The organism is Butyricimonas paravirosa, assembly GCF_032878955.1.
GTDB lineage: Bacteria > Bacteroidota > Bacteroidia > Bacteroidales > Marinifilaceae > Butyricimonas > Butyricimonas paravirosa.
The window spans coordinates 4,611,781-4,669,451 of sequence record NZ_CP043839.1 but is presented as its reverse complement, the minus strand read 5'-3'; the positions used below and the strand labels follow the sequence as shown (position 1 = coordinate 4,669,451).

The 57,671-nt window shown below is 41.1% G+C and carries 49 protein-coding genes and 1 tRNA gene (2 of these 50 only partly in view); 12 read left to right on the top strand and 38 right to left on the bottom strand.

Translation table 11 applies throughout. The annotated features are described in order from the left end of the window. Nucleotides 1–1,545: the 3' portion of a putative LPS assembly protein LptD gene (locus F1644_RS18840; RefSeq protein ID WP_229782456.1), read on the top strand. Its footprint begins 1,080 nt before the window's first position; 1,545 of the gene's 2,625 nt are visible here — the last part of the coding sequence; its start codon lies off the left edge, out of view; it ends in the stop codon at nt 1,543–1,545. 66 nt (nt 1,546–1,611) lie between these two features. On the opposite strand, the gene rlmB is transcribed toward F1644_RS18840, so the two are convergent. Together rlmB and F1644_RS18830 are read right to left on the bottom strand one after the other, a co-directional pair. Next, a complete protein-coding gene (gene rlmB, locus F1644_RS18835) occupies nt 1,612–2,352 on the bottom strand; it encodes a 23S rRNA (guanosine(2251)-2'-O)-methyltransferase RlmB (RefSeq protein ID WP_087421742.1) in 741 nt (246 codons plus the stop codon). A 14-nt stretch (nt 2,353–2,366) separates the two neighbouring features. Beyond that, on the bottom strand, nt 2,367–4,307 hold the full coding sequence (locus F1644_RS18830) for an ABC-F family ATP-binding cassette domain-containing protein (protein ID WP_118304891.1): 1,941 nt from the start codon (nt 4,305–4,307) through the stop codon (nt 2,367–2,369). A 262-nt stretch (nt 4,308–4,569) separates the two neighbouring features. On the opposite strand from F1644_RS18830, the gene pruA reads away from it, so the two are divergent. Next, nucleotides 4,570–6,201, top strand: a complete 1,632-nt coding sequence (pruA, locus tag F1644_RS18825) for an L-glutamate gamma-semialdehyde dehydrogenase (protein WP_118304890.1) — start codon at nt 4,570–4,572, stop codon at nt 6,199–6,201. A gap of 54 nt (nt 6,202–6,255) precedes the next feature. Here the strand turns inward: pruA and F1644_RS18820 are convergent, their stop codons facing one another. Then, the gene (locus F1644_RS18820; protein WP_087421739.1) at nt 6,256–6,852 is read right to left on the bottom strand and encodes a recombinase family protein; all 597 of its coding nucleotides are present in this window, start codon (nt 6,850–6,852) and stop codon (nt 6,256–6,258) included. A 311-nt stretch (nt 6,853–7,163) separates the two neighbouring features. Here F1644_RS18820 and F1644_RS18815 point away from each other — a divergent pair, with 311 nt between their 5' ends. Continuing rightward, nucleotides 7,164–7,499, top strand: a complete 336-nt coding sequence (locus tag F1644_RS18815; protein ID WP_317147153.1) for an HU family DNA-binding protein — start codon at nt 7,164–7,166, stop codon at nt 7,497–7,499. Nucleotides 7,500–7,544: 45 nt separating this feature from the next. Here F1644_RS18815 and pyrI read toward each other — a convergent pair whose 3' ends face one another. The 5 genes from pyrI to F1644_RS18790 form a co-directional block, all read right to left on the bottom strand. Next, a complete protein-coding gene (pyrI, locus tag F1644_RS18810) occupies nt 7,545–8,003 on the bottom strand; it encodes an aspartate carbamoyltransferase regulatory subunit (protein ID WP_162613827.1) in 459 nt (152 codons plus the stop codon). Nucleotides 8,004–8,020: 17 nt separating this feature from the next. Then, nucleotides 8,021–8,932, bottom strand: a complete 912-nt coding sequence (pyrB, locus tag F1644_RS18805; protein ID WP_087421736.1) for an aspartate carbamoyltransferase — start codon at nt 8,930–8,932, stop codon at nt 8,021–8,023. A 325-nt stretch (nt 8,933–9,257) separates the two neighbouring features. After that, nucleotides 9,258–10,457 carry a bifunctional phosphopantothenoylcysteine decarboxylase/phosphopantothenate--cysteine ligase CoaBC gene (coaBC, locus tag F1644_RS18800; RefSeq protein WP_087421735.1) on the bottom strand — a complete coding sequence of 400 codons (1,200 nt, stop codon included), beginning with the start codon at nt 10,455–10,457 and terminating at the stop codon, nt 9,258–9,260. Nucleotides 10,458–10,589: 132 nt separating this feature from the next. Next, complete coding sequence (locus F1644_RS18795; protein ID WP_027203087.1) at nt 10,590–10,943, bottom strand: DNA-directed RNA polymerase subunit omega; 354 nt, start codon at nt 10,941–10,943, stop codon at nt 10,590–10,592. Between the two features lie 30 nt (nt 10,944–10,973). Further along, complete coding sequence (locus tag F1644_RS18790) at nt 10,974–11,783, bottom strand: outer membrane protein assembly factor BamD (protein ID WP_087421734.1); 810 nt, start codon at nt 11,781–11,783, stop codon at nt 10,974–10,976. A gap of 321 nt (nt 11,784–12,104) precedes the next feature. On the opposite strand from F1644_RS18790, the gene F1644_RS18785 reads away from it, so the two are divergent. Continuing rightward, nucleotides 12,105–13,355 (top strand): aminotransferase class I/II-fold pyridoxal phosphate-dependent enzyme, encoded by a 1,251-nt coding sequence (locus tag F1644_RS18785; RefSeq protein WP_118304889.1) that lies wholly within the window; start codon nt 12,105–12,107, stop codon nt 13,353–13,355. Nucleotides 13,356–13,418: 63 nt separating this feature from the next. Here the strand turns inward: F1644_RS18785 and F1644_RS18780 are convergent, their stop codons facing one another. Both F1644_RS18780 and F1644_RS18775 read right to left on the bottom strand, forming a co-directional pair. Beyond that, the gene (locus tag F1644_RS18780) at nt 13,419–14,633 is read right to left on the bottom strand and encodes an alpha/beta hydrolase family protein (protein ID WP_118304888.1); all 1,215 of its coding nucleotides are present in this window, start codon (nt 14,631–14,633) and stop codon (nt 13,419–13,421) included. A gap of 234 nt (nt 14,634–14,867) precedes the next feature. Beyond that, nucleotides 14,868–17,597, bottom strand: a complete 2,730-nt coding sequence (locus tag F1644_RS18775) for a WD40 repeat domain-containing protein (RefSeq protein WP_118304887.1) — start codon at nt 17,595–17,597, stop codon at nt 14,868–14,870. A 164-nt stretch (nt 17,598–17,761) separates the two neighbouring features. Here F1644_RS18775 and hydE point away from each other — a divergent pair, with 164 nt between their 5' ends. Next, a complete protein-coding gene (gene hydE / locus F1644_RS18770) occupies nt 17,762–18,823 on the top strand; it encodes a [FeFe] hydrogenase H-cluster radical SAM maturase HydE (protein ID WP_118304886.1) in 1,062 nt (353 codons plus the stop codon). A 22-nt stretch (nt 18,824–18,845) separates the two neighbouring features. Here hydE and F1644_RS18765 read toward each other — a convergent pair whose 3' ends face one another. The 4 genes from F1644_RS18765 to recF all read right to left on the bottom strand — a co-directional run bounded on the left by F1644_RS18765 (nt 18,846) and on the right by recF (nt 22,930). Then, entirely contained in the window at nt 18,846–19,505 is a 660-nt protein-coding gene (locus F1644_RS18765; protein ID WP_087421729.1) for a LysE family translocator, read from the bottom strand. Between the two features lie 17 nt (nt 19,506–19,522). Continuing rightward, complete coding sequence (locus tag F1644_RS18760; RefSeq protein WP_087421728.1) at nt 19,523–21,319, bottom strand: lysophospholipid acyltransferase family protein; 1,797 nt, start codon at nt 21,317–21,319, stop codon at nt 19,523–19,525. A gap of 26 nt (nt 21,320–21,345) precedes the next feature. Then, nucleotides 21,346–21,636 (bottom strand): DUF721 domain-containing protein, encoded by a 291-nt coding sequence (locus F1644_RS18755; protein ID WP_229128248.1) that lies wholly within the window; start codon nt 21,634–21,636, stop codon nt 21,346–21,348. A 193-nt stretch (nt 21,637–21,829) separates the two neighbouring features. Beyond that, a complete protein-coding gene (gene recF, locus F1644_RS18750; RefSeq protein WP_118304885.1) occupies nt 21,830–22,930 on the bottom strand; it encodes a DNA replication/repair protein RecF in 1,101 nt (366 codons plus the stop codon). Between the two features lie 218 nt (nt 22,931–23,148). On the opposite strand from recF, the gene F1644_RS18745 reads away from it, so the two are divergent. Then, entirely contained in the window at nt 23,149–23,835 is a 687-nt protein-coding gene (locus F1644_RS18745; protein ID WP_087421725.1) for a tetratricopeptide repeat protein, read from the top strand. A gap of 361 nt (nt 23,836–24,196) precedes the next feature. On the opposite strand, the gene tig is transcribed toward F1644_RS18745, so the two are convergent. The 5 genes from tig to F1644_RS18720 all read right to left on the bottom strand — a co-directional run bounded on the left by tig (nt 24,197) and on the right by F1644_RS18720 (nt 30,134). Next, nucleotides 24,197–25,549 (bottom strand): trigger factor, encoded by a 1,353-nt coding sequence (tig, locus tag F1644_RS18740; protein ID WP_118304884.1) that lies wholly within the window; start codon nt 25,547–25,549, stop codon nt 24,197–24,199. Between the two features lie 76 nt (nt 25,550–25,625). Continuing rightward, nucleotides 25,626–25,707: transfer RNA gene (locus F1644_RS18735), tRNA-Leu, on the bottom strand. A gap of 64 nt (nt 25,708–25,771) precedes the next feature. Beyond that, a complete protein-coding gene (gene lptB / locus F1644_RS18730) occupies nt 25,772–26,503 on the bottom strand; it encodes an LPS export ABC transporter ATP-binding protein (protein WP_087421723.1) in 732 nt (243 codons plus the stop codon). A gap of 69 nt (nt 26,504–26,572) precedes the next feature. Next, complete coding sequence (locus F1644_RS18725) at nt 26,573–29,065, bottom strand: DUF5686 and carboxypeptidase-like regulatory domain-containing protein (protein WP_087421722.1); 2,493 nt, start codon at nt 29,063–29,065, stop codon at nt 26,573–26,575. Between the two features lie 103 nt (nt 29,066–29,168). Further along, complete coding sequence (locus F1644_RS18720) at nt 29,169–30,134, bottom strand: KpsF/GutQ family sugar-phosphate isomerase (RefSeq protein WP_118304883.1); 966 nt, start codon at nt 30,132–30,134, stop codon at nt 29,169–29,171. A gap of 236 nt (nt 30,135–30,370) precedes the next feature. On the opposite strand from F1644_RS18720, the gene recQ reads away from it, so the two are divergent. Further along, entirely contained in the window at nt 30,371–32,545 is a 2,175-nt protein-coding gene (gene recQ, locus F1644_RS18715; protein ID WP_087421904.1) for a DNA helicase RecQ, read from the top strand. A gap of 27 nt (nt 32,546–32,572) precedes the next feature. Here the strand turns inward: recQ and F1644_RS18710 are convergent, their stop codons facing one another. Then, nucleotides 32,573–33,235 (bottom strand): MgtC/SapB family protein, encoded by a 663-nt coding sequence (locus F1644_RS18710; RefSeq protein WP_168044455.1) that lies wholly within the window; start codon nt 33,233–33,235, stop codon nt 32,573–32,575. Between the two features lie 118 nt (nt 33,236–33,353). On the opposite strand from F1644_RS18710, the gene nhaD reads away from it, so the two are divergent. Continuing rightward, nucleotides 33,354–34,643 carry a sodium:proton antiporter NhaD gene (gene nhaD, locus F1644_RS18705; RefSeq protein ID WP_118304881.1) on the top strand — a complete coding sequence of 430 codons (1,290 nt, stop codon included), beginning with the start codon at nt 33,354–33,356 and terminating at the stop codon, nt 34,641–34,643. A gap of 60 nt (nt 34,644–34,703) precedes the next feature. Here nhaD and F1644_RS18700 read toward each other — a convergent pair whose 3' ends face one another. The 9 genes from F1644_RS18700 to F1644_RS18660 form a co-directional block, all read right to left on the bottom strand. Further along, nucleotides 34,704–35,972 (bottom strand): adenylosuccinate synthase, encoded by a 1,269-nt coding sequence (locus F1644_RS18700; protein WP_118304880.1) that lies wholly within the window; start codon nt 35,970–35,972, stop codon nt 34,704–34,706. A 42-nt stretch (nt 35,973–36,014) separates the two neighbouring features. Next, nucleotides 36,015–36,467 (bottom strand): Fur family transcriptional regulator, encoded by a 453-nt coding sequence (locus F1644_RS18695; RefSeq protein WP_087421717.1) that lies wholly within the window; start codon nt 36,465–36,467, stop codon nt 36,015–36,017. An 84-nt stretch (nt 36,468–36,551) separates the two neighbouring features. Further along, entirely contained in the window at nt 36,552–38,759 is a 2,208-nt protein-coding gene (locus tag F1644_RS18690) for a RelA/SpoT family protein (protein WP_087421716.1), read from the bottom strand. Nucleotides 38,760–38,869: 110 nt separating this feature from the next. Beyond that, nucleotides 38,870–39,694 (bottom strand): glutamate racemase, encoded by an 825-nt coding sequence (gene murI, locus F1644_RS18685; protein WP_087421715.1) that lies wholly within the window; start codon nt 39,692–39,694, stop codon nt 38,870–38,872. 104 nt (nt 39,695–39,798) lie between these two features. Then, on the bottom strand, nt 39,799–40,335 hold the full coding sequence (locus F1644_RS18680) for an OmpH/Skp family outer membrane protein (RefSeq protein ID WP_087421714.1): 537 nt from the start codon (nt 40,333–40,335) through the stop codon (nt 39,799–39,801). 168 nt (nt 40,336–40,503) lie between these two features. Next, nucleotides 40,504–43,050 (bottom strand): BamA/OMP85 family outer membrane protein, encoded by a 2,547-nt coding sequence (locus F1644_RS18675; RefSeq protein ID WP_087421713.1) that lies wholly within the window; start codon nt 43,048–43,050, stop codon nt 40,504–40,506. 5 nt (nt 43,051–43,055) lie between these two features. Continuing rightward, the gene (locus F1644_RS18670) at nt 43,056–43,784 is read right to left on the bottom strand and encodes an isoprenyl transferase (RefSeq protein ID WP_118304879.1); all 729 of its coding nucleotides are present in this window, start codon (nt 43,782–43,784) and stop codon (nt 43,056–43,058) included. A gap of 81 nt (nt 43,785–43,865) precedes the next feature. Beyond that, nucleotides 43,866–44,771 (bottom strand): NAD kinase, encoded by a 906-nt coding sequence (locus F1644_RS18665; protein WP_118304878.1) that lies wholly within the window; start codon nt 44,769–44,771, stop codon nt 43,866–43,868. 34 nt (nt 44,772–44,805) lie between these two features. Continuing rightward, nucleotides 44,806–45,471 (bottom strand): CBS domain-containing protein, encoded by a 666-nt coding sequence (locus F1644_RS18660; protein ID WP_087421710.1) that lies wholly within the window; start codon nt 45,469–45,471, stop codon nt 44,806–44,808. Nucleotides 45,472–45,607: 136 nt separating this feature from the next. Here F1644_RS18660 and F1644_RS18655 point away from each other — a divergent pair, with 136 nt between their 5' ends. From F1644_RS18655 to F1644_RS18640, 4 genes are all read left to right on the top strand, one after another. Continuing rightward, nucleotides 45,608–45,862: a hypothetical protein gene (locus tag F1644_RS18655; RefSeq protein WP_087421709.1), complete on the top strand. Its 255-nt coding sequence runs from the start codon at nt 45,608–45,610 to the stop codon at nt 45,860–45,862. A gap of 175 nt (nt 45,863–46,037) precedes the next feature. Beyond that, the gene (locus F1644_RS18650) at nt 46,038–47,603 is read left to right on the top strand and encodes a DUF4301 family protein (RefSeq protein WP_118304877.1); all 1,566 of its coding nucleotides are present in this window, start codon (nt 46,038–46,040) and stop codon (nt 47,601–47,603) included. 113 nt (nt 47,604–47,716) lie between these two features. Next, nucleotides 47,717–48,640, top strand: a complete 924-nt coding sequence (locus F1644_RS18645; protein WP_168044429.1) for a polyprenyl-phosphate transporter — start codon at nt 47,717–47,719, stop codon at nt 48,638–48,640. A gap of 152 nt (nt 48,641–48,792) precedes the next feature. Beyond that, on the top strand, nt 48,793–49,533 hold the full coding sequence (locus tag F1644_RS18640; protein WP_118304876.1) for a shikimate dehydrogenase family protein: 741 nt from the start codon (nt 48,793–48,795) through the stop codon (nt 49,531–49,533). Nucleotides 49,534–49,545: 12 nt separating this feature from the next. On the opposite strand, the gene F1644_RS18635 is transcribed toward F1644_RS18640, so the two are convergent. The 9 genes from F1644_RS18635 to F1644_RS18595 all read right to left on the bottom strand — a co-directional run. Then, nucleotides 49,546–50,079: a hypothetical protein gene (locus F1644_RS18635; RefSeq protein ID WP_118304875.1), complete on the bottom strand. Its 534-nt coding sequence runs from the start codon at nt 50,077–50,079 to the stop codon at nt 49,546–49,548. Between the two features lie 143 nt (nt 50,080–50,222). Further along, a complete protein-coding gene (locus F1644_RS18630) occupies nt 50,223–50,603 on the bottom strand; it encodes a hypothetical protein (RefSeq protein WP_087421705.1) in 381 nt (126 codons plus the stop codon). A gap of 59 nt (nt 50,604–50,662) precedes the next feature. Further along, nucleotides 50,663–51,586, bottom strand: coding sequence for a S1 family peptidase (locus tag F1644_RS18625; protein ID WP_229782457.1), 924 nt, complete (start codon nt 51,584–51,586; stop codon nt 50,663–50,665). Nucleotides 51,587–51,716: 130 nt separating this feature from the next. Continuing rightward, a complete protein-coding gene (locus F1644_RS18620) occupies nt 51,717–52,862 on the bottom strand; it encodes a TlpA disulfide reductase family protein (RefSeq protein ID WP_118304873.1) in 1,146 nt (381 codons plus the stop codon). A gap of 30 nt (nt 52,863–52,892) precedes the next feature. Beyond that, nucleotides 52,893–53,399, bottom strand: a complete 507-nt coding sequence (locus tag F1644_RS18615) for a TlpA family protein disulfide reductase (RefSeq protein ID WP_118304872.1) — start codon at nt 53,397–53,399, stop codon at nt 52,893–52,895. Nucleotides 53,400–53,478: 79 nt separating this feature from the next. After that, nucleotides 53,479–54,564, bottom strand: coding sequence for a thioredoxin family protein (locus tag F1644_RS18610; protein ID WP_209279543.1), 1,086 nt, complete (start codon nt 54,562–54,564; stop codon nt 53,479–53,481). A gap of 77 nt (nt 54,565–54,641) precedes the next feature. After that, nucleotides 54,642–55,205, bottom strand: coding sequence for a DUF4843 domain-containing protein (locus F1644_RS18605; RefSeq protein WP_147344472.1), 564 nt, complete (start codon nt 55,203–55,205; stop codon nt 54,642–54,644). A gap of 14 nt (nt 55,206–55,219) precedes the next feature. After that, nucleotides 55,220–56,695, bottom strand: coding sequence for a RagB/SusD family nutrient uptake outer membrane protein (locus F1644_RS18600; protein ID WP_147344473.1), 1,476 nt, complete (start codon nt 56,693–56,695; stop codon nt 55,220–55,222). 11 nt (nt 56,696–56,706) lie between these two features. Beyond that, nucleotides 56,707–57,671: the final stretch of a SusC/RagA family TonB-linked outer membrane protein gene (locus F1644_RS18595; RefSeq protein WP_158571889.1), read on the bottom strand. 2,332 nt of this gene lie beyond the right edge of the window; 965 of the gene's 3,297 nt are visible here — the last part of the coding sequence; its start codon lies beyond the right edge, outside the window; the stop codon is at nt 56,707–56,709.

Below are 57,671 nucleotides of genomic sequence, written 5' to 3'. Positions count from 1 at the left end.
TACAGTTCATTCTCTGCTTCCGTGGATATGTCATCCGCCAATAACAACTACTATAATGCCAACACGGTAGACGGAATTGCCAACCAAAGAAAGCAATCCAGTATTTCGTGGAGTAAAAAATGGCCCGAAAGTCCGTTCAGCTTGAGTGGTTCGTTCAATCATAGCCAGAATAGCCGGGATTCCTCTATTGCTATAACATTACCGAATTTGAGTCTCCGGATGACACAAATCTATCCTTTCCGTAAAAAAGGGAAAAGCGGTGAAATGAAATGGTATGACAATATTGGTGTATCTTATTCTGCCGAATTAAGAAATAGTATCCAAACCAAAGAAGACAAGTTGTTCAAATCTTCTTTTGAAAGAGACTGGAGTAATGGATTTAAACACAATATCCCGATCAGTTTACAATTTAAGATTGCCAAGGACGTGACTTTCACTCCCTCTTTAAATTACAACGGCTACTTGAACCTCAAAACCATTGAAAAAATATGGATCCCGGACACGAGTGCTAACGGTGGGCAATTTATCACACGGGATGTCCCCGGGTTGAATTACTCGCACGATTATTCAGCCAGCGGATCAATCGGGTATACCCCAACCATATATGGTATGTTCATGTTCAAACCGGGATGTAAAGTCGTTGCCATCCGGCACATGATACGTCCTTCCATATCGGCATCCTATACCCCCGCCATAAAACCCTTGGGTAACTACAAAAAGAGCTACTTCGATGGAGAGAAAGAGGTTGAATATGACATTCACGAAGGTTTAACCTATCGTCCGAACACTACCGGCGGTAAACAATCCGGGAGTATTAGTTTCAGTTTGGATAACAATGTCGAAATGAAAGTCCGAAATGACAAGGATACAACCGGAGACGAAGAATTCAAAAAAGTAAAACTGTTGGAGAGTTTCAGACTTTCAACATCTTATAATCCCTTCGCCGACAGTATGAACTTTTCAAATATCTCCATAAGCGCACGTACCAAAATATTGAATAACAAAGTAGATTTGAATTTCAGCGGTACCATTGACCCTTACGCGATAGATACAAATAATGTAAGATATAATAAATATCACGGAAAACTAGGACGTTTAACCAACGCAACAATCTCTACCAATTTTAGTTTTTCCGCGGATAATGGACAAAATAAAGAGAAAAAGAATGACCTCGTAGGAGGATTTTACGATGATTACATGGATTTCGATGTTCCTTGGAATATAAGTATCAGTTACAATTTTACCTATTCAAGACCCAGTCCTTATAGAAGTCCAACTATTAGTCAGATTGTTAACTTCTCGGGAGACCTCTCGTTAACCCCTAAATGGAAACTCACGTTCCAATCGGGATATGATATTAAAAACAAAGAAGTTACTTCAACCAGTTTTAGTGTCACGAGAGACTTACATTGTTGGGAAATGACATTCAACTGTATGCCGTTCGGACAGCACCAGTCTTACAACTTTGAAATTCACGTCCGATCCTCTTTATTGAGGGATTTGAAATTAACCAAACGGGATTCCTGGTATGATAGAAGACTTTAATCAAATAAATAAACGAAATAAAGCAGACACTTGTCTGCTTTATTTCGTTTATACTAAGTAAGATTTCTACCTTCTTTGTCTCACCGCCTCATACACCAGGATCGCAGCAGCAGCAGAAACATTCAGAGATTCTATTTTCCCATACTGGGGAATTTTAATTTGTTGATCAGCCAACACTAACAACTCTTCATCAATACCGGTATCTTCCGCTCCCATAATAATCATGCATCCCTCTTTCATATCCACTTCGGTATAAAATTTATCCGCTTTCTCCGTGGCTGCAAATAAAGTTAACCCTCTTCGTTTCAATTCTTTTATCGTCTTTTTGAGATTCTTCTCCCGACAAACAGGCAAATGGTATAAAGCCCCGGCAGATGTTTTAATCGCATCAGAAGATATTTTTGCAGAATTCTTATTCGGAATTAAAATGGCACTCACCCCGGCACACTCTGCCGTACGGGCAATTCCACCCAGATTTCGAACATCAGTAATCCGATCCAAAATAAGTATTAATGGTATTTTCCCTTCCGCCACCACAGCATCCACGACCGTATTTATGTCTTGGTAAGGAATTGGAGAAACCTCTGCCAAAACTCCTTGATGATTTTTCCCGGCAAACGGTTTAAACACCTCTTCGGGTACGTACTGGAACTGAATCTGACGTTCACGCACCAGCGAAAATAATTGTTGGAACAACTCCCCCTTTATTCCCTGACGGAACATCACCTTGTCAATTTCCTTCTCATCCTGTATAGCCTCCATCACGGCCCGGATTCCGAAAATACACTCTTGTTTAAACTTTGCCATCTTATTCGTTATTATTAATTTCTAGCTTTCAATTCTTCCAAATGCCCGTTCTCCTCTTCCCATTCTTCCATACAGACTTCCAAGCGTTTTTTCATCTCATCATAAGTTTTTAATAACTCATCATTAATCACGCCTTCTGCCATTTTTCCCTCTGCCTCCCCGATCTTTTGTTCCAAATCAGCAATTTCCACTTCTAACTTCTCGATCTTCACTTCTGACTTTTTGATCTCTTTATTCCATTGTTTCCGTTCCTCAAAAGCAATTTTATTTTCAGAAACAATCTCCTCTTCCACAACATCCTCCTGCTGCAATTTTCGAGGGTGCATCTGTTCATATTCCCGGAAACATTCCAGTTTCTTAGCCTCTAGGAAATGCGCAACACCTCCCAGGTATTCCTTTATCCCCTTGTTGGCGAATTCATACACCTTATCTGCCAACCCAAGCAGAAAATCCCTGTCATGAGAAACGACAATCACAGTACCTTCGAACTTCTTCAACGCATCTTTCAATATATCTTTCGTGCGCATATCCAGATGATTCGTCGGCTCATCCAAAATTAACACGTTATAAGGTTCTAATAACAAACGTACCATTGCCAAGCGGGTACGCTCTCCCCCGGAAAGCACCTTCACCTTCTTGTCGACATCCTCTCCGGAAAACAGAAAAGCCCCTAATATATCCCGGATTTTCTTCCGGATTTCACCTACTGCCACTTGGTCTACCGTATCCAGAACACTCAACGAAGGGTCAAGCAAATCAGCTTGATTCTGCGCAAAATACCCGATATTCACGTTATGCCCGATCTTCAGGTTTCCCTCATAGGGGATCTGATCCATGATCATCTTCACCAAAGTTGTTTTACCTTCTCCGTTCCTTCCGACAAAAGCAACTTTCTCTCCTCTCAGCACATCAAGATTCACTTCATGCAGTACCACGTGATCACCATACGCTTTACTCAAATCCCGCCCACTCACGACAATATCCCCCGAACGTACCGCCGGTTGAAATCGCACATTGATTCGTGCAGAATCTTCCTGTTCAATCTCGATTCGTTCTATTTTTTCCAGTTGTTTGATCCGGGATTGTACTTGTACCGCTTTTGTCGCCTTATAACGAAAACGCTCGATAAAATCCTCCGTATCCTTAATCTGCTTTTGCTGGTTCTCGTAAGCACGTTGCTGTTGCTCGATACGTTCCTTACGTAATTCGGTAAAACGTGTATACGATACCTTATAATCATATATCTTTCCCAGTGAGATCTCTACCGTCCGGGTTGTAATATTATCCAAAAATGCACGGTCATGTGAAACAAGAACCACAGCCCCAGGATAACCTTGCAAGAATGACTCCAACCAAGATATAGACTCTATATCCAAATGATTTGTCGGCTCGTCCAATAAAAAAACATCGGGACGTGCCAATAATATTTTAGCCAACTCGATCCGCATACGCCATCCCCCACTAAATTCCTCGCACCGCCGTTCCAGATCTTCTTGCCGAAATCCCAATCCTTTCAACACGACCTCAACTTCACCGTCCATATTATCCGCCCCTCGCATATGTAACATCTCGGTCTTCACGTTCAATTTATCAATCAGCGCCATGTAACTATCCGACTCGTAGTCTGTACGCTCGCCCAATTCCCGATGCAAACGCTCCAATTCTGCCTGCAAATCCAGCACATCATTAAACGCTGTTTCCGCCTCTTTCCGTACGGTCTTACCTTCTGCATACACTTTCGTCTGTGGCAAATACCCGATTTTCAACCCGGAAGGAACAGATACACTTCCCTCGGAAGGCTCTTGTACCCCGGCCAATATCTTCAATAATGTAGACTTTCCGGCCCCGTTACGCCCAGTCAGACCAATCCGATCTCTTTTGTTCACCAGAAAAGAGATAGAGTCAAGCAACGCGTAATCTCCAAATAAAACACTTACATTATTAATTGAAATCATATATCATCATGCAAAATAAAACCTTCTATATTTTAACGAGTGCAAATATACGAAACTTATAGACACGGGCAAACGAGTTTACCCGTGTGTTACAAGTTACAAGTTCACAAGTTACAGGTTGCAAATTCAAAATTTGCACATAAAAATAACCTGCGACCCGACGAAATCATATAAAAAATGACAAATATCTTGTTTTATCCATCAAATATTTTTTATATTTGGGAAATTTAGAAAGAATACTAACTACATAAAAGAATAAAATATGCCCAAAGGAGTATTTAAACTACCAAACATTACCAATGAACCCATCAAAAGTTATGCACCGGGTTCTCCGGAAAGAAAAGAATTGAAGTCACAAATCAATCAATTGCGTTCTATCGTTGCCGATGTTCCAATGATCATTGACGGGAAAGAAGTTCGCACGGGGAAACTGGTAGATATTCGTCCGCCACATGATCATCATCATCTGCTCGGACACTATCACCAAGGGGATGCCAGCCACGTGCAAATGGCAATTGATGCTGCATTAAAAGCTAAACCGGCTTGGGAAAAAATGAGCTGGGAAAGTCGGGCTGCCATTTTCTTAAAAGCGGCTGATCTTTTAGCCGGACCTTATCGTCAACGGATGAATGCCGTGACCATGTTAGGACAATCCAAAAATGCTTTCCAGGCAGAAATCGATTGTGTGGCAGAATTAGCTGACTTCTTCCGTTTCAACGTGAAAAACATGTACGAAATATACCATATGCAACCGAATTCCGCTCCGGGGATCTGGAATCGTACAGTATGGCGTCCTTTGGAAGGATTTGTTTTCGCCCTTACTCCATTCAACTTTACCTCTATCGCGGGTAACTTACCGGGAGCCCCGGCATTAATGGGTAATGTTTGCGTTTGGAAACCATCCAAGACTGCCGTTTACTCGGCACATCTGATTATGGAAATTCTAAAAGAAGCCGGACTACCTGACGGTGTTATCAACTTGGTTTACTGCTCAGGCCCGACGGCTGCCGATGTTATTTTCTCTCATAAAGATTTTGCAGGTATACATTTCACGGGATCAACTCAAGTATTCAATGATATTTGGGCTACTATCGTGAAAAATATTGATAAATACAGAAGTTATCCGAGAATTGTTGGGGAAACCGGAGGTAAGGACTATATTTTCGCCGACCCGACAGCATGTCCTAAAGAAGTGGCAACAGCTATCGTACGCGGGGCGTTCGAGTATCAAGGACAAAAATGTTCTGCCGCCTCACGCGCCTACATTCCTGCCAATATCTGGCCCGAAGTAGAAAACTACGTGCAAGAGGACATGGCTAGCATAAAAGTTGGTGGAGTTGAAGATTTCACGAACTTTGTAAACGCCGTTATTGATGAGGCATCTTTCGTTAAATTGTCTAACGCGATTGATGTTGCAAACAAATCGGAAGATGCAGAAGTGATTATCGGCGGGCATTACGATATGAGTGCCGGATATTTTATCCAACCGACCATTATCCAAGCTTTCAAACCGGATTACATTACCATGCGGGAAGAATTATTCGGTCCGATCTTAACCGTTTACGTTTATGATCCGGAAAAAGTAGATGAAACATTAGATATTCTGGACAAATCATCGGCATACGCTCTTACCGGAGCTATTTTCTCTAAAAATCGTGCCAACATCGAGGAAATGACAGAGCGTTTAACTCACACGGCCGGTAATTTCTACATCAACGATAAACCGACAGGAGCTGTTGTTGATCAACAACCTTTCGGTGGTGGTCGTGCATCCGGTACTAATGATAAAGCAGGAACGATCTTCAATTTATTGCGTTGGGTTTCACCACAAGCCATTAAAGAAACGTTTGTTCCGGCAACGAACTATATGTATCCTAATTTCTTGGAAGAATAGAACTTTTAATTCTCCATACAAGCTGAACGTCATGCACGTTCAGCTTTTTCTTTTTTAGAAAAGCTGATACTTTCGGTTTACAGCATAAAATGTTTCTCGTGAGATGTGATAGATTCGGCAGACAGCCGACACGGACATCCCCTCTTCAAGCAAATGGCTAATCTCTTCCCGGTTATCCAGCAATACGTTTTGCTTTCCTTTTCCCGGTGGACGTCCCAAACGTACGCCTTCCGACTTCCGGTGAGCCAAAGCTTCTTTAGTCCTCATCGAAATCAGATTATGCTCAATTTCTGCCACCAAGGCAAAAGCAAAAGCTAAAACTTTACTATTGATGCTATTGTCAAAAGCATAACCATCTTTTGTACTATATACCGTTATATTCATTTCAAGACAACGATGAAGTATCGACATTATGTCTAGCAAAGTCCGGCTTAATCGGGATAATTCAGTAACGATTAACACGTCTCCCTTTTTCAAACTTTTCAACAATCGCCCTAATTTCCGGTCATGCTCTTTCTTTTTGCCACTTACCACTTCCGTCACCCAACGGTTTACGGTCAAGTTTTTCCTTGCAGCAAATTTTTCAATTTCTTCTTTCTGATTCTCAAGATGTTGTTTCCCTGTGCTTACCCTTAAATATGCTATTGTCATAACCCTTCCGTTTTACAAAATAAATTAAAACAAAGACATTAATAGTCATTTTATAAAAAAATTCAGAATCACAAATATAAACAAACAAATCACACAGGTGTCAAGTAAAACGTTCATTAAAGTTGACACTGCTTTTTGCATGAAAGATTAGATTTTTTTATATACCTTTTCTTTCGTGTAAGGGTCTTGTTAGTAATATTTTTGCAAGAATTCATCATGTTTCTCCTAAAATTTGGTATATTTGTCTAGTAAAATGAACGTTTAGTCTGACAAATAGTTTTAAATAAGGCGTTAAATCATATGAAAATCGAATTCACATTCGGTATGTAGAATTATATAACAAATTGATTATGAACAAAAGAGAACTCACTAAAAAAGTAGCAGAAAGAAGTGGACACACCCAAGCAACTTCTGCATTAATCATTAACACTTTTATCAGTTGTATACTGGAATCTCTTGAAGCAGGTGAAAAAGTTACGATTCAAGACTTCGGAACTTTAGCTGTAAAACAACAAAAAACAAGAGAAAGGTTCAATTTGATTACCAAAAAAGTGGAAAAATATTCCTCTTACGATTACATCAAGTTTATAACCAGCAAATCGTTAAAAAACAAACAAAAAGAAAGAAGTTTAGCAACAAAAGAATAGAGATACATAAGTATCTCTATTCTTTTTGTAACTAGCTTTGTATCGTTAAATGATTACAATGTGTTCTTGATCAGTTAGTTTCTCGCAATAGTGACACTTCAACACGATAGGAGAACTCCCGACAACATCGAATTTCGTACGAACATTCTGGTTGTTGGTAATACATTTCGGGTTCACACATTTAGCAATTCCCTCCACGTGTTCTGGCACCATAACCGCTTTTTTCTCCGCAACTTCGAAATCTCTTATAATATTGATTTTTGCCGTCGGAGCAACTAAAGCCAACTTGTTTATCTCATCATCTTTCAAGAATTTATCCCAAATCTTGATAATTCCTTTTTTACCTAACTTGCTACTAATTAAATTGTAACCAAAAGTTACCGTATTCTCCAAATTCTGGATTCCCAACACGTTAATCACGTCAAATAATTTCTCTGCAGGAATATGATCTATTACCGTTCCGTTCTCCACGGCACTAACCTGTAATTCTTTCTTTGCTGCCATATCTCTTTGTTCTTTAATTACCATTTTAAATCTAATGTCTTGAAAATAATTGCTTGACGAGTGTATACCCCGTTCAAAGCCTGCTGGAAATAATATGCCTTCTTGTTATCGTCCACATCCTCGCTGATCTCATTCACACGAGGTAGCGGGTGAAGAATCCTCATGTTATCTTTTGTCCCAGCCAGCATGGAGTTTTTCAAGATATAAACATTCTTCACTTTCTCGTACTCCAACGGATCTGCAAAACGCTCCCGTTGTACGCGTGTCATATAAAGAATGTCCGCATCATTGATCACGTCATCTAGTTCGGTATGCTCGTAATAAGGAATATGCAATTCATCCAAGAATAACTTGTAGGCTTTCGGCATCTCCAATTCTTTCGGGGAAATAAAGTGGAACGTCGGGTTAAAATGGCTCATTGCCTGTAATAAAGAATGGACTGTTCTTCCGTATTTCAAGTCCCCAACCATGAAAATATTCAGATTTTCAAGGGTCCCCTGCGTTTTATAGATAGAATACAAATCCAACATGGTTTGAGTCGGGTGTTGATTGGCACCATCTCCCGCATTAATGACCGGCACATCAGCAACCTCACTGGCAAAACGGGCTGCACCCTCCAAAGGATGACGCATCACAATCAAGTCGCAGTAGTTATCCACCATCTTGGTCGTATCTTTCAATGATTCCCCTTTTGTCGTACTAGAGGATGAAGCATCGGAAAATCCGACAATACGACCTCCCATTCTACTAATAGCTGTTTCGAAACTCAAACGCGTACGAGTAGATGGCTCGAAAAACAGGGAAGCAACCACCTTACCCTCTAATAAATTACGATTTGGGTTTTTCTCAAATTCAGAAGCTATTTTCAATACTTCCAAAATGTCCTCTTTCGAGTAGTCGGTAATGGATACTAAGCTACGTTTATTCATAATTCTATATATTAAAAGTGTTTATGTTCGTTCATACTCTCCCATATAAAAAAAAACCAACAATGTCAACTAACGACAATGTTGGTTTTCTGTATCTTGTTAAAACAACGACTATGTCTCTGCCTAAACTGCAGGCATAAAAACAATCTTCGCCGAATATTTTGATGTTCTATCTTCATATCGGAATACAAAATTATGCATAATTTCCATCCGAACAAAACGATTTTCCAATTTATTTTCCAAAATATTTCTCACAAAAACGAGAATTCCTGCAAACGAACCAGTTACAAGAAAAAAAATTCACCCCCAAAATCCCATGTATAAACTATAACCGGGAAGCAATCTGATCGACTATATCTTTAGCTACCTCCACCTTTGTCTTCAACTCATAGACAGTCTTATCTCCCGCTTTATCCAGAATTGTCACCTTATTCGTATCTACACTAAAACCCGCTCCCTTATCATTCAAACTGTTCAAGACGATCATATCCAAATTCTTTCGTTGCATCTTAGAAAGAGCGTTCATCTCTTCATCATTCGTTTCCAAGGCAAACCCGACTAATAATTGCGACACAGTTTTTATTCTTCCTAATTCAGCAGCAATATCTTTTGTCGGTAGCAATTCCAGCAACAGATCATCCTTACCCCGTTTAATTTTGTGATCGGCTTTTTCCTTCGGGGTAAAATCAGCCACAGCAGCACTCAAAACCGCGACATCACTGTTGACAAACTCTTTTGACGTTACTTCGTACATCTGAGCTGCAGACTCCACGTCCACCCGACGAATCGCAGGGTGACTCGTTTTCAGATTTACAGGACCACACACAAGCACCACTTCTGCCCCCCGTCCTGCAAGTTCCTCCGCAATAGCCAAGCCCATTTTTCCAGAAGAGTAATTCCCGATAAAACGTACAGGATCTATTTTCTCGTAAGTAGGCCCTGCCGTTACCACAACTTTTTTACCTTTGAAATCCGCCTGCCGAGCAAAATAATCAGTAATAAAAGCAACTATCCTTTCCGGTTCCTCCATTCGTCCTTTCCCTATCAACCCACTAGCCAGTTCCCCACTTTCCGGTTCGATAATAATATTACCAAAAGATTGCAATACCTTCAAATTCCGCTGCGTTGCCGGATGTTTATACATATCCAAATCCATTGCCGGAGCAACCATCACCGGACATTTTGCAGACAAATATGTCGTTAGCAAAAGATTATCTGCTATACCTCCCGCCATCTTTCCAATCGTGTTCGCAGAGGCCGGAGCTATCAGATACAAATCTGCCCACAACCCCAAATCAACATGAGAGTTCCAATCCCCATTTTCCGGGTTATAAAAATCGACCATAATCGGACTCTTGGAAAGAGTCGCCATTGTCAAGGGAGTAATAAACTCTTTCGCCAAGGGGGTCATAACCACTTTCACGCTCGCCCCTTCTTTCACAAGCAGACGAGTTAATGTTGCGGCCTTGTACGCGGCAATACTGCCCGTCACTCCCAATATAATATGTTTTCCTTTTAACATCACTTATTTATAACGTTATAAATTCACGTTTCTCGAATTCAAATACTAAAGAAAGATGAACTGCTTGGCAAATTTAAAACAAAAAACCTGAAAGTATAACACTCTCAGGTATATTCTTTTCCTTAAAGACAGGGGCTATTCCTCGTCTGCATTATTTGCATCACCTTTCTCTTTCGAGGAAACACGGAAATAAATGTCCCCGTCCTCAAATTCTTGGGTAGCAATCAACACGGGTTTCGGCAAACGCTCGTAATACTTGGAAATCTCGATCTGTTCCCGATTTTCAAATATCTCTTCCAAATTATCCGCATAAGAGGCAAACTCTTGAAGTTTCCTACTTAACTCCTCTTTCATTTCAACCGAAATCTGATTAGCCCTTTTACCGATCACGGCTACTGCCTCGTAGATGTTATCCGCTTTACTGGCCAATGATGCAGGATTCCGGGTAATAGTATTATTCGGCGCTTTAACTTTCTTAAAATCTACCATGGTTAATTTGAATATTATTGTTTTATCTGGTTATTCTTCTTCATCAACATCATACGGTTTCAAGAACTCGTTGATGATTTCATATTTTCGAGCCATTTCCTTGGCATAACGACTTTCCGGGTATTCATCAAGGAAATAATAATACTCCTCTTTAGCCGCATTATAACGTTCGTATTGTTTATCTTCAACACTATTTACAGCCATCTCGTACTTGGAATTGAACAACATGTACATGATTTCTTCCCGATATTTAGATCCAGGGTAATCCTTTAAACAATTCTCAAGACTCACTACGGCCGATTTATATTTTTCTCTCAAATAGTAATTTCTCGCACTCAAATAATCCTTGTAAGACAACTTGTCCCTCATCTCATCCATGTATTCATGAATTTGCTCTTTACGGGAACTGTTCGGGTAACGGCTCAAATAAAGTTGAAAACTTTCCATTGCTTTCTCTGTCACGGTCTGATCCAATCTCGCTTTCGGAGAAGCCAAGAAATTACAATACCCGATCATGTATAAACATTCTTCCACGTAGGAACTTTCCGGATAAATAGAAACGAATTGTTTAAACAATTCTGCCGCAACTTCATAATCTTTTTGGTTATAACTACAGAAAGCCCGGTAATAAGCCACACTCTGAGCCTTGGATGTTCCCTGAAAAACCATCCGAATTCCATCGAATAAATTGGATGCTTTCGTGTAATCTCCATTATTATAATACTCTACCGCTTTCTTATACATGGCCTGAGAATCACCACTTTTTAAGAGTTTCTGATACTCACTACATGAACTCATCAAAATTATCACAAGCAGAAATCCTATAAAATTCTTCATCATAAAGTGCCTTTTTTGCATCACGCAAAGATAAATTATAAATATCAATCCACAAAATAATTTACAACTTATGATTGACTATTTATGATCAAAGCAAGATAAAAATTAAAAACAAAAAGAGGCAAGTATCTATAACCTGCCACTTGTAACTTGTACGGCAGTCTATTTTTCTGCAACTGCATAAAAACCGACTAAGTATTTAAACGTATTTCCACTCCCGAAACCGCAACTTTTCAAAAGAACTTATTTGGAATACATTTTTTTAGTTACCTTTGTTTCCACATTGTAAATAATAAGATTAAGAATTTCAAAATATTTATCGAAGTGGACATTTTTGAAAGAGTAAGACAACAGAAGGGAAACATTGGTCAATATGCCAAACAAGCTCATGGCTATTTCTCTTTCCCGAAATTAGAGGGCGAAATTGGTCCCCGCATGAAATTCCGCGGTAAGGAAGTTTTAAACTGGAGTTTAAATAATTATATCGGTCTTGCAAACGACCCGGAAGTGCGTAAAGCTGACGCCGAGGCTGCTGCAAAATATGGTATGGCTTACCCGATGGGGGCACGTATGATGAGTGGGCAAACTTCTCGTCACGAGTACTTGGAATCTCAATTAGCAGAATTTGTGGGAAAACCGGACGCTTTCTTATTAAACTTCGGTTACCAGGGAATGGTTTCTATCATTGATGCCATGACCAGCCGTCATGATTGTATCGTGTACGATGCTGAAGACCATGCTTGTATCATGGACGGTCTTCGTTTGTCTCCGGCAAAAAGATATGTGTACCAGCATAATGACATGGAAAGCTTGCGTAAACAACTGGAAAGAGCAACCAAATGGGTAGAAAACACCGGTGGTGGTATCTTGGTGATTACGGAAGGTTTATTCGGTATGGCAGGTGACCTTGGTAAATTGGACGAGATTGTAGCTTTAAAGAAAGACTTCAATTTCCGTTTACTCGTGGATGACGCTCACGGATTCGGAACCATGGGACCTCACGGAGCCGGAACAGGAGATCATTTCGGTGTAATGGACGGTATCGACCTTTACTTTGCAACCTTTGCTAAAGCAATGGCAGGTATCGGTGCATTCATCGCTTGTGATGAAGATATTTGTATGTATTTGAGATATAACATGCGTTCTCAGACCTTCGCAAAATCACTCCCGATGCCTATGGTTGAAGGTGCGATCAAACGTTTGGAACTATTGAGAACTAAACCGGAATTGCGTGAAAAATTATGGACGATCGTAAGAGCTCTCCAAGCCGGATTAAAAGCTGACGGATTGAATATCGGAAGAACCAATTCTCCGGTTACTCCTGTCTATTTGTCCGGTAGTGTGGCTGAAGGAACACAGGTTGCCATGGATTTAAGAGAGAACTATAACTTGTTCTGTTCTATCGTAGTTTATCCGGTTATCCCGAAAGGTCAATTATTACTCCGCTTGATCCCAACAGCTATGCACACCTTGGAAGACGTGGAATACACGGTAAAAGCGTTCAAGAATGTTGCCCAAAAGTTAGCTAACGGAGAATACAACAAAGACGTGGTTGTTGATGCAAACGCTTTATAAAGTAATACTTTCATATAAAAAAGGAGTCCTCGAAAAATCGAGGACTCCTTTTTTATATGAAAGTTATTTTATTTCCACATCCACGTACCCGCTAAACATCAATTCCCGGTCTCCCCTTTCCTGCAAAGTTTTTGCCAAGCATCCCATCGTTCTCTCCACCTTCCCCTCAAACAACGTCCTTCCTTGATAAGTAACCTTTACCGGCTTATCCATATCCACCATCTTATCATTCAGATAAACTCTTAATTTCGGATAATCACTCTTCACGATTTTCACTTCATTTCCGGCAAGTTCCGCCACCACGGTCATTCCCGGACGAGCATCTGCCGGATTTACTCCCACCCAGTACATGGACGGACGAACCACCTCTTCCTGACGCCAGACAATCTCTTTCGGCAAAGCATTTCTTTTGTATTTAGCCATCCACGCAATTGCTGCCGTATCTGCCCGATCCATCCAATGCCCCTTGCCTTTCACAATATGCGTTTCGTGTATATACCCTTCCGGCTCCACTTGCTGTAAAGAATCCAACACGTTCCCTTTCGCTACCGCCAACTTATTCCGGTCGTATGCCCCGTCATTTTCTCCCATCCAGATCATAAAAGGAACGTGACGCAAATTCACCTGCGAAGCTTCTCCCGGATGCCCGGCCATCATCGAGGCTGCCGCCCAGCGATCGGCCATACGGGGTGCCATTCTCCACACACCATCTCCACCGGCAGAATACCCCAACAGATATACCTTATCCGGATTCACCCCCATCTCCACGATAGCCGTTTGAATCAACGCCTCGAAGAACTCGTCCAATCCCGGTTTAAACCACATATTCCAATCATCCCAAGGCGCCCTCGGGGCCACATAAACTCCTTCCGCCGGCTCGTACAAACGAATCTGATTCTGCCATTGCTGGGTGTTTAATGCCTCCGGAGCATTACCCCCTCCATGCATGGATATGTACAGGCAACGCCCATCCGCCGGTTTCTCACCAAATACCCGGTAATCAAACTTCATCTGTAACCCCTCCCGGTTAAAAGTTTTCAATCCCCAAGAACGATGATATTTCTCTTTAATCTCTTTTTCCCATGCCTCAACCAGTACAATCCCGGCATCCCGGGCCCCTGTTGCTGTCAATTTTTTCTTGGCAAACCCTTGCCCCGCCACACTTTCCAACTTATTTTTTTCCAAATAGTTTCTCAACTTTCCCACGTTTTGTGCAAAGGCACTACCAGCAATCAATGTCACCCAAAATAAAGCTAACCCGAATTTTATCATTTTCATACAATAACGCTTATATACATTTTTTCTATTGCAAGTTTACCATTAATTTCAAAAAAAAGCAAAAAAACAACAATATCCATGTAACGCCATGTTAGCGAAACAGATACACTTACATCTATTCGTTATCCATCCGATATACACCCCTTCTTGGGAACGAAGAACTATCGAAGAGACATCTCGCCCTTAACGAACAGGTACAAGCGTTGGTAAAAAGTTGGTAAAGAACAAACACGACTATCGCAAAACCCGGTATTTCAACAAATGCGTCCCGTCACTCCCGGCGAACAAATAAAATCCTGCATTTCCCTTATCCCCGAAAGCGATCGAAAACGGGGAATTTCCACGTATAGGAAAACCTTTGGAAACATCTTTCATATCCAACAAGAAAAGACGTTCCCCTTTACCATCCATAACCCCAATTCTCGAATCCCGGGCCGAGAAACGATAAACATACGGGAAACTCAGCTCGGCATTTTCCCAGCATTTCTCCAACAGCAATTTACCTTGAACATCATACACGCAAAGCATATCTTTCCGAGAATAAACAAACTCATCCTGCCCGTCACTATTAATATCTTCCACGTTGAGTATTCCGCCACCGACCATTTTCTCTCCCTTGACCCGCTCGACACGGCCCCGGAAATCAACCAGTACGATCTCCCCGTTAATATCCGAGAAAGCGATCTTCATCTGACCATCCTGCCTCGTCAAGTACAAAGGCGTGTTACCGGATAAATTCAACAGGGTAGACACCTTCACCCGTTCTTTTCCCTTACGATCCAGGATATACAAACGATACTGGTCTGCATACACAAGATAATCCTTTCCATCCACCCGGAAATGATAGATTTTAGATACAATATCATTGTCACTCTTTGGCACATCCCAACCTTTCACGAAATTACCCGACAACTCGTACAAATACACGTGATGATCCACCCCGGGAGCAAATACCCGATAATTCTTGTTATTCTCGTAATCAGCCACAGAAATTCCCTGTTCGCAAGAAGACTTGAACGCCAGCGGGAAACGAGGTAAATAATTACCATTACGATCAATCAAATAAAGATGGCTTGGTGTAGAAAATAAATATTGTAACTTCCCGTTTTTAAACATATCTACTTGATAAACCTCACTATTGATCTTCCCCTCGATCGGCAATTTCCACAAAATACGTCCCACGTCATTAATCAAGTAAATCGTGTTTCCCTCGTCCTGCACGAAAAGTTCACGTTCTCCCGTGTTATGATTCACCACGATTGCCGGTTTCATACTCATTCTGGCATCCAATCGTGTCTGCCACATGATCTGAGCCTGTTTCTGCTCCACCTCTTCCGTACTTAAAAACAACGTGTGATACAGCATATCACCCTCGCACACCCATTGTAACCCAAGAGAAGAAAATACCTCCATCCCCTCTTTATTTCTCTCTAACAACTCACGCAAAGTCCCTTTAGTCACCTGTTCGTAATAAGGTAACATCGAAACCATCTCGGACAAATACATCCAGTTAAACTTCGAGGACAATTTCGTTCTCAACTTCTGGTACCATTCCTGCTCTCTCACGCTCAAACGACGCATATAATCACTCGCAAACGCTTGAAGACCTCTTTCAGAAGAAGCAAACACCACGTAATTATCCTCCACCAACACATAATTCGTTGCTATTCCTCCCAACACGTATCCCCACATCACGCCGGCAAAATCGGGAACAGGCATCTTAAAGTAACTCACTTTTTTATCTTTATCCAAGGCAAATGAACGATATAACGAAATTTCAGAAGTCCCGGACTTCGAGGCATACGATTTTAACATCTTTTCCAGTAATCCTCTAGCTAGGCTCCCGGCTTTCACGTGAACCACCACGATCCCTTCCTCCTGTTTCCGGCTCGCGTCATAAGAAAGCGTCCCTTTTCCCCATTCACCTTTCAACAAAGCCTGCCACTCTTCCTCCAATTTATCCCCGAAAAGACGGGCAAACTCCTGTTTTCTTTTCCGAACATTCTCGATCTGTCCCGCCCCATAACGATAAGCCTCAAGAGATGCCAGATAATTCTTCACGTCATTCAGAGCCAGAATACTAACACTTTTCACGTTGGCAGGCATCACGGCATCCAGTTTGGAATCCTGGGGAAGTTGTCCCTTAAAGGCAACGGGGAAAGCGGCTTTCAACCCGTCATAATGCACAAAACCGTTAAAACTGACGCCACTCGGTTTTATTTCACCATCTAACGCCCCCCACTTGAACCACTTGGCAATATTCGTCTGTTTAGCAATAAAATCCTTCTGCAATAACAAAGGAAGTAGATCGGAAAAACAAGTCGTGTTCAAGAACACGTTCAGACCGGCTCCCGCGGAGAAATAACGATTCACGTTTTTAAAACGAGGCGCCCCGTCTTTCTCATCTTCACCGGGATTACTCAACTGGTTCACAGCATCCTCCACGTATAGCTCGGAGTTAGAAACCAGCACCATACCACCGACAACAGCGTAACACACCTCATCCTTTCCCCGACTTGCCAAGTATATCTTCTGGTTATTATATTTTCGCTCTTTCACCTGCACCCCGGCAAACATTTTTTGCAAAAAAGCATGTACATCCCCCCTGGAAAACAAGCCACTTCGGTTTAACACATACAAAAACCGAATCGTTTGTTTTCCCTCCACCCGAATCGCCATCACGTAGGAAGAAGTATCTACCTGAGACACCTGTTTCAACGTATCCACCACCCGACACAACATACTTTCCCGGAACGTCTTGATCTCCCGGTCAAAAGCAATAGCAATCTTTGATGACAAATTTGCGTTCGCATTCACATTAACCACAATAGCAGAATTATAGGGAATAAACGATTCCTTCGGGACATCAACCTCCCGTTCCCGCTCGTTCACCCACCATAGCGCAAATCCTATTCCTCCGAGAAGGACAACTCCAAAAACGATTAATGCAATTTTCTTCACCATTTTAGTCAGTTTATAAAGTTCATAAGGTACATAAAGTTTATAAAGTACTTTACGAACCTTATAACTTTATAAACCTTATAAACGAAAAAAAGCTTCGCTTTTTTCATTGGAACAAATTTAGTAAAATCGAGCCTTTTTCCTACTTTTGTAAAAAGGAAAATCGCATGAAAAAAATATATACGCTGCCGGAACTGGAAAATATGCTGACTTGTCGGGGAGAAGAAGAAAACCGGCTTTACTCGGAATCGAAAAGAATAAAGAACGAAACCATCGGTAACAACGTCTACCTCCGGGGATTAATTGAAATCTCTAACATCTGTACCAAAGATTGTTTTTATTGCGGCATCCGGAAATCCAACACGGAAACAGCCCGATATGCACTTTCGGACAAGGAAATTCTTGATGCTGCAGACTTCGCCTATACACATCATTTCGGTTCCATCGTGTTACAGGGTGGGGAACGTTCCGATAAAGCATTTGTAGATCGAACTACCCGTTTATTGCAAGAAATCAAAAAGAACAGTAACAACGAGCTAGGCGTCACCCTTTCACTGGGAGAACAAACGGAAGACTCTTACAAGCGCTGGAAAGATGCTGGGGCACATCGTTATTTGTTGCGCATCGAAACATCCAATCCAGAATTATACGCCAAGATTCACCCGAACAACCCGCTCCATTCTCACACTACCCGGTTGAGATGCCTGGAAAGCCTGCAACGCTGCGGGTATCAAACAGGAACCGGAGTGATGATCGGATTGCCTTTTCAAACAATCACCGATCTGGCAAATGACTTACTATTCCTGCAATCCATGGACATCGATATGGTAGGTATGGGGCCTTACCTGGAACACCATGCCACCCCCTTGTACGAGTATCGTCATCTACTCCTTTCCCTCCAGGAAAGACTGCGTCTGTCCATTCACATGGTCGCCGCCCTCCGGATTCTCATGCCGGACATTAACATCGCTGCCACCACGGCCCTCCAGGCCATTGAACCTGCCGGGAGAGAAAAAGCACTGGAAATCGGGGCAAACGTGGTGATGCCAAACATCACTCCCACAACGAACCGCACCCTTTATAAACTTTACGAGAATAAACCGGGGACCCACGAGGGTGCCGCGGAATCCATGCGCAAACTGGAAGAAAGTATCCTGAAAAGCGGCTGTAAAGTAGCCTACGGGGTCTGGGGGGACTCCCGGCATTTTCAATCAAGAACGGAAAATTAAATTCAAAATCCGAACCGGGTAATCAATGAATCACCAGATTTTTAAAAGGAGCGAAAGCAGCTAAAATAACCAGCGCACCCAAAATCGTGATAACTAACCCAGAAACTCGGTTAATCGTGATTAACACGCGTAACCGGAACTTCTTACGAAAGATATTTACCAAAGTCGAGAGCGTGTACCACCACACGCCACCGCCTAACAACACCCCAATCACCACCAACAACTCCCCCAGCATAGAAGAAGATTCCCCGAAAACGGACATTCCGGCAAAAACAGCCATAAAAACGACCACCGTGATCGGATTGGAAACCGTCAAGAAAAACAATGAAAGATAATCTCCCAACAACCCGGTCTTACTCACCCGGCCCTGACGTCGTTGACGGATCTGGCGAATCGGGTTATCAAAATAGATTTTTAACCCGATACACAGAAGAAAAATCCCACCGATAATTTGTAATAATAGCTCATGAGTCTGCACGGTATTTATCACGTATCCCAATCCGAATGCCGCCACCGAAGCGTAAAAGAAATCCGCAGAGGCAGCTCCCATTCCGGCAATAAAACCTGATAGCGCACCCTTATGCAAGGTTTTCTGGATAATTAATACACCCATCGGACCTAATGGTATTGACACCATTAAACCAACCAACATTCCCTTGAAAAGATACAAAATATCGTACATGCTATTCTATCGGAAATTTACAGTTCCACACTATCCGAGGAAAATCGACTCAATATCGTGTCATCATTTATCTCTTTTGACAACGACTCGATCGTCTTCATCGGCACGTCAAAAATATCTAAAATAAGTAAACCATCCAAGCACATATTAAACTTAGGATCGATATTAAAACCGATAATCTTGGCATTCAACGAAATATATTTCTTCAGTAAGACCGGTAACTTATCGCTCGATGGCTCGATATCCCCGATCATCTTGTCCAGCACGGATATATCCTTTTGGGCAGCATCCAACATTACCTGTACCCCGGGTTCTTCTGAATGTACTTGATACTTGGAACGAGGGATCACATATTTCGCCAGTTCATGACTATAATGATTTTCTTGGATAAAACGCATAATCAGCTCTTTCGATACTTCCGTGTACTTCCCGCTGATGGTCACCGGACCGATCAGATAACGATACTCAGGGTTCTTCAATAAGAAATAAAGAATACCTTTCCACAACATGAACAAGGGAAGCGGTTTACGCTGGTACTCCTCCGTGATAAAAGAACGTCCCAGCTCGATCGACTCGTACAACACGGGTAACATCTCTTTCCGCATCTTAAACAACGAATTGATATAAAATCCCTTCATCCCGTAACGGTCAACAATCTCCTTTCCTTTCCCCACGCGATAAGCCCCGACAATTTTCTCCTCTTCCCGGTCCCAAATAAACAGGTGATAGTAATAAAGATCATATTCATCCAGGTCAATACTACGATTCGTACCTTCACCCACCGCACGGAAAGTAACTTCCCGCAAACGCCCGATCTCGTTCAACACGTTCGGAATCTTCACGGAAGGAGAACAATATATATCGTAATTTTTCATGTTAAACAACAAGTAATCTTCAGCGATACCCTCGATTTCTTTCTTTAATACCGCACTCTCTGTCTCTGCTGCAACCGGTTCTGCTTTAGGCATTGCTTTTTGTGATTTAATAAAAAACTTCTTTACTTCTAACGCAGATCCCAACAAATAGGTTTTCGCCCGCAAAAATTTGCCATACTGGGCTATATCGTGGAAAGTATTCTGAGTTTCCACGCTGATCGGATTCCCGATTCTTAACTTCACCACCCGGTTTTTCTTATTCAATAACTCGGAAGGCAATTTAATCGTTTTCAATACCGGGTGAATCATTCCCAGCAAATAAAACAACAAACTGTTAGACCCTTTAAAATAAATCGGGATGACCGGCACTTTCGCCATCTTCACCAGCTTCAACACCGAAGAATCCCACTCTTTATCTTCCACGTGATTCGAATCAGCCTGATAAGAAGAAACCTCCCCGGCAGGGAATATCCCCAAAGGTTTTCCGTCAATGACATGACGTATTGCCTCTTTAATCACTCGCATATTCGAATCCTTCTTGCTCTCCTCCGGGTCCAACCCCAAGATATAATCCTGTAACGGAACTATTTTCTTCAAAAGGAAATTAGACATGATCTTGTAATCCGGACGCAACTTACACAGCAAACGCACCAGCACGATACCATCCAATCCCCCGAACGGGTGATTGGAAACCGTGATAAAAGTACCCTCTTTGGGAATCTTCTCCAAATCTTCCTTGCTCACGTCGATCGTCACTCCCAGAGCCTCAATCAAACTATCCAAAAGAACTTCCGGATCGTCATCATTCACCTTCACGTTCAACTTATCCAGTTTATGCAACCGCAAAATATACATCACCAACTTGGATACCAGACTTTCCCGAAACCGGTTCAACCCATGAGAGCCAAGCAAAAAATCATTCGTATCAATTAATTTCATCTATATCCTTATTAAATGTTCCATCCCTAGAACACCACAATATCTTTCACAACATGATCCCCGACCCGGTCATTCAAGGCTTTTATTAGTCCCTCTTTCACCATCAGAATCTCGTTCTTTACCACAGAAGAAGTGAAACTCACGAACACTTTTCCTTCTGAAATCCGTAAACTTTTCGTCCGGGAAGCAATCATTCCCCCCACGACATCCGGCCAAACCTGGCACACCTCCCTCTCTTTGAACTGACGGGATAAGCCCATCTGCTCCAAGTAAAGATTTACCAGTTCATCCATTGTCAACGTCTTACCCTGCTTCAAAATATTCCTATTTATTATGATTTTACAATTAAATTCGTTCTACAAAAATACGATTTTCTAAACAACCCCAACTATTTTAGATTTTAAATTTTAGATTCCACTAAATTTAGTGATTTATAATTTACGATTAGGTGATTCTTTCTCACCAACTAACACATTTTAATCATGGAATCATAGGATCGTAAATCATAAATCACAAATCCATCACTTCACCTCTCTCCACATGAAATATCTTGTATTCCATGGCATGTTGTTGCAAAATTTCGTCAATATGTTCACGATTGGTATCTGTAACAAAAACCTGACCAAAGTCCGTGCTTGAAACAATTTGAATGATTTGGCTTACCCGGTCAGCATCCAGCTTATCAAAAATATCATCCAACAGTAACAATGGCTTCACCCCCTTCTGTTTCACCAAGTAAGCAAACTGTGCCAACTTCAACGCTGTCAGGAAACTCTTCTTCTGTCCTTGGGAACCCAATTTTTTCACGGGATACCCTTCTAGGCTCAAGTTTAAATCATCCCGATGCACACCCACTGTCGTATAAGTCAATATCCGGTCCCGCTCGAAACTACCACGCAATGAAGTCGGGAAATCATCATTCTTTATAGTCGTCGAATATTCCAACATAACCTTTTCCCTTCCCAACGAAACCCGGTCGTAATACACCTGAAACATCCCCTCCAACTCGGACACAAAAGCCCTACGCCGTTCAAGAATGACACGTCCGCTGTCCGCGAGTTGTTCGTCCCACACGGACAACATATCCGCATCAATGGATCGCCCCGCATATTCCTTCAAAAAACTGTTTCGCTGCATCAACACCCGGTTATAGCGGATCAACAATTGCAGGTACTCCTTATCACTCTGGCTGATCACCCCGTCAATAAAACGTCTTCTCTCCTCGCTGGCACCATCAATCAACACCACGTCCGCGGGTGAAATAATAACTAACGGTAACAACCCGATATGATCAGAAAGCCGGGTATAAGCCTTTTTATTCTTTTTAAAAATCTTCTTCTGCCCCCGCTTCACCCCGCAGTACACGTCAATCTCCTCCTCCCCGTAATCATATTGCCCTTCAATCACGAAAAAAGCCTCCCCGTGACGTATATTCTGCACATCAGGCAAGTTGAAATAGCTTTTACACATCGACAACTGGTACACGGCATCCAGAACATTAGTCTTCCCCACACCGTTATTCCCGATAAAACAATTAAACCGGGGACTACACGTGACACTCGCCTCGGCGATATTCTTATAGTTGACAATATTCAAGTTCTTTAAAATCATTCACTTCAACTGTTAGTGGTTACAAGCAACAAGTTCCAACGCGGACGTGAAACAGATGACCAAAAGTAAGGAAAAGAAGGATATAATCCGCCAGACAGATAATTTTTTGCATAAAATTTCGTGGAGCCCCTTTTGGTATCAAAAAAAAAATTAATTTTGCACGTTGACAAGCGATACGTCTAGGAATAAGAAAAGTAAATAACAAAAAACATATAAACATGTCAAAAGAGAAACAGAAACGTGCGGATGGCTTTGAACAAATTGAAGAAGCCACGATTTCGACCGAACAATTTATCGAGAAAAATCAAAAATTATTGGTAAGAGGTGTACTCGTTATTATCATCGTGGTAGGTGCAATCTTGGGATATTATAGATTCTACAAGGCCCCGATGGAACAAGAAGCGCTGAAACAAATGTTTGTTGCCGAGAACCTTTTTGAAAAAGATTCTTTCAACATGGCTCTTAACGGTGATGGAAACGCTCCCGGTTTCTTGGAGATCATTGACAAATACAGCTCTACTCCCAGCGGAAACTTAGCTAACTATTATGCGGGAATCTGCTATTTACACTTGGGAGACAACCAAAATGCCATCAAACACTTGGAAAAATTTTCTTCTGATGATGTAATTTTCTCCAGTATGGTAACGGCAAATTTGGGTGACGCTTATATGCAGTTAGGCGATTTCAAAAAAGCTTCCAGCTATTATCAAAAAGCAACTACCGGAACGACCAATATGGCTACAACCCCGGTGATCATGATGAAAGCCGGACTTGCTTTCGAAAAAGCAAACGACTACAAAAGTGCGTTGAACATGTACGAAAGATTGGAAAAAGAATTCCCCGCTTCATACGAAGCCCGTGACATCGAAAAGTACATCACTCGTGCCAAATTGAACATGAAATAAGAATCTTGAATTACTGATATAAAGCTATCCTTGAAGGATAGCTTTTTTTATGTCCATTTCTTATTTCCTAACCGATTTTCCGCTTCCCATATTTCAAGTAACTCGCATATATATTACTGGTAAGTTGCACCGGTGTCTCGTTAATATATCAATCAAACATCAGTAAAAACACGACAAAGAATCAACTGTAAACATCGATAACCTTTCGTTAACCTTTCGTTGACCTATCGTTAACCTCTTACCGAAACTATAGTGGGACTATAGCGAAAGTACGGAGCATCACAGGAACATTTCCGACAAGCTTTCAGGTAAAAAAATAACCCCGCCTCAACGAGACGGGGTCACCATTATATGGTCTTAATTACTTTTCGAACAATTTGCCGAAATCGTCCATGGATATTTCTTGTTCTTCCAGTTTCACGCCCTCCTTAATAACACTGAAAATCTTATTTTCCAATGCACGGTCGTAAAGACTGGCACGTTGTTTCTCATTCTCAAGCAAACGAACGGCAAAACCATCCAATTGCTCGTCAGATAAACCGTACAATCCGTATTGTTGTAATTGAGCGGCGGCAACTTCACGCCCAACAGCCTTCATGTCTTCGTCTTCAACTTTTATGCTATTTTCCTTGATCATATCCCCCTTGATCAACTGCCATTTGAATTCATCCCGGTAAGAATCGAAATCTTTATCGACAGCCTCTTGGGTCAATTCTTTATTGGTAGCCAACATCCAGCGTTTCAAGAATGTCTCCGGAAGAACCACATCCTCGTTTTTCTTCAACATCTTGTCACGAGCGTCTACCGTCAAACGGTACTCGCTATGAGCTTTGAACTGTTTAGCCAAGTCTTCTTTCACGCGGGCACGGAACTCCTCAACGCTCTTCACATTACCTTCCCCGTAAACTTTATCAAATAAAGCCTGATTTACTTCTGCCTCAACGTAACGTTTGATCTCGCTGATGATAAAACAGAAATCAGAAGTAATATGCTCGGCTTCTTCCTTGCTTACTTGTAACAAAGCGGCATAATCCGTTTTATTCGGATAAGCTTTTGACGGATTGAAAATCACCTCGTTTCCAGCCTGCTTACCGATAAAGATTTTCACCTGCTCTTCATCCTTCATGTGTTCAACAGATAAAGAGGCATCCTCAACATGAATTCCACCTTCTTTCGGTTTTCCATCTTCTCCCAACTCGATCAACTCACCCTTCACGTATTCTGATCCCTCAATCGTGTCAACCGGGGTCAATTCGCCATTACTCTTGCAGATGCTTTCAATCTGTTTGTCTATCATTTCATCATCCACCTTGATGATGTAATAAGGAACTTTCTCTCTTTTGCTTAACTTCACGTTCATCGCGGGAGACAAAGCGATATCATAAACGAACTCGAAACTTTCCTCGTCCAGATTCAACTCTTTCTGTTCCGTTTCACTCGGAAGTGGTTCACCCAAGATATTCAAATCGTTCTCTTGGATATAATTAGACAAACTCTCTCCGATCAACTTGTTGATCTCCTCAATCAAAACGGCTTTACCGTACATTTTCTTGATAATCCCGAAAGGGGTCTTTCCTTTCCGGAAACCATCAATCACCGCTCTCTTCTGGTAATCTTTCAACGCGTCGCTCACGCGAGTTGCGTAATCATCCTTATCCAATTGAATCTTAATGGTTGCATTAAGATCGTCGATTTGGTTCTTTGTTACATTCATACTTCTCTATGATAATACAATAATTGATAAAACAAACAAAAAGGCCACCTCATTGTAAGGCGGCCATCTCTTCAAGTGCGGGCGAAGGGACTCGAACCCCCACGCCTTGCGGCACTAGATCCTAAGTCTAGTGCGTCTACCAGTTTCGCCACGCCCGCTTGCTATTTTGACGGTGCAAATATATTGCTTTTTCGTGAAAAGCAAAACGATTTGACCGTTTTTTTATTTTTTCCTGCGTAATTCAAAGTTTTTTCCCAGATAAACCCTTCTAACTTCCGGATCATTAGCCAAATCCTCCGCAGAACCGGATTGTAAAATCCGCCCGTCATACAACAAATAAGCCCGATCGGTGATACATAATGTCTCCTGCACGTTGTGATCCGTGATCAGAATCCCGATATTTTTCTCCTTCAACTTGATCACGATACTCTGGATATCCTCCACGGCAATCGGGTCCACACCGGCAAAAGGTTCGTCCAACAGGATAAACTTCGGGGCAATCGACAAAGCCCGCGCAATCTCCGTACGCCGACGCTCACCTCCCGATAATTGAATTCCCTTGCTCTTGCGAATATGCTGTAAACCGAACTCATCCAGCATCTCCTCCAAGCGGTGACGCTGGTAATCCTTCGGTAAATTACTCATCTCCAAAACGGCCTTAATATTATCCTCCACACTCAACTGCCGGAACACGGAAGCTTCCTGGGCAAGATACCCCACTCCAAGCTGGGCTCGACGATACACGGGTTCTGTCGTGATCTCCGTGTCATCCAAGAAAATACGTCCCCCGTTCGGTTTAATCAATCCCACTATCATATAAAATGACGTGGTCTTTCCTGCCCCGTTCGGTCCCAATAACCCGACGATCTCCCCTTGTTCCACGTTCACGGAAACTCCTTTTACCACCGTACGGCTCTTGTATTTTTTTACTAAGTCCTCAGCTCTTAATTTCATATCTTACTATTTTACCGCGCTAAGATAGTCTTTTACAATTGAAAATTGAAAATTGAAAATTGAAAAATATCAGAAATTTAGATGTAACGAGAAATTGATAGCGAAATTATCCACATCCTGCCCCGAACGATCCCCGCGATGCGTTAACCGCCAGATGGCATCCACCCGGATAAAACGAAAAATATTCTCAATACCGACTCCAGCTTCTATATAAGGCTTTGACACGGAAGACATCCCCTCCGGGAACCGGAATATAGCATCCGTGTTAGGTAGACTACCGTTATTCTTATCCGACAACGTACCCCACAAGGCTTTCACCGTTGCTACCTCTCGCCATTTCAGCCGTTTCATCAACGGAATCTTGCTCAAGAAAAATCCTTTAAAATGATGCTCCCAGAACACGGCTCCCCATAGATCGGATGCGAACTCGTAGAAATTCATACAAGAGAAAGCGTAAGGATCATAAAAATAGGTGGCATTCCCCTCGTGTAACTTCAACAACGGATAAGGAACCTTGTTAAATATCTTTCCCCCGGATAACATAATATCACTGTACCCTAACGGGGCAATATTAAAATCATGTTTCACGGACAATTCCAGACGGTAATACTCGTAATCCCCGTTCAATATATCTTTCAACCCTGCTACCAAATCAATTCCTACGATCGGGAAATCCGACCCCATGGAAACTTTATCAAAGGTCTGCCGCACGACAATCTCATTTCTGGACAAACGCGTTCCTAAACGGAACTGAGTGGTATGAATCTGATCCACGACCTCCCCGTTCGGGCGGACAAAATCAACGTATTTAGTGGGGAACATCTGGCGGTATTCCAAGGCAAAAGAATTCGAAAATCCCTGCCACCACTCTTTCTCGTAATGCACGTCAAATGAATTAATCAACGTCAACTTTTCATTATTTCCCCTAGAAAAGATGGAACTTAATATATTACCCGTGGTAAAGGCATTTTCGCTCGCCCCTAACTGCAACACGTCATGTTTCCCGCTAAAAGTCAACTTAGAAGTCGGTTGATTATTAAAGATATACTCGACAGTCCCGCCTCCTTTAAACTCCCCGTCTTTCGTACTGTACGCCCCATACCCGGAAAGTCGCACGTGTTTACTGAAATCACTCGTGGTCTTCACCCCCAGTTGAAAACGACACCCCTCCAGCTTGTTAAAACTGACCAACTTATAATAAGGTCCGAAACCAATATATTTCGTGTTATAATATCCCAACAGAGCTGTTTGGATAATATCGTATATATTTTTATATAGCGGGACATTCTTAATCGAGTCCACCATATTATATATATTCTGCTCTTTTTCACTTAACTCGTAAGGACGCACCGATTGCCAGTAATTTTCATCACTTTGAAGTACATCCTTATTAATGATCACATCATTATCCAACTTCTGTATCTCGGTAGGAATATCCTCATTTACCCGCACATTAGAGTAGTCTATCTGACGATGTCCCATAAACGAGATTAACTTGGACGAATCCTTCATCTGCACGGTAAAATCGGCCAATATCTTGTCCTGTTTTAAAAACCAGGTGGAATCGTTTATCAACTCGTTCGTGTTCTCGATAGCCAAATCCCGAATCCAATTCACATTCAACCCTTTCGCCATTCTCAACCGGGCAGATTCCAACGCCCATGTCGTCGAGTCAATATTTACCTCCCCGTCAAATACCGGGGTTGACTTTCCTTTAGGGTGAAAACGGATCTTGTATATCTTTCGCCCCTCCTTCTGAACACTATCCACCAGAAAATACTTGTAATACATCAACCCGTGTTCGCTCAACGGGCTGGCGAAATTCACCTCGAATATATTAATGTAATTATCATACAAGTTGACATTCACATGTAGATGCCCCGTGAACTGGGCCAGACTGTAATCCTCCTCGATACCCGAAATCCGGCTCGCTTTCACGATCTCTCTTGACAATTTAGGAGAACGACGATAGTAATAATCCGCCGAAGCCTCGGAAATCATCACGGGTAAATAGGCCTTTCCCGTGATGGCCGAAGTGTCCATGTACTGGAAAATAAATCCGAAATTTTTCTGTAACTTCTTATTTTTAAACTCCGGTTTCATGTTCGCAATATCCAGTTCCATCTTCGTATAAGTGGTATAACTGTACGATTCCTTCTCGGCCGGGTTATTTTTTTTCTTATTCTTTGAAATATTCCGCAAGATCGCGTGAGCCGGATTCTCTCCGGGTTTTACCTTCACCTCGTCTAAATGAGTCACAATCGGTACCAGTTTAAAATCAATCGTGTTGAAAGCTCCTTTCTTGACAGCCACGGTCTGGCGTTCATAAGAGACAAAAGATGCCATAATTTCGCTGACCTCCTCCCGTGTCTCAATATCATAATTCCCATCGAAATCAGTCGTGACCCCAATCGTGGTACCCACAAACACGATACTCACCAATGGCATCGGTTCCCCCGTTTCTGCATCCACTACTTTTCCTCGAACCTTCGTTGTCTGCGCCTCTGCAACAGACACCCACGCCAATAACAACAAGACAAAACACAACTTCAAATATTTCATTACAAAAAAAATTTACGATTTCAGATTCACGATTTCAGATCAGGAACAACCATTCAAGATGAAGATAATACCTCATCATAAATCATCAACCACAAATCATACATTAAACCACTCCTTCACGCAATATGTCGTGTATGTGTACCATTCCTTTGTAATGACGATCTTTATCAACAACAACCAGTTGAGTGATACTATTCTGTTCCATCATCCGGTAGGCATTATACGCCAGTTCGTCCTCCGATATTGTCTTGGGAGATTTTGACATGACATCCTTTGCCGTCACCCCGTCCACATCATCGTATTTCTCCATCATCCGCCGCAAGTCACCATCCGTGATAATTCCTTCCAAACGTTCTTCCCCATCCACGATAGCCACCGCTCCCAAACGTCCTTTCGACATGGCCAAGATCACGGGGCGGATTCCCGCTTCTCTCGTAATGCAAGGCCGATTCGTTCCATCGTAAACATCCGACACCCGCGTGTACAAACGCTTTCCTAAACTTCCGCCTGGATGGAATCTCGCAAAATCCCTACTTGAGAAACTGCGACACTCTACCAAACACATTGCTAATGCATCTCCCAGCACTAACTGTGCCGTAGTTGAATTTGTCGGAGCTAAATTTAAAGGACAAGCCTCTTTTTCCACTTTCGCTTTCAGCACATAAAGCGAGTTCTTAGCCAGAAAAGAGTCCGTATTTGACACCATTGCCACGATATTATTATTTCCGTTATTCCGAATCAACGGGATCAAAACTTTTATTTCCGGAGTGTTTCCACTCTTAGAAACACAAATTACCACATCCTCTTCCCGAATCATTCCCAAATCACCATGAATCGCATCCGCAGCGTGCATGAACACGGCCGGAGTTCCGGTGGAATTCATCGTTGCCACGATTTTGGTCGCGATAATTGCACTTTTTCCAATACCAGTGATAATCACCCGCCCCTTATTTTCATAAATTAATCTAACGACCGCCTCAAAATCATCATCTATGTAGTTTATCAAATTTTGAATAGCTACTGTCTCATCTTGAATCACTTTGCGCGCAACCGATTTTATATCTACCATGACTATCTAATTATAAATATTCATTCAAAAGTCGTCCTTAAAGCAAAAAAAGAAAAAAACTATTGCACTTATCATTTTTTGCTATAACTTTACTAGGGACAAAAGTATCATTTTTTATGATAGCTCAAAAACGAGTGATGATAGATTTATTATAGAAGATTTTGTTTGTAGAAACAAATTAAGTTATAAATTTGCGCACCCGTGTAAAAATGGGGTGTGTGAAAATTAAAAAAACAATGGGATTGCAAATAGATTTACATGCTAAATTAAAAGAGTATTTCGGCTTTGATAACTTCAAAGGGAACCAGGAGCAGATAATAAAGAACGTCCTCGCCGGAAACAACACGTTTGTACTGATGCCAACGGGGGGAGGAAAATCTTTATGTTACCAGTTACCAGCCTTAATACTTGACGGAACAGCAATAGTGATATCACCGCTAATTGCTTTAATGAAAAACCAGGTTGATGCAATGCGCTCGTTCAGCGCATCGGAGGGAGTTGCCCACTTCATGAATTCGTCTCTTAGCAAAAGTGATATTCTAAAAGTGAAAGAAGACGTGTTGAGTGGTAAAACAAAACTATTATATGTAGCCCCAGAGTCACTGACCAAAGAAAGTAATATTGAATTCTTACGAAAAGTACGCATCTCCTTCTTCGCGGTGGACGAAGCACACTGTATTTCAGAATGGGGACACGATTTCCGTACCGAATATCGCAAGATCAGACCGATCGTGGAGCAAATCGGAAAAGCACCGATTATCGCTTTAACGGCAACCGCTACCCCGAAAGTCCAACACGATATTCAGAAAAACCTGGATATGCTGGATGCCCAAGTGTTCAAGTCTTCCTTTAACCGTTCCAACCTCTATTACGAGGTTCGTCCGAAGGTAGACCCGACAAAAGATATTATCAAATTCATTAAAAACAATGAAGGCAAATCAGGTATTATCTACTGTCTGAGCCGTAAAAAAGTAGAAGAACTCACAGAAGTTCTTTGCGTGAACGGAATCAAGGCTGCTTCCTACCACGCCGGGATGGATGCCTCGGCCCGTAGTGCCAATCAAGACAAATTCCTAATGGAAGAAGTCAATGTCATCGTGGCAACAATCGCTTTTGGTATGGGTATTGACAAACCGGACGTACGATTCGTCATCCATTATGATATTCCGAAAAGTCTTGAGGGATATTACCAGGAGACCGGAAGAGCCGGACGGGACGGAGGTGAAGGATATTGCTTGACATTTTACAGCTACAAAGACATCCAAAAACTGGAAAAGTTCATGCAGGGTAAACCGATTGCCGAACAGGAAATCGGGAAACAACTTCTCATGGAAACCGTTTCCTACGCGGAAACTTCTCTTTGCCGCAGAAAAGTACTGTTACACTACTTCGGTGAAAACTATGATGAAGAAAATTGTGGGGCCTGTGACAACTGCCTGTTCCCGAAGAAAGAATTCGAAGGAAAAGAATACTTAATCGATGCCTTAAATGCCATCCTTGAAGTAAAAGAGAAATTCAAGGTGGACCATATGGTAAATATTCTTCTCGGGGAAACCGATTCTATGATAAAATCGTATCATCATGATGAACTGGAATCTTTTGGTGTCGGTTCTGAAAAGAACGCACAGTTCTGGAATATGGTATTCAGACGCGCTTTAATTGCTAATTATATAGAAAAAGATATTGAACAATACGGGGTCATAAAATTAACTGAAAAGGGCCACGAATTTTTAAAAGAACCTAAAGACTTTATGCTGATGGAAGATCATAATTTTGAAGAATCAGAAGAGAAACTTCAGGAAAAAGGGGGAGTATCAGCACTCGACAACACCTTATTTGCCATCCTGAAAGATTTACGGAAAAAGATTGCCAAGAAGAACAATCTGCCACCGTACGTGATTTTCCAAGATCCGTCCCTAGAGGATATGTGTACCAACTACCCGATCACGTTGGAAGAACTGGCCAACATTCAGGGTGTAGGCACAGGGAAAGCTCAAAAATACGGACAGGAATTCGTAGAGGTAATCAAACAATACGTTGAAGACAACGAGATCGAAAGAGCGCAAGACTTGGTGGTTAAAACTGTTGCCAACAAATCGAAATTCAAAGTATATATCATTCAAAATATTGACCGCCAAATTGATTTGGAAGACATTGCCTCTGCAGAAGGCCTTACCTTCGAAGAACTGATCAAAGAAATGGAAGCCATCGTTTTCTCCGGGACCAAACTTAACATTGATTACTACATCAACCAAATTCTGGATGAAGAACAACAACAAGAAATCATGGACTACTTCATGGAAGCCAAAAGCGACAATATTGGAGATGCCTATGATGAATTCGAAGGCGACTACTCTGAAGAAGATCTTCGTCTGATGCGACTGAAACTACACTCCAAACATGGAAATTAAATAAAAAGCGACCTTAGGTCGCTTTTTTTATTCCATCCGATCAATCATCACATCCGGCAAATGCTGTATAAACTGGAATAGCAAAGTTTCATCTCCAGTCTTATGGGTTCGAATAACCATCGTCACCCGGTAAGTAGTCATATCTCCCAACTTGGACGACTCGGTAGAGTAAGAACTGATCGAATGCTTTTTACGCTTTATCTCATCGGTAACCTCCTTGATTACCTCTTGACTTGTTGTCGTAAATATTAACAATACATTTCTCTGGCTAATTTTTTGGAAAATATATCCTAAACCTTCCAACCCCAACAAAGTCAACAACATCGCACTGATTCCCAGCCAATATTGTCCGGCTCCAACTGCAAGTCCAATGGCAGAAGTAGCCCATATCCCAGCAGCCGTGGTCAATCCTCTCACGAATAACTTCTGGATAATAATAGTCCCCGCTCCCAAAAAACCGATACCACTCACCACTTGAGCCGCAATACGACTCGGGTCAAGACCGATCCCCGTATTCCCAAGAATATCCCAAAAACCGTATTTTGACACGATCATAAAAAGCGCACTACCTAAGGCCACCAGAAAATGAGTCCTAAATCCCGCCTCCTTCGCCCGGTATTCACGATCCAAACCTATGATGGCCCCTAAAACTCCGGCCACTAATAACCTAAAGAAAAAATCCCATGTCATCATATCCGTATCTACTTTACTCTATTCTTATCTTCACACAAAGATAAACCAATCTACGCAAAATTGCGTATGAAAGATACAATACGATTGAAAAACTTCATTAACCCAACAACAAGACATGACATTGTTACTCGTAATTCTGTTTATTAGCGGCTACATTCTGATCGCCCTCGAACATCAGACCGGAATCAGTAAAAGTGCCATAGCACTCCTTCTAGGAATACTATTATGGACTTTCATCCCACATACTGACAATGAAATTATTAACCACCTCGGAGATACCGCCGAGATTTTATTTTACCTGCTCGGGGCCATGACAATCGTGGAATGGATTGACACCCACAACGGGTTCACCTTGATCACGAACCATATCACCACACGCAATAAACGAAAATTATTGTGGATCATTGCCTTGATTACTTTTATCATGTCTTCTGTACTCGACAACTTAACCACAGCCATTGTCATGATCATGTTACTTCGCCGCCTAGTTAACGAGCAACAAGAACGATGGATATTCGGAAGTATCGTTATTATTGCCGCAAACGCAGGTGGAGCATGGACCCCGATAGGAGACGTTACCACGATTATGCTTTGGATTAATGACAACATAACCTCTCTGAATGTTATCCACCACCTGTTCCTTCCAAGCCTGATTTCATTAATTATTCCATTGGTCATCATGACTTTCCGGTTACAAGGAGAAACACAGCCTCAACAAGCAACAAACACGAACACAACCTTAGCCATCAGTCGCGGAGAACAAATGACAATCCTAAGCATCGGTATTGCCAGCCTCCTATTCGTTCCTGTTTTTAAAGAATTCACGAATCTCCCCCCATTCATGGGAATCATGCTAGCCTTAGGAGCCGTGTGGACATACACGGAAATTCTCTATAATCGAAAAAGAAACCTTTCCCCGGAAAAGATACACCGGATTCCATCCATACTTACAAAAGTTGATTACAGCACCCTCCTATTCTTCTTGGGAATCCTTATGGCTGTCGCTGCCTTACAAATAGCAGGCATACTTGACCAAATGTCCACGTTCTTAAATGACAAAATACACAACGTTTACCTAATAAACATGATCATAGGTTTTCTTTCCTCTGTGATCGATAATGTTCCACTTGTCGCTGCCGCCATGGGGATGTATCCCTTGACTCACACAAGCGGTGCCTTATCACCATACCTCATGAATTTCACGACGGATGGAACATTCTGGGAACTCCTTGCATATTGTTCGGGAATCGGTGGCAGCCTCCTAATCATTGGTTCTGCAGCCGGAGTCGTCGTTATGGGCATGGAACGCATCAATTTCATGTGGTACATGAAACACATCACCTGGATTGCAATCCTCGGTTATCTGGCCGGAATCGGTGTATATTACCTACAATCTCTTGTATAAAGAAAAAAGACCGTCCTGCCCAAACAGCAAGACGGTCTTTCTATTTTATCGAAATATTCTTTACTCCATATAGCGAATAATCGTTTGTTCTCGATCCGGTCCCACAGATACAATCTTGATCGGTACCCCGGTCTCCTCTTCCAAGAATGTCAAATAATTATTGAACTCTTCCGGAAATTCATCCTCTGAAATCATTTTTGTCATATCACATTTCCAACCCGGTAACTCGGTATAGATCGGTTTTACCCCTTCCGTAATGTCATACGGGAAATAATCTACCTCTTCTCCATTCACCTCGTAAGCAACACAAGCTGAAATCGTGTCAAAAGTATCCAGCACGTCACTCTTCATCATGATCAACTGGGTTACCCCATTAATCATGATAGCATATTTCAACGCCACCAAATCTACCCATCCACAACGACGTTTACGACCAGTTACGGCTCCAAACTCATGGCCCAACTCACAAAGTTTTTCACCCGTTTCGTTTTCCAGTTCCGTTGGGAATGGTCCGCTACCTACGCGGGTACAATATGCTTTAAAGATGCCATAAACCTCCCCGATACGATGAGGAGCAACTCCCAATCCCGTACAAGCCCCCGCACAAACCGTGTTGGAAGAAGTTACGAAAGGATAAGAACCAAAATCTATATCCAGCATGGTACCCTGAGCCCCTTCGGCCAAAATGGATTTTTCATCATCCAGCAATCGGTTAATCTCATGTTCACTATCCACCAACTCGAATTGTTTCAGATATTCGATTCCTTCCAACCACTCTTTCTCCACTACCGCTAAATCGTAAGCAAAGTTTAAACTTTTCAATATCTGTTCGTGACGAGCCTTCGCCTTCGCATATTTTATATCGAAATCATGTAGAATATCACCTACACGAACACCGTTTCTACTAATTTTATCCGTGTATGTCGGTCCAATCCCTTTTCCGGTAGTCCCCACTTTAGCATCGCCCTTGGCAGCCTCGTAAGCAGCATCAAGAAATCGATGGGTCGGCAGAATCAGATGTGCCTTCTTGGATATATGAAGTCTTTTTTTCAAATCATGACCAGACGCTGCCAATGCTTCTGCTTCCGCTTTAAACAAAGCAGGATCGATCACGACACCATTACCGATGATATTGACTTTATCTCCTTGAAAAATTCCGGATGGAATGGAACGAAGTACATATTTCTGACCTTCGAATTCAAGCGTGTGCCCTGCATTAGGCCCTCCTTGAAAACGAGCCACGACATCATAGTTCGGGGTTAACACGTCAACTACTTTTCCCTTACCTTCATCTCCCCACTGTAATCCCAACAATACATCTACTTTCATCTGATACTATATTTTTATGAAACAAACGTGCAAAATTAATATTTATTTCTTACCTGCCAACTTACAATTGCTGCAAATACCATAAATATAAAGCATATGATGATGAACGGTAAAATCATACTTTTCTTCCACGTGTTCGACGATTTCTTCCAACCGTGAATCAGCGAATTCCTCCACTTTCCCGCACACCTTGCATACAATATGTTCATGTTTCCGGTTATTGTATGCTCGTTCGAATTGAGCTATATTATTCCCGAACTGATGTTTGATCACCAGCTTACATTCCAACAACAAATCTATCGTATTGTACAATGTTGCACGACTAACCCTGTAATTTTTATTCTTCATAAATACGTACAAGGATTCTATATCAAAGTGCCCGGAATGAGAATAAATCTCATCTAAAATAGCGTATCTCTCTGGCGTCTTGCGATGCCCTTTCTGCTGCAGGTAAGTGGTAAAAATCTCTTTTACCGTCTCCTTTATTTTTTCCATTGAGTCCAAAGCTAATTCTATTTACAACATCGCTAAGTTACAATAATTATCCGAAGTTCTATCTTTATTTAGACAAAATTTAATTTAGACATCTAAATTCTCTACCCGAGAAACGTTCTCCACTCCCTTCAGAGATGCAATCTTCATCATTAAATTATTCAAGTCGGCCGTGTTATGCACGTACAAATGGATCATCCCCTCGAAAATCCCATCCTTGGTTTCAAAATGCACCGTCCTCATGTTCACGTTACTCTCTTTTGATATAATCATCGTAATATCACTCACGATTCCGATGCTATCAATACCGTTTAATTTGATCACGGCAAGGAAAGACATGATCTTGTGACTGACCCATTTCACGGGAACAATTTTGTCCCCGTAACTGGACATCAATCGGATTGCCTCCGGGCATTTCCGTTTATGCACAGTAATCTTATCCCCATCAATCTTCATGCCAACAACATCGTCACCCGGGATAGGGTTACAGCACGGAGCAATGATAAAATCAGAAGCATCATCGATAATATCATTAATTACTTTCCCCTTCTCTTCTTCTTTCTCTTTATCCGGCACGGGCTTATCCTTGTCGCTCTTGAAGAACTGGAGTTTCCAATACTTGACAAATTTATTTTCTGACTTCTTCTTTAAGGCTTTACGCACCTCCTCTATGTCCAAATGTCCTTTAGCAAGACTCACGTATAGATCATCTTTATGCTGCAACTTCAAATGTAATAAAGCCTTATTCAGATTTTCCGCCCCGAAAGGCAATTTCATATCTTCCAGCAATTTTTCAAACATGGTAGTTCCGATACGGATTTGCTCTTTTTTCTCTCTCCGGAAAACCATAAGTATATTATTCCGAGCCTTAGCAGTAACGATAAAATCAAGCCAATCACTCTGTGGCTTCTGTTTATCGCTGGTCAGCACCTCAACCTGGTCGCCACTCTGTAACCGATGACTCATCGGGACCAGTTTGTGATTCACCTTACCGCCTATACATGAATTCCCGATCTCCGTGTGAATATCATAAGCAAAGTCCAAAACAGAAGCTCCTTTCGGAAGTGTTCTCATCTCCCCCTTCGGGGTAAACACCCGGATCTCCTTGGCAAAAAGATTAAGTTTAAATTCATCTAAAAATTCCAACGCATCAGTTCCCGGCTGCTCCAACATCTCCTTGATACCCGCCAACCACTTGTCCACCTCGTTACTCGCTTCGGCATTATCCCCCTTGTATTTCCAGTGTGCAGCCAATCCCTTCTCGGCAATCTCATCCATCCGACGGGAACGAATCTGCACCTCTATCCACTTTCCCCCGGGCCCCATAACGGTAAGATGTAAGGCCTCGTACCCATTAGCCTTCGGAACACTCACCCAATCCCGGATTCTCTCCGGTTTTGGACTATACATATCAGTAATCAACGAGTAAATATTCCAACATTGCCATTTCTCCGGTTGATTATCCTTCGGATCGAACACGATCCTCACGGCAAGCAAATCATATATCTCTTCAAAAGAAATGTGCCTACGCTGCATCTTGGACCACACAGAATAGACACTTTTCGTTCGTGCTGTTATATCATAATGATACCCACTCTCTGTTAAACGCTCCCGAATCGGAGCAATAAATTGCTGATACAAACCGGTATGTTCATCCCGGTAATCATGAATTCGTTTCTCCAGTTCCTGGTATTCAACCGGATTCTCGTACTTCAGACTCAAATCCTCTAACTCCGTCTTGATCGCATGCAATCCCATACGATGCGCCAAGGGGGCATATATATAGAGTGTTTCACTCGCTATCTTCACTTGTTTATGTTCCGGCATGGAATCAAGCGTTCGCATATTATGCAAACGGTCAGCAATCTTGATCAGAATTACCCTCACATCATCTGCTAACGTCAGAATCATCTTACGAAAACTCTCGGCCTGCTTGGTCGTATTAGACCCCATAACCTCGCTAATTTTCGTCAACCCGTCAACGAGTGAAGCTATTTTAGGGCCAAAAAGATTGGCAATATCCTCCACCGTGTAATCGGTATCTTCCACCACATCATGCAGGAGTGCAGCTACAGCCGATTTCGTACCCAATCCGATCTCCTTTACCGCAATCTTCGCCACGGCCAAGGGATGCAATATATAAGGTTCCCCTGACTTACGTCTAACTCCTTGATGAGCTTCCCGGGCAAATTCAAATGCCCTGCGAATCATTTTCACACTCTCCTCAGTCGTCCCCTTTCGCAAAGATTTTATCAAATCATCGAAAGCCGTTTCAATCATTTCCTGCTCGTCCATAACCTAAAACAATTTTAAATTTTAGATTTTAAATTTTAGATAGAAGAAGACAGCGATTCCATTCATTCTAAATTCTAAACTTTAAATTCTAAATTATTGAATCTCTATTTTTACAGTTCTACATGCCGGGATGTCACTTCCGCCTGCATAAATAGCGCTGCCATCTTATCAAACATTCCACCTTTCTCCGTGGTCAAGAATTCAATCTGCCCCCCCCGGGAAAGTTCTCGTTCCATCTCCGGGTGCCGACACAAATAGTCTTTCAAACTTCGTGCTACAATTTCACCCTGCTGGATGACGGTTATCCCTTCCGGAATAAAGCGGTCAATAACACTTCTCAACAACGGATAATGCGTACAAGCCAACACGAGAGTGTCAATTTGCGAATCAGCTTGCAGAATTGTATCTATATACTTCTGTACAAAGAAAGCCGCCCCCGGAGAATTCATCTCGTTATTCTCCACGATCGGAACCCACATGGGACAAGCCTGCTGCGTGACCAGAAATCCCTTCTCCGAATGAATTTTGGCAATCTCCAACAAATACGACTCAGACGCCACGGTCCCCGAAGTTGCCAAGATACCGATATGCCCATTCCCGGTAAAATCCGCCACAGCCTCGACGCTGGGACGAATAACCCCTAACACTCTTCGTTGAGGATCTATCTGGGGCAAATCGACTTGCTGTATCGTCCGTAGTGCTTTCGCCGAGGCCGTGTTACAGGCCAGAATAACCAGCTTACACCCCATCCCGAACAACTTTAAAACCGCCTCTCGCGTGTACTTGTAAACAACATCAAAAGAACGAGTTCCATAAGGTGTACGGGCATTATCTCCCAAGTAAATATAATCATACTCAGGCATCTCTTTTACAATATCTTTCAATATCGTCAATCCCCCATATCCGGAATCAAACACCCCAATCGGACAAGACATATGTCTATTATATTAAATTTATAGCTGCTAATATACCTTTTATTCCCAAAGAATGCAAAAAAAAAGCCGCCCAAAGGGCGACTTTATTTCATTATATATATAAATTATTGAATACCTAATTTTTTCTTTACCAGCGGTAACACATCCTCACTATTATCAGCCATGTACAATAATGCACCTTGACCAAAATTAGGAGTTGCAGCAAAAATATAAGTGAAACCACCTTCTTTACCTACGGCTTGAACTGCATTTTGAATTTTAGTAATAATCGGCGCTAATAAATCTTCCTGAGTCTTAGCCATTTGTTCTTGAGCTAATTGTTGAAAGTTTTGAATTCTCTCTGCCAATCCTTGAATTTCTTGTTCTTTAGCTGTACGGCTTAATTCAGTCAGTGTTTTAGCATTGGCCTGATATTCTTGCATCAATTTTTGATAATTCTCGTGCATTGCAGTCAATTCTTTTCTAATCTCTTGCTCCTTAGCTGCTAAATCATCCTGTGCCTTTTTAAACTCCGGCATACTTGTCATCACCTTTTGAACATCAAGATGACCTAACTTAATTGGTTTTGCAGTTTGAGCAGAAGTAGCAAAAGCAGCAAACATAAATGCTACTAAAGCAAATAATTTCAACGTATTCTTCATAATGTTTGTCTTTAAAATGATCTACAAAAGTAATAAAATAAAATTCCTTTTCCTAGCCTACATACATAATGTATGCAAAGAAGCTCAAAATTATTTAGAGATTCAGTGATTTACGATTATGCGATTGTATTAAATCACGAAACCCGCAATCACTAAATCACTCCATTTCTAAAATTCTTGTCCTAACACAAAGTGGAATTGTGAACCACCAGCACCACTACGTCCCGGCACATCGTCAAATCCATACCCCCAGTCAATACCGAGCAAACCAAACATCGGGAGGAATACACGCAAACCGACGCCGGCAGAACGGTACAAATTGAAGGGTTCAAAATCTTTCAACTCGTACCAAGAGTTACCTGCTTCCAAGAATCCTAAAGCATAAATCGTTGCTGATTGTGCCAAAGAAATCGGGTAACGCAACTCCATCGTGAACTTGGAATACAAGCTTGCATCTGAAGATTTCGGGGCAATAAAAGATGAACCGGCATTAGTCAATGATCCGTTTTCATAACCGCGCAATCCCACGTATTCTCTACCATACAGGCTATATCCTGACATTCCGTCACCACCCATCTCGAATCCCTCGAACGGAGATTTTTTGTTCTTATCATAGTAACCCAAGTACCCGTACTGTGCCGAAGCATACAACACTAACGGACGTTTCTCACTACGAGTCAACGGCATGAAAATCTTTCCGCTGAATTTCCACTTATGATATTCGATCCATCTATACTTCACTTGATCCTTCTCTGCCTCGAAATGACGGTTTGAGAACAAGGAATACGGCGGGGTCAATGTCAATGAGAATGTGAATTCACTACCCATTCTTGTAAACAGCGGGTTGTCAATAGAACTTCTCTTGATAACCGTTGCGATAGACAAGTTATTAGAGTTACCATCACTGAAGATATAATACGGCCAATTCTTCAACTGATAACGCTGGAACGAAATCTCATTATACATCGTAAACCAGTTATCCGGCCAGTTAATTCGTCGTCCTAATCCCACGCTAAGACCGTAAGTCAACATTAACTGACGAGAGTCGTACATCTGAGAAGTATTACTCATATAATAAGAGTTCCGGTAACTACTGGAATATCCCGTTTGCCGAGAGAAATACAATGATACACTCAATGAATTCGGCTTTCTTCCACCTAACCAAGGTTCACGGAAAGACAAACTGAAAGAAGTATAGTATTTACCATTCGTCTGAGCCTTCAAACTAAACGTCTGACCATCTCCCTGCGGCAGAGGCCGGTAAGAATCCCAATTAAATATATTACGAATAGAGAAGTTCGTGAAGGTCAATCCCACAGAACCAATGATCATACCGGCTCCCCAACCTCCGGAAAGTTCGATTTTATCATTCGCTTTTTCAACTAAACCAAATACGACATCAGCCGTTCCTGCCTCTGCATTCACATTTGCCAAATCGGGTTTAATCTGCTCCGGGTCAAAATGTCCCATATTCGCCAACTCTCTGGCACTTCGTATAATATCCTCACGACTGAACAATTCTCCCGGGTAAACATATAGTTCCCGACGAATTACATGCTCGTGCGTTCGATTATTTCCTTTGATGATTACTTTGTTAATCGTCGCTTGAGGACCTTCAACCACCCGGACTTCCAAGTTAATGGAGTCCTCTCCGGATATAGTCTCCACCGGAACCAACCGGGAGAACAGGTAACCATTATTCTGATATAGATTAGAAACAGCATCATCATCAGATGTCATTCGTTCCTCAAGATATTTACTGTTATAAACATCACCTTTCTTGATATTCAACACATCACTCAAAACATCTGAACCATAAATGGTGTTACCCACCCATGTAATATTATTGAAATAGTATTTGTTTCCTTCTTGTACATCAATATAAATTTTTACCCGCTTAGGTGAAATCTGTACCACGCTATCCGAAAGGATCACAGCATCCCGGAAACCTTTCTCGTTATACTTATCAACAAGAAGGAATTTATCTTCATCGTAATTTTTTTCTATATAATTAGCCGACTTGAAGAAATTACGAAGAGATTTCTCTTTCGTCTTCTTCATGGCACCTTTCAGACGACCATCTTTCATTAACTTATTTCCGGTAATGATAATCTCGTCAATCTTGATCTTATTATGTTTCTCCACGATAGCATCCAAGATCACGAAATTACTATGGTCCGGATCATCACGTTGAATAATCCTGATATTCGTGTTATAATATCCCTTTTCTTTCAGATACTTCTCGATCTGCATCTTTAGATTTGACTTCATCAAATCTGTCACCTGGGCACCCGGTAACAAATTCATCTTTTCTTTGATTTTATTCTCCTCTGCTTTTTTCAGCCCGACATAATTAATCTTGGAAAGTTTATGACGCTCCTTTATATATAAAGCCAAATAAACTTTATCCCCTTCGATCTTATCTATGGCAATAGATACATCTGAAAAGATTCCATGCCCATACAATCTCTTAATTGCACGAGTGATTGTTTCTCCGGGAATCTGTACCGCCATCCCGATTGACAATCCAGCCATCTGTGCCAAATAATCCTCATCATAATTCTCCCCTCCCCCAACAGCTCGCACTCCAGCTAGTTCGTAAGTTTTAGGCGAAGAATAAAAAATATCATATTGTTGTGTCGTATCTGCGACTTGGGCCTTTGCCCCATAAACACACAGTATAAAGATTAATAAAAGCGTTATTTTTCCTGTCATCTGAGTCACTTTTTTAGTTGCTCTCCGGTTAACCCGAATCGTCTTTCTCTTTTTTGAAAATTACGAATGGCCAAATATAAGTCTTCTTTTTCAAAATCGGGCCAAAATTTATCAAGAAAATATAGTTCAGTATACGCTAATTGCCATAAAAGGAAATTACTAAGCCTACATTCACCACTTGTTCGGATCAATAAATCGGGATCAGGGATTCCCGACGTCGTCAGGTAAGTGGAAAAATCTGCGTCTGTAAATGCCTCAACATCTTCTATTTTGCCATCCCGCACATCTTGAACTATCCGCTTGGCCGCTGTCAAAATCTCCCATCTTGCCCCATAACTTAATGCCAACACTAGAGTTAACCCGGTATTAGATGCCGTTCTCGTTATTAATCCCTGTAACTTGTTATATACCTCTTCCGGCAAATCCGACAAATTCCCGATAGCCTTCACCCGGACTTGTTTTCTCATCAAATTATCAGTTTCAGCCAAAATAGCATCCACCATCAAACCCATCAACACATCTATCTCTTTCTTCGGACGATTCCAGTTCTCTATCGAAAAAGCATATAAAGTCAAATACTTCACCTCAATCTCCCCAGCAGCCTCCATTGCTGTTCTTACCGCATCTACTCCTTTTTTATGACCTTCCCATCTCTCCAAACCGTGACTTTTGGCCCACCTTCCGTTTCCATCCATAATAATTGCCACGTGTTCCGGTATATTCTCTTTATCCATAATTAATTGAAAATTGAAAATTGAAAATTGAAAATTACTTTTCACTCTCCAATAAAATTAACCCTATTATTTAAAATTGTTTCAACTTTTATCTTTCTTGTTTCTCTTGTCCTCGCCCCAATTCAATTTATTCCGTAACGTGTCGTAATAACTATGATCAGGCATTTTCACAACATTCATTTTAAAATCGCCCGAAGATATAAATAATTCGTGATTATCCGACATTCTTTGCATACGAGAATCAGCACTCAACATGAAGTCTCCTGAACGACTCTCAACTTTTAAACGGATTTGCACATTACCAGGCAAAATCAAGGGACGCATATTCAAATTATGCGGGCTTACCGGAGTTATGATCAAGTTATCGCAACCCAAAGCCACGATCGGCCCCCCGCAACTTAACGAGTAGGCAGTAGACCCGGTAGGCGTGGCCACGATCACGCCATCAGCCCAGTATGTGGTGAGATATTCTTCCTCGATATAAGCATGAACCTTCAACAAAGAGGAACGTTCTGTCTTCAATACACTTATCTCATTCAATGCATAATTAAATTCAGCAAAAGGATTATCTTTCATCTCGAATTTCACCAACGCACGCTGTTCCACGTCAAAGTCTCCGGCACATAACCAATGAATAGCCTGAGGAATCTCTTCTTGAGCTATATTAGCCAAAAAACCCAACCGCCCGCTATTGATGCCCAACACAGGAACACCATGATTTTTCACTCGCATCGCAGAATCAAGAAATGTCCCGTCTCCTCCCACGCTGAACAAAACATCCGTATCCCGATCAACATCCTCCTCATAAAACGCTTGAAACACATCAGAAATACCACATTTTTCCCTCAAAAAATCATAGAAAGGTTTATAACAAGTCAAACAAACCCCTCGCTCATTCAGATCACGCAACATTTGTTTGAAATAAGGATAAAACTCTTCATGAATCACCCGTCCGTAAATCGCAACTTTACTTATTTTTGAACACATCTATTTATTTTAGATTCAATTAATTTAAAACTTCCTACATTTCCATAAACTTCAACAACTGCCCGTAACGATCTTTCATCTCTTCATTCATCTCTTCACCGGAAACAAAAGTATTTTTGATCACATAACGATAACGAATAAAAGTATCCAGAATCGGTTCTATCCGGGCCGTATTCACTTTAAGAGTAATCGCCACTTTATTAGAATCCGGCATACACGTAACATAGCAACTCAACACCTTCGCCTCGTTATACTCCACGATTTGGGCGACCTCGGCCAAAGAATAATCAATTTTATTTACTTCCAACACGATAATTCCGCCAGGATCGTCTATACACAAAAGTTTATCAATATTATGCAAGATGTCTGTTAACAAAATAGCTCCCTGATATACCTCTTTTCGGTTCAAAACCGGTACCACCGACAAAAGCCGTGAAGAGGCAACCCCGATAACATCATACATATGTACATCTTCGTAAACGAAAGTCATTTCCCTGGGTATATCCAACTTACCGATCGGATCATGAATACTCCCGTGCGCATACATGATTTCATCAGATAACAACCCCACGTACGTTTCTCCATCCAAGACAGGCAAATGAGACACCCGAAACAAGTCCATCCACCCCAATGCCTGGGCACAAGTATCATCCTTCTTCAATACCGGTACAACATTTGATAGTAAACTTGATGCGATCATATTTATTTCATTTCTCGCCCTAAAGATACATTATTTTCCCCAGTAAATTCCACCCTTAAAATAATTTTCAATTTTCAATATCACCGTTTTCAATTATTTCTATATTTGCCACGTAAATTTAAAAACAGTGAACATCATGTTACCAAAATTTCTTATTGCAGACAATTCCCAGGAAGCACCAGATCTAGTATATGTTGTGCACACGGAAAAGCCTCAATGTATTATTCAATGTGACATGGATGGCTTTTACAGCAACCAGAAAATTTACTGGATTGACGAAGAGCCTCTCTGCACAGACGACATTGAATCTCTCATGGAAGAAGCGGAAGAATTTTTCGAAACCGAATTAGAGAATCAAGAAGAATTATATGACGAAGAAGAAGACAATTAATTGTCTTCTTTCTCGTATAAATAACAAGCTAACAAGTTACAAGTTCACGATAAACACCCATAACCCTCAGAGTCAGAGACTCACCCGGCAGCCTGCAACGCAAAAGACAAATTTTGCTTTCTGCACAATAATTCGTAACTTGCAAAACTATTTACGTACTTACAAACCTGAAATTATGTACACGAAAAGTGATCTCAAACAATTTAAACGCAGGGGAATAAAACCCGAGCAAATTGAAAACCAGCTTGAAAATTTCAAGCAGGGGTTTGATTTTGTACAGATTCGGGATGCGGCAACAATAAACAACGGAATCTACGGTTTGAATGACGAACAAGCCGATGAATTCATCCGCATCTTCGAGGAAAGAATGAATTCGTTGAAAATCGTGAAAATGGTTCCGGCCTCCGGTTCCGCATCACGCATGTTCAAAACGCTAAATACGTTTTTCAACACGTACACGGGTAGCGATGAAGACTATTTGAAATTCCGGCAAGACAAGGAACCCGGAAGTATATTCTCGTTCTTCGAGAAATTGAAAGAATTTCCATTCTACCCACACCTAAAAGAGGCTCTTTACAAAGATCGCCTTGATTTAGACAAATTACTCTGGAAGAATCAACTCATTGAAATTCTAGAATACATCCTTACCCCCAAGGGGCTTAATTACAATGCCACACCCAAGGGATTAATTGATTTCCATATTTACAGGGACCATATCCGCACGGCTGTAGAAGAACACTTGGTAGAAGCGGCACTCTACGCCAACGACGGTAAGGAAGCTCATATTCATTTCACGGTATCAGAAGAACATATAGGCAAATTCAAAGCCCTCATGAAATCTGTTCTCAAAAAATACCAGAAAGAATTCAACTTGAAATACGACATTACGTATTCTGTCCAGTCGCCAGCAACAGATACTGTGAGTCTTGATACGGAAGGTAATCTCGTGAGAGACAACGAGGGAAACATCGTGTTCCGCCCCGGTGGTCATGGTGCATTGATTCACAACCTCAATGACCTGAAAGAAGACCTAATCTTCATCAAAAACATTGACAACGTGGCACCCGATCGTAGCAAGGCAGACACAGTAAAATACAAGAAAATCCTTGCCGGAGTTTTGTTAAAAACACAGAACCAGATTTTCAATTACATGAAAATCTTAAGCAAGAAAAACAGTATTACAGACGAAAATTTGAATGAAATCGAGCAATATATCTACGACCACCTCGGTTATAAACCCAAAGAGGGATTAGTTCATACTGACCGTAAGGAAAGAGTCGCTTATTTAAAACAATTACTTGATCGACCATTGCGTGTATGCGGAATGGTGAAAAATGAAGGAGAACCGGGTGGAGGACCGTTCTGGGTTGAAGACCACGAACATGCAACACGCTTGATGATCGTGGAGAGCGCTCAAGTCAACCTGAAAGATCGAAATCAGAAAAAAATATTCACCCAATCAACCCACTTTAATCCCGTGGACATCGTATGTAGTACCTATAACTATAAAGGTAAGAAATATGACTTGACCAAATACATCGATAACACACAGGGATTCATCACCAGCAAATCACTAGGCGGGAAAGATATTAAAGTTCAAGAACTACCCGGATTGTGGAATGGTGCCATGGCCAACTGGAACACGATATTCGTGGAAGTTCCGCTATCCACCTTCACCCCGGTAAAAACTGTCTTTGACTTGTTGCGTTTTGAACACCGTAACGTGTTTAAAGTAGAATAAATGAATTTAGATTTACGATTTATGATTTCAGGTGATTCATAAATCGTAAATCAAAAATGTTGATTCGTGAAAGGAAATCTAAAATTTAAAATCAAGAAATTAATTTATTGTTCATGGAGAAGAAAAAGAACTACTTACTATTAGTACTTAGAGGATGTGCCATGGGTGCCGCAGACGTAATCCCGGGTGTTTCAGGAGGTACTATTGCATTTATCACGGGTATCTATGAAGAGTTGATCGAGTCGATTCGATCAATAAACCTGAAAGCATTACGTTTGTTGGGAACCTTCCAGTTAAAAGAGTTTTGGAAACACATTAACGGAAACTTTTTAATTTCTGTCGTTGCAGGTATTGCCATATCCATATTTTCACTGGCAAAATTGATGAAATACTTGCTAGAAACCCACCCGTTATACATTTGGTCCTTTTTCTTTGGTCTCATCATTATTTCTGCCCTCATGGTTTCAAGAGAAATAAAAAAATGGGATATACTAACCATCACCTCGTTAATCGTTGGCGCCATCATCGCGTACACGATCACGGTTCTCTCCCCAACCAGTACTCCGAATGACTGGTGGTTTATTCTCCTTTCCGGGGCTATCGCCATTTGCGCCATGATCCTACCGGGAATATCCGGTGCCTTCATTCTGTTACTTTTAGGGAAATACGAATACATCATTACCGCCGTCAGCGAATTCAACATTCCCGTTCTACTTACCTTCTTAGTTGGAGCTGTGGCTGGTATAGTCGCTTTCTCACACTTGCTATCCTGGTTATTGAAAAACTATCATGGAATGACAGTAGCCCTATTAACAGGATTCATGGTCGGATCACTCAACAAAATCTGGCCCTGGAAAATTACAGATACAGAACTGGTTAACGGGATTGCTTTTGATGTTGAAAAAAACGTTCTCCCCAATACCTTCAAGCAAGTTAACGGGAGCGATCCTCTTGTATGGCAGGCAATCCTCATGTGTATCATTGGTATTTTACTCATATGGGGTATTGAAAAACTAGCCGTAGTACTAAAAAAATAGTTCATCAAGGGTTTATAAAGTTCGTCAGGTTCATAAAGTGACCGTGTCTTTATCTGTCGTAAAACAACTGTAGATGAAATAAATACTCCATAGGAAATTATGCCTCCCGAACTTTTTAAACCTTATAAACCTTACAAACCTTATAAACTCCCATGCAACTTTTCGGATTACTCGGTTTTCCTTTGGGACATTCATTTTCAAAGACTTACTTCACTGAGAAGTTCAAGGCAGAAAAAATAGATGCAGAATTTGTGAACTTCGAATCTGATAATATTGAACAGACACTACAAGTCATTAAAACAACCCCCTCGCTAAAAGGATTTGCCGTCACGATCCCTTACAAGGAGAAGATCATTCCCTATTTAGACCATATCAGCGAGGATGCCAGAAAAATCGGAGCCGTTAATTCCGTGAAAGTAGAACACACGATTTCCGGTTCCATCCTAACCGGATACAACACTGACATCTTAGGTTTCAGAGAATCTTTATTAGAATTTATCCAGACACCGCCTACACAAGCTTTACTTTTAGGCACTGGCGGAGCGTCCAAAGCCGTCCGGAATGCACTTACCTCTTTGGGAATAGAAGTATTCACGGTTAGCCGTACCCCCCATTCTTCCTCTGAAATCTCCTACAACCAAGTTGCCCGTTACCTACCCAACACTCCTTTAATTATTAACGCCACCCCCGTGGGGATGTGGCCGCATATAACCGATTGTCCGGACATTCCTTATCATCTTCTCTCCTCAAATCATTATCTTTTCGACCTTATTTATAATCCGGAAATAACCGAATTCATGCACCGTGGAGAACAGCAAGGGGCACGAATAAAAAACGGCTTACAGATGCTCTATCTGCAAGCCGATTATTCGTGGAAACTCTGGACTACTTAATAGTTCAGAGTATTATTTTAAGAAATAAGCTACTTGTTTTGCCTGAGTTCCTTCACATACTTTGACAGGAGTCATCGGCACGTCATTGTAAGGAATGAATTCCATGACTTGTAACAAAGCATATTGTTCATCTTCACTACAATAAGCCTCCAAGCTTAAATTAGATTGTCCGGAACGGGTCAATGATTGTAAATCATCATACCTATTTTGCTCCAAAATATCATACAATCGTGAGGACTGATTTGCAGCCACATACACTTTATGTTTCTTCAACACCTTTCCTGTTGGTTTGTAAACGTAACGCTCTTTCTTTACCAAAAATGCCACGACTCCCCATGCTGCAACACCTAAACCGATCATAATAACAACAGAAGAAAGCGTATCACTCTGAGCCGTGTTAATATAATTCGCACCATACCAAAGGATTGCAGCACCCAAGATCAACAATGCCAAAGGCTTTATAGGAGATTTTTTCTTTTTTTCTATTTTATCTTTATCTACATTCAAGAGAACATCATCGATATATTCAAATTTACTATCACTCATGACTTTATAATTTTTGTATAATTAAATAGTTTATTTTTTCCACATATTCATGCGTATGTTCTTGTTCCCGAATACAATTCAGTCAAGACATAACTCTACCCGCTAATAATTAACGAGCAGCGTTTTTACAAATAAACCAAAAATCATACAATGATTTCGCGCAACGCAAAGACATAGTATCCAACGTCCTGCTTTAACGCAAAAGAGTCGAGATAATCGTTTTCAATATACCTAAAATAAGGAGTAAAAACCCTTTTATATTCTTCTAAATAAACAGAAATATTATTTTTTTGCAAATAACGAAAAGTCGGTTGCACATTTGTTACATCCTGAACCGTGTTGACCGGTAATGCATTTCCGTTCATCGCCGTCAGCATGGCTAACCGTTCAAAATCATCCTTCTCATGTGAAACAAGTCGCTCTTGCCCCGTTGCCTTTGCTAAATAACGAGTAGAATCTATCCCTTGTCCAAGATAGATTACTGCCACCAAAAGCAACACGCAATATTTCACAAAAACTTTCATTCGATATACCTACAATAATACATGGCAAAGGTAAATATTTTTTCGAATATATGCTAGTTTTATTCATTCTTTCCCTGCATCAACATTCTCAATGAACTCACAGGAATTGTCAGTTTCACATTCATCTGCTGGCTATAAGGCGGCTGATTAGAATAAAATATCGCACGTATACTAGACACCATCGCCACCATGTTTCCACAATCATCCATGATCGGTCCCCCACTTGACCCCTTGGCGTAATCAACCGTAAGTTCCATCCGGCGTGCAAAGGGATCTTTAGCGTCAGAAGTCGTTGTTCGCATAACCACCCCGTTCGTGTATGCATACGGATATCCTTCCGGATGACTTAACAAATGTACCCCTGTCCCCGCCGGGAGGTCATTTCCCAATGGTATCGGGGTAAGCATATCTCCCCGTGTATCAATCTTGAAGAAAGTCACATCTGCAGCTTTATTAAAACTCAAGATCTCGGTAATCGGGTATACTCTCCCCTCTTCCGTGGCAACAAACATAATACTATCCCGTGGATTCAACTTAGCTGTTGAGTCCAGAAATTCCCAAAACACATGGTAATTCGAGACACAAATCCCGTCGTTCGATAACACGACTGCCGTTGCCCAGCCTGTCACTCCTTCCGGATGCATCATCGCACGATGATACTTGTTGACAGTCAACACGCTGCCCCTTCTCTTCTCGATCATATCTTGTGGGCTCAATTTTTTCTTCTCTACCCGTTGAGATTCCAACCGGACTGGAGTACTCTCTTTTACCTGCTGAGCCTGCTGCCGTAACACATGCACCCCACGGAATAACGTTTTTACCTCATCCCGTTTCAAAGAATCCAACAGATCTGCCTCCATGTGCGTATAATCACGATACACAACCTCTTTTTCGTTTTTTTGTCCTTGACACGCTACGGTACCGAATACGACCAAATACAAACCGATACTCAAGAATTTGCGCCAATAATTTATCATCTTCATACTAATCTATTTTAATTCAATAATCTTCGTTTCGTGTACATGACATTTCAAATTCTCAAAAGAGGTATTACATCTTATTAAAAAAGTGTAATTCCCGAACAATTTAAAACATCCTCTTACTGATTTCCCCCTAGTCCTCAAACATTTGCTCCAAAGCCTTCTCCAACTCTTCACCCCTCAAATCTATACCCACGATCTTTCCCTTCGGATCAAGCAAAAAATTACTAGGAATAGCCACCACACCATATAATTTTGAGGCATCGACCTTCACTCCATTCATCCCAGCCAACTGCTCCCAAGGCATCCCATCCTTCTCCACTGCCCTCAACCATGCTTTTTCAGAACCATCCAGAGAATACCCTATTACCGTAAACCCTTTATCTTTAAAACGATTATACACTTCCAGCACATTCACATTTTCCTTACGACAAGGTCCACACCACGACGCCCAAAAATCCAGTAACACGTACTGCCCCCGGAAAGAACTCAACGAAACGTCTCTTCCATTTATATTTTTAGCTGTAAAATCTGGAGCAATACCTCCCATCTCCACCGAGACCGTCTCTTCCAAGAGTTTCCTATATCTCTGCCCTAATTCAGAATTTTTCACCTCCTCATCCAACATTTCAAACAAGGGAATAATCTTTGACTTTTCTCGGGCTATATTATACGTTCTTCCCAACCAATCTAAGGCAACAAGTGATCCCGGATGCTGGTCAAAAAAACGCTTTTCCACCTCGTAGAGCCTGCCTTCCATCAAAGTATTCTCCCTATTTAAACTGATAAAAGCCACGTCATCACGATTACGGTACGCTTCACCATATCTTTTTCGGTATCCATCCAACCAATCTCGATAAAAGCTGATACTATCCGTATATACCTGTAAATCAACATTTGATGGTGTTCCGCTTACTCTAGCCCCTCTCAACGTCTTTTCAGCCAACACTTGTATATCTCCCTCTTCAAGAAATACAAACATAGCATCATCCATGAACCGAACTGCATCCTCAAAGAAAGTTGGATTCTTTTGATCCATACGCACCAATGCCCGTTGTGGGTAAGGTATCCGTCCCTTCAATTCAAATTTCCCATTCATATAAATCGCCGAATCCACCCGAATGCTATCACTCCCATCTTTATAAAACACGAACAATTTATTTTGCGGATTAGTTTCCATCATCACGGTCAAAGTATATTTCCCCTTCCATCCTCCTCGTTGGCATCCCCCAATCCCAAGGCATAAAACCACAACTAACTGTATATAAATAAATTTCATTATCAATTAACTTTTGCAACAAAAATAAAATCATAATCCTCTCAACTTTTTTAATATCTTCTCGAATTTCGGATCCGAAGGCTTTGGTAACTTTAATTCTGCGATTCGCCCCTCCTTGTCCAGCAATATCATACGCGGAAGGGCTGCAATTTCAAAAGCACGCATAAAATTCTCGTTACCCACTATCCACCATTGCAATTCCAGTCTCTCCCGCAAAAAGCCCAGCTCAAAACGCCAGCGCCTTTCTTGAGCATCACTGGAAATACTCACGAATACAATATTTTTATCCTTATATTTTTCTTCCAACTTTTTCAAATTCGGGAACTCTTGTTTACAGGGCTGACACCATGAGGCCCACACGTCGATCACCACGTATTTCCCTTTGAACTGCTCCAACGACATTTTTTCCCCGTCGACATCCTTAAAGACGAATTTCGGACACACATCTCCTTTTTTCAAAACCTTTATATTTCCATCTTTCCCGGCCCAACTAAACAAAGGCAAGCACAATAAAAATGTAATGAATAACTTATTCATACCTATTTCAATTTTACAAACCCGTGATGTTTATAAACCTGTTTCCAAGTTCATAAACATCACAAGTTACATGAATAAATTAGAACTTTTTAATCTCTTTTGCAAAATATTTCAGTCCATCCTGTAACACGACATTTTTCACTTCGGGTGATAACTTCAAGGACAAATCAATTAATTTCTTTTTCTGTTGATCATCCCATTTTCCTTTTAGGAAAGTGATTGGACGGAAATATAAATAATTCAACTTCTCCTCTTTCATCGTGGGGAAAATCTTCATAAAAGCAGCAAATGCTACATCTGCATCATACGAAAACATTCCTTTCAACAAGGCAACATAATCATACAAATAATCCTTACCTGGTAAATTACAAGCTTTTAAATTCTTCTCGACCACCTCCACATCCGCTATATCTATTGTTTTATTCCTTCCTCGGATCATATCCTCTAATTGATTCTCAAACATCGAAGTTAATTTTGCATTCACAGGCTCGACCCCCACACCTTTACGGAAATTATCCACATGACGCAACAAGTAGTTGATATTTTCGGATCCCACGGGGGATATTTTCGGATTCTCGTAAAGAAACCAATACGTTGCGTAAGATTTTTGACTATCACTCAAATTCTTCATTAAATCAGTTGTAACCACTTTTGCTTTATCATACTGTTTGGTTGCCTCTAACGCTTTCAAATAAGAAAGTACAAAACGAGTCATTCGATTCCCAACTGCATACATGGAATCCATTTTCACCGTAGAGATCTCTCCCAAAGCTAATTTTACTTTATAAATAAACTCTCCTCCCATTGGAGTCATTCCCACGATCGAATTAATTAAATCCCCATCTGCATTCAACAATAAAAACGTGGGATAAGCATCCACCTTGTACTTTTTCGCAAGCTCCGGCCCTTCTCCCTCTTCCATATCATATTTCACACACACGAAAAGTTCGTTCAAAAAATCACCCACTTCCTTTTGGGGTAAAACCTCTTTTGCCATAATCTTACATGGGCCACACCATGAAGTATAGCAATCAATAAACACTAACTTTTTCTCACTCTTTGCCAGCTCCAGCGCTTTCGTCAGGGACAATTCCTGAAATTTTGTTTGAGCATATAAAGAAGTTATAAATAGGGAGCTAACAATGAATAATATTATTTTTTTCATACACTATAAAATTACAGAGATATAATCATTCAAAAAACAAGAGGTAAACATTACCTCCTGTCCATCATAATCTTTCATTAATATGCAGTTTGTCTCATCCGTAACTCTGCACGATAAAACCGAGGGTCAAAAACAGAAATCTCCTCATTCGGAACGATCTCAAAATACAAGCAAAAATTTTGCCTTTCCCCTGCTGTATTCGGATCATACGTCATTATAATCGGTATATACACGCTGGAAGAATCCGGATGAATGACACAATATTTTTGCATTTCAGGATCATCAAAAGCAACAAAATTTATCCCTTCTACAGCAACGGCCGTTGAATCATTAACATAACTCACACTATCCACATGTGAAAGAGTACTTTGTTTCAAAGAAAAATAACGATCCTTCGTACTTTTTTGCCCATAAACCATTAATCTAAAATAAAGCGTATCTCTTAACTTCGTGGAAGACACAATCGTCATGGAATCCCGCCCATCTATTCCCTCTCCAAAATATGGATTAGAATCATATGGCCCAATTTGATCATAATAAAAACACAGCCCATCTCCACCCCTATAAAAATTAGGTTTTTCTTCAGTACAAGCACTCCATAACCCCATAGTGCATAATATAATTAACAATACTCTTTTCATACTCTTACACTTTATTATTTAACATCTGCATATTCGGCTTCAGGCAATGGCATGATATATTGATCCTCTGAGCTAGTGGTGATAGCCCCATACATATTTTTCACATTATTACGTTTATATGTGAAAAAATTTTGTCCTTCAGCAACATATTCCCGAATACTTTCCAATATCACCCGTTCTTGACGATCATCTTCAGTCAATGGCTTATAAGTAATCCCTCGGGCATTGCAATATTCTTCATAAGCGGCATTAGCCTCTGTTAATGTCCCACACTCCATTATAATGAAATACATTTCCGGCAAACGAATAATCGGGAAATTATGCGGAGCTGATGTATTATTGGTTGTAAAGTCATTATATTTAGTTATATAATACTTTCCATCTGTCACCCAAACGGAATGTCCGGTTTGCCAATCACCAACCCATTCCCACTTTCCACTGATATTCCACCAATTCTTATACCGCAAATCATTTTTATAATCTTCTCCGTATAAATTTATTATAAAATCCTCTTTATTGTAACATACCTTTCTAGAAAAAGGATCTGAAAAGGAATTTACATCATACGTCTCGTTCTTTATTCCAAACAGATGCTCTGAATAATGAGTTTTATCCGTCACCGTATAATCACTCATATTATCATTAGGAGTTGTCAACCGAACTTTTGAAGTTCCATCTTCATTTTTGGCTTCTTTCACTAATTTCGCATAACGTAAAGCCTTCTCTTTATCCCCTCTCCACAAAGCAGCCCTAGCTTGTAATGCTAATACAGCGTAGTAATTACAACGACTTTTTCTATAGGGCCATATATTCGATGTCGAATTTGTTGCTTCAAATGTCTGTGTCAATACGGGCTCAACCGTCTGCAAAAACATCTCCGCACTGTCTAAATCCATTTGAACATAATCCATAAATTGATTGAATGTATGATACGTATAGTCCTCCACATCATTCACCCGCACGTAAGGTACGTATGTTTTTGATGCATCTGCCGCAGATGGAACCGGTCCATAGAGTCGTAATATATCCAAATGGCAACATGCCCGCAAAGCGTATGCCTCTCCTCGACAAATCTTGTATATGTTCGGAGTCAACTTTTCTACATTTTTAGCCATCTCGCTAAGCATTGAATTCAAATTGGCGATTACCTTGTAGAGTCCGGTAAAACACCATTCATTAACATTATTCTGGCTATCCGATTGTTCATAAGTATGAATTGAAAAATAGTAATCATCACCTTTCATTTCCGGATCGCAATAATAAGTATTTGCCATATACTCAACAAACGAAGATCCTCCGAAATAACTGATAGGTGCATAGATTGACATTGCCGTATAATAAGCTCCATTTAGACCTTGCGTTATCCCCACGTCTGTTTTAAACAATGTTTCTGCAGCAACTGTCGTTTCCGGTTGGATCGTCAGCCAATCTTCACAAGCACTACATGCCAGTAGCACGCTTAAACCTAATATATATATTTTTTTCTTCATATCACGAAAACTTAGAATGTACAAGAAATGGAAAAATTAGGATTTATGGAGAAAGGATAAGATGTTCCTCTTTCTCTTTCAATGGTTGAAAAATAGAAAATATCTGATAAATCAGCCGAAATGGCTAAACTTTCCAAACCAATAACTTTTTTCAACCATTCCTTCGGGAACGAGTAATGAATATTTACATTATTACAACTAAAAACATTATCTTTATGAACAAAATCACTACAAACCCTCGTTGCAATATCACGTGAAGTCGTTCCCCATTGATTTTTATAACGAGCCTGATCCCCGATATGTCTCCATCCATATTTTAAAAGCCGTCGATCAAGATTCGAAGACAAACTAACATTTTCACCCCTATTCAATTCAGTATAATTTATTTGTTTTCCGCCCCATTTCACTCCGAATCCAACAATTACACTCAACCCCTTCCATGTAAAAGAAGTATTAAATGTACTATTCACTTTCGGCTGGCTATCACCCAAATAAACCAAATCATCAGGATTTTGTTCCAATGTTGTCGTTACCCCATCTGCCTTCAAAAAAACACGTTGTCCGGAAGTCGGGTCAATACCCACGGAACGTAATCCATAAATAGCATCCATAGATTTACCCTCCTGATATTTAATCGCATCTGTAGCAGTACCCATCTCCCTAAACTGACCTTTTATCGCTTCTTTAAATCCTTCGGAGAGTTCTACAATCGTATTTCTAAGACGAGTAATGTTAGCATTCAGATTCCATCTAATCCCTTTTGCCTCACTATTCAACAAAACGAAGTTCAAATACCATTCAAATCCTTCATTCCGAATTTTCCCAATATTACCTCTCACGGCATTGAACCCATGAGAAATGGGTAAATTCATATCCGTCAATGTATTATTTGTCAAGAAATTATAGTAGTTAAATTGAATGGATATCCGATCATTAAATAAACCTAAATCAACACCAACATTATGTTGTATTGTGT

What these genes read in the sequence shown, in the direction of transcription:
- rlmB (WP_087421742.1), bottom strand. Translation starts at nt 2,352, where the DNA reads ATGGCAAAGTTTAAACAAGAGTGTATTTTCGGAATCCGGGCCGTGATG.
- F1644_RS18830 (WP_118304891.1), bottom strand. Translation starts at nt 4,307, where the DNA reads ATGATTTCAATTAATAATGTAAGTGTTTTATTTGGAGATTACGCGTTG.
- pruA (WP_118304890.1), top strand. Translation starts at nt 4,570, where the DNA reads ATGCCCAAAGGAGTATTTAAACTACCAAACATTACCAATGAACCCATC.
- F1644_RS18820 (WP_087421739.1), bottom strand. Translation starts at nt 6,852, where the DNA reads ATGACAATAGCATATTTAAGGGTAAGCACAGGGAAACAACATCTTGAG.
- pyrI (WP_162613827.1), bottom strand. Translation starts at nt 8,003, where the DNA reads ATGGCAGCAAAGAAAGAATTACAGGTTAGTGCCGTGGAGAACGGAACG.
- pyrB (WP_087421736.1), bottom strand. Translation starts at nt 8,932, where the DNA reads ATGAATAAACGTAGCTTAGTATCCATTACCGACTACTCGAAAGAGGAC.
- F1644_RS18795 (WP_027203087.1), bottom strand. Translation starts at nt 10,943, where the DNA reads ATGGTAGATTTTAAGAAAGTTAAAGCGCCGAATAATACTATTACCCGG.
- F1644_RS18790 (WP_087421734.1), bottom strand. Translation starts at nt 11,783, where the DNA reads ATGATGAAGAATTTTATAGGATTTCTGCTTGTGATAATTTTGATGAGT.
- F1644_RS18780 (WP_118304888.1), bottom strand. Translation starts at nt 14,633, where the DNA reads ATGAAAATGATAAAATTCGGGTTAGCTTTATTTTGGGTGACATTGATT.
- F1644_RS18775 (WP_118304887.1), bottom strand. Translation starts at nt 17,597, where the DNA reads ATGGTGAAGAAAATTGCATTAATCGTTTTTGGAGTTGTCCTTCTCGGA.
- hydE (WP_118304886.1), top strand. Translation starts at nt 17,762, where the DNA reads ATGAAAAAAATATATACGCTGCCGGAACTGGAAAATATGCTGACTTGT.
- F1644_RS18765 (WP_087421729.1), bottom strand. Translation starts at nt 19,505, where the DNA reads ATGTACGATATTTTGTATCTTTTCAAGGGAATGTTGGTTGGTTTAATG.
- F1644_RS18760 (WP_087421728.1), bottom strand. Translation starts at nt 21,319, where the DNA reads ATGAAATTAATTGATACGAATGATTTTTTGCTTGGCTCTCATGGGTTG.
- recF (WP_118304885.1), bottom strand. Translation starts at nt 22,930, where the DNA reads ATGATTTTAAAGAACTTGAATATTGTCAACTATAAGAATATCGCCGAG.
- F1644_RS18745 (WP_087421725.1), top strand. Translation starts at nt 23,149, where the DNA reads ATGTCAAAAGAGAAACAGAAACGTGCGGATGGCTTTGAACAAATTGAA.
- tig (WP_118304884.1), bottom strand. Translation starts at nt 25,549, where the DNA reads ATGAATGTAACAAAGAACCAAATCGACGATCTTAATGCAACCATTAAG.
- lptB (WP_087421723.1), bottom strand. Translation starts at nt 26,503, where the DNA reads ATGAAATTAAGAGCTGAGGACTTAGTAAAAAAATACAAGAGCCGTACG.
- F1644_RS18725 (WP_087421722.1), bottom strand. Translation starts at nt 29,065, where the DNA reads ATGAAATATTTGAAGTTGTGTTTTGTCTTGTTGTTATTGGCGTGGGTG.
- F1644_RS18720 (WP_118304883.1), bottom strand. Translation starts at nt 30,134, where the DNA reads ATGGTAGATATAAAATCGGTTGCGCGCAAAGTGATTCAAGATGAGACA.
- recQ (WP_087421904.1), top strand. Translation starts at nt 30,371, where the DNA reads ATGGGATTGCAAATAGATTTACATGCTAAATTAAAAGAGTATTTCGGC.
- F1644_RS18710 (WP_168044455.1), bottom strand. Translation starts at nt 33,235, where the DNA reads ATGACATGGGATTTTTTCTTTAGGTTATTAGTGGCCGGAGTTTTAGGG.
- nhaD (WP_118304881.1), top strand. Translation starts at nt 33,354, where the DNA reads ATGACATTGTTACTCGTAATTCTGTTTATTAGCGGCTACATTCTGATC.
- F1644_RS18700 (WP_118304880.1), bottom strand. Translation starts at nt 35,972, where the DNA reads ATGAAAGTAGATGTATTGTTGGGATTACAGTGGGGAGATGAAGGTAAG.
- F1644_RS18695 (WP_087421717.1), bottom strand. Translation starts at nt 36,467, where the DNA reads ATGGAAAAAATAAAGGAGACGGTAAAAGAGATTTTTACCACTTACCTG.
- F1644_RS18690 (WP_087421716.1), bottom strand. Translation starts at nt 38,759, where the DNA reads ATGGACGAGCAGGAAATGATTGAAACGGCTTTCGATGATTTGATAAAA.
- murI (WP_087421715.1), bottom strand. Translation starts at nt 39,694, where the DNA reads ATGTCTTGTCCGATTGGGGTGTTTGATTCCGGATATGGGGGATTGACG.
- F1644_RS18680 (WP_087421714.1), bottom strand. Translation starts at nt 40,335, where the DNA reads ATGAAGAATACGTTGAAATTATTTGCTTTAGTAGCATTTATGTTTGCT.
- F1644_RS18675 (WP_087421713.1), bottom strand. Translation starts at nt 43,050, where the DNA reads ATGACAGGAAAAATAACGCTTTTATTAATCTTTATACTGTGTGTTTAT.
- F1644_RS18670 (WP_118304879.1), bottom strand. Translation starts at nt 43,784, where the DNA reads ATGGATAAAGAGAATATACCGGAACACGTGGCAATTATTATGGATGGA.
- F1644_RS18665 (WP_118304878.1), bottom strand. Translation starts at nt 44,771, where the DNA reads ATGTGTTCAAAAATAAGTAAAGTTGCGATTTACGGACGGGTGATTCAT.
- F1644_RS18660 (WP_087421710.1), bottom strand. Translation starts at nt 45,471, where the DNA reads ATGATCGCATCAAGTTTACTATCAAATGTTGTACCGGTATTGAAGAAG.
- F1644_RS18655 (WP_087421709.1), top strand. Translation starts at nt 45,608, where the DNA reads ATGTTACCAAAATTTCTTATTGCAGACAATTCCCAGGAAGCACCAGAT.
- F1644_RS18650 (WP_118304877.1), top strand. Translation starts at nt 46,038, where the DNA reads ATGTACACGAAAAGTGATCTCAAACAATTTAAACGCAGGGGAATAAAA.
- F1644_RS18645 (WP_168044429.1), top strand. Translation starts at nt 47,717, where the DNA reads ATGGAGAAGAAAAAGAACTACTTACTATTAGTACTTAGAGGATGTGCC.
- F1644_RS18640 (WP_118304876.1), top strand. Translation starts at nt 48,793, where the DNA reads ATGCAACTTTTCGGATTACTCGGTTTTCCTTTGGGACATTCATTTTCA.
- F1644_RS18635 (WP_118304875.1), bottom strand. Translation starts at nt 50,079, where the DNA reads ATGAGTGATAGTAAATTTGAATATATCGATGATGTTCTCTTGAATGTA.
- F1644_RS18630 (WP_087421705.1), bottom strand. Translation starts at nt 50,603, where the DNA reads ATGAAAGTTTTTGTGAAATATTGCGTGTTGCTTTTGGTGGCAGTAATC.
- F1644_RS18625 (WP_229782457.1), bottom strand. Translation starts at nt 51,586, where the DNA reads ATGAAGATGATAAATTATTGGCGCAAATTCTTGAGTATCGGTTTGTAT.
- F1644_RS18620 (WP_118304873.1), bottom strand. Translation starts at nt 52,862, where the DNA reads ATGAAATTTATTTATATACAGTTAGTTGTGGTTTTATGCCTTGGGATT.
- F1644_RS18615 (WP_118304872.1), bottom strand. Translation starts at nt 53,399, where the DNA reads ATGAATAAGTTATTCATTACATTTTTATTGTGCTTGCCTTTGTTTAGT.
- F1644_RS18610 (WP_209279543.1), bottom strand. Translation starts at nt 54,564, where the DNA reads ATGAAAAAAATAATATTATTCATTGTTAGCTCCCTATTTATAACTTCT.
- F1644_RS18605 (WP_147344472.1), bottom strand. Translation starts at nt 55,205, where the DNA reads ATGAAAAGAGTATTGTTAATTATATTATGCACTATGGGGTTATGGAGT.
- F1644_RS18600 (WP_147344473.1), bottom strand. Translation starts at nt 56,695, where the DNA reads ATGAAGAAAAAAATATATATATTAGGTTTAAGCGTGCTACTGGCATGT.